The sequence below is a fragment of the Amphibacillus jilinensis Y1 genome, from assembly GCF_000306965.1.
In the GTDB taxonomy this organism is placed as follows: Bacteria; Bacillota; Bacilli; order Bacillales; family Amphibacillaceae; genus Amphibacillus_C; species Amphibacillus_C jilinensis.
In genome coordinates, this window is the sequence record NZ_JH976434.1 from 196,943 (window position 1) to 254,613 (window position 57,671).

Consider the following 57,671-nt stretch of genomic DNA (forward strand, 5'->3'; position numbering starts at 1 on the left):
TTTTTCTATAAGATAATCTCTGGTAATATCCCTATCTTCTTACCTACCTCAATTGCTTCCGCACGTGAGGAGACATGCATTTTTTGAAATATTTTTGTTAAATGCCGCTCTACAGTACGCCTACTCATCTTAATCTGATCAGCAATTTCATCATTTGACTTCCCTTTGTCGACTAAAAATATAATTTCCTGTTCAATTTCTGTTAATGTGACTTGCTCACCGTTTTGCAACCTTACTTTATGATCTGTTCGCTTTACTTCATTGAGCCACTTAACTGGGATTACCGCTAAATCCATTAGGGCGCATTTCACCGCTTGTACCAATTGATCATTCGAGTAACTCTTACTTAAGAAACCGATCACCCCTAAATCAACCAGTCTGTTAAAATAAGCTGTTGTATCATACCCCGTATAAATCATCACACGTGCGTCACGATGGCGATGCAAAATCTCTTTCGTTAATTCAATGCCATTTTGACCAGGCATATTTAGATCGATAATGTAAAGATCAAAATGTTTAGACGTTAAGAACATTAATGCATCACGAGCACAAGAAACAAATTCAACAACGAGTTCTGGCTCATCTGATAATAAACGTTTTGTCCCTTCACCAACCATGACATGATCATCCACGATTAGAATATGTTTCATAAATGTTTCCTCCCTCATGATAAGGAATAAAAATCGTCATCCTCACACCCTTATTTCTTGCTGTTTCTAAGTTAATATCCCCACTTAAACTACGAACTCTTTCTTTAATTGATAACAATCCCATGTTTGTATCTACGGTATGGTACTCATCAGGGGCGATACCAATGCCATCATCTTTATATTCAAGCTTGACGCGATCCCCTTGATCTACCAAGACAATCCATACCGATTTGGCTTGTGCGTGTTTACGCGCATTATTTAACCATTCCTGTACAATACGATAAATGGCCATTTTTAAATCTAACGGTTGAACAAGATCTGCCTTTATATTGGTATGAAAAGTTAATGCACTATTCGATTGCAGTCGAAATTTATCGATTAATTCATTTATTGCATCAATTAAGCCAATTTCATTCAATATGGTTGGGTATAGAAATGTACATGTTTCTCTTATTTCAAAAATGATGTCTTTAACCTCTTCTTCAATAGCTTGAAGTGCGTCTTGTTTTGTTAATTCATCTGTTTCCAATTGGACCGCCTCTAGGCGGCGGCGTAATATAATTAAGTCTTGGAGAAATGTATCATGAATATCACTAGCTAAAGAACGTCTTTCATTTTCAGACCAGTGAAAAAGTAAACGTGAAAGCCATTCCTTATCACCAATCGTTTGGGCATTCTCTATTTCTTTTAACAAATCTTCTACTTTCAATTGATTCTCTATCGCTAAATTGGCAAATTGAGCTAAGCTTGATAACCAATCATATTGCTCCTTGGATAACGTACCGTTTTTTAATGCTATGAACAAATTAGTGAAATGCCCCTCATACCAAGCAAGAGGTACAGCATATAAATTTTGTTTGCCAACCACCTTTCCAATATCAAATGCCTGTCCATGATAACGGCGCAAAAGTGGTGTGTAAATAGCAGGTACACTACTTTGATTAGGCTTAGGATAGGTGCGTCCAATTTCTGTCACTATATCGGTTTGGATAACGGCTAATACTTCCTCAACTTCACGCTTGACAGCATAAATAATCTGTTGCCTACTTTTTTCATGCTTCATTGCTTCACTAAACCGATATAGACTCGCTTGATAATTGTCTCGAGAAACAAATAAATACGATCTCAAGTAATGGTCTAACTGTCTTTTAACAAACAAGAAAGCTAATGTCAGTAGAAATGTTAAAGCAAAAAAAGGAATGACATGTCTAGACTGAACATCTTGATAATGCATCAATAAATATAGAAGTGTTATGACCATTGAAAACAAAAAAGCTAAAACCATGTAATATGGGAGTTGATTAATTTTGAATTTAAATAAATACAATTGATCAGATACAAGCATATACAAAAAGCCTGCTGGAATAAAAAATAAAAATACATTAGCTAGTTCAGAAGGAATAATTGGTTGTCCAAGTATCAATAAAGGCACGATAAATAAGAATAAAAATGGTGCGGTTGCCGCTCCAATAGATAAAAAGATACCATGTAACGTATCAATAATAGCGTCATCTTTTAAATGAACAAGCCCTTTTATCAGCTGGAAAAACAGGGTAACCATAATCATAATAAAACACAGCAAAATCACCCGATTGTTTAAAGACCGATGGTTAGAAATAAAACTTGATATAATACCAGTAAAAGCAAGTAAATATGAAAAATAAATTGATTTCTTTGTAAACCATTGCTTACCTTTTTCTTTAAAAAAATGATAGATAAAGTGAAAAAATAAAGTAGGTGATAACAGGAATACGATAACCCTAATCATTTCAGCCAACGGATTTAATTTTAAAGCTAAACTAGATGAGGAATAAGCAAGACTAACAATTAGTGTCATTGCAATCAATAACCGCGCACTTGCTTCAGTGGGATTTCGTCGATAAATAATCAATGAGACAAAACTGCTAAATAGAAAATATAATAAAGGTAGCATTAAGTAAAAAAGATATTGCCCATAAATATCTGCATTATAATCAACTTTATGACGCGAATACTCCCCTTCTCGTTCAACGATTATAGATTCAGCCCCCTCAATCTCACCGTGGGTCTGTACAGTAGGATATTGATTTGCAGGTTGATGGTCAACATATATCACCCGATCACCAATATCAATATTATTTGCTTTGGCCCAACCTAGCCGATGTAAGTCAGAGACATGATAGGTTTCTTCTGTCACCTGTGATACAGTCATTCCTATGTAAGGATGAAAGTTGTTAACCATAATATAAATATGTAGTAGCAAAATAAAAGCAACAAATGCGATTATTTTATTTTGATTTAATTTTTTTAGCATATCTTCCTTCATATCAAACCTATCCTTCCCACTAAAAAAAGCTTCTTTCCTTTTATCACAGATAACCGTCCGTAAAACCCTCACTTCAAAATAGACCATAAAGCTACTTAATTAGGTGAGGATAACAGACACTCATCTCCAATGTCCCTGTTCACTCAACGCCCCATCCATGGGAAGAGAAAGAAAATGCCCACGAATTGAAGGTTTGTATTATTTGTTTAATTCTACATCAATCATCCTATTTTCTCACCACTTATCTCAATGTAGAGAGCACTAGCATTTAATCTCGATGAGTTAAGTATATAACCTAAAATGAAAGAAAAAAAGCCCCGACTTTGTGTTTAAGTCTAGAGCTTGAACATACATTACCTTTGTCGAAATATGCATTAGGGGAAGGTAATGGTTTCATGTGCCAAAGGCACGATAAGTTGATAAGTTAATAATATCATAGCCAACTATAAAAAGAACCGACAGTTTTTATATTAAACCGCCAACTAGTGTCGGTTTTTCAAATATGGGCATTTCTTCTAATTATCCTTTCTAAAAAAGCCGAATACACCAGCAGTATGGACAATGTTCGTAAATGCTTCTGGATCTACTTCATTAATGATTCGCTCCAAATCATATAACTCATATCGTGTAATAACAAGGACAAGCATTGCTTTATCTTCCCTTGTATATGCTCCACGCGCAGGTAAAATAGTCATTCCTCGTACTACCTTCTCATGAATTGCTTTTTGAAGGTCATCTGTCTTCTTCGTCACAATCATCGCTGTTACCTTTTCATGACGTGTATGTAGACCATCAACGACCCTTGTCGTTACGTAAAGGGCTAATAAAGTATATAATGCATTTTCTGGTTCATTCAACAAACCCGCGAAAAAAATGATAATCCCATTGACAATCATTAAATAGCTACCAATCGGCTTATCCTTCATTCGAGAAAGTACCATAGCAAGTATGTCAGACCCACCAGTAGATGCTCCCCATTTCAGTGTAAGCCCAACACCAAATCCGCCTAGTACACCACCAAAAACTGCATTTAACATAATGTCATTAGAAAAAGATTGAACTGGAATTAACTCTAAGAAGAATGTCGTCATAAGAACAGATAAAATACTATAAATGGTAAAATGACGTCCAACTTTAAACCAACCTAATATACCGACAGGAACATTTAAAAGTAAAAGCCATATCCCTGTACTAATAAAATCAACGTTTAAAAAATCCGAAAAAATCGTAGATAGTAACTGAGCAAACCCTGTAAAACCACTGGCATAAACATCAGCACTAATAAAGAAAAAGTTTAACGCAATTGCATTAATCAATGCACCAATAATGACAATGATAATTCGTTTGGCCTCAAAGATAAACATCGATTAGTCCCTCCTGTCAACGACTTACGGTAAATATCACCCTAGATAACGATAATTAATCACTTTTGACTATATTATCGTATTTTGGATAATTTAATAAAATACACTTTGACGAATGCCACCGCTAACTATAAACTAGAACTAACGGTTATGCAATATTGTTAAGTTATTTTTTAAAAAAGAATTAATCATCTTTAATTGGAGGGAAACGCATGGATGTTCAAATTATTGCCGATTCTGCTTGCGATTTAAGTGAAAAAGACTATCAAGCATATCAAATTGAACGTGTCAGTTTGACGGTCATGATGGATAATAAATATTACCTAGATGGTCAAACCATTTCAGCTAAAAAAATCTATGATGAAATGCGAGATGGTAAGTCACCCAAAACATCACAAGTTTCACCTGAAGACTTTAGAGCAGCCTTTACCAAGTATGCTAAAAAAAATCAACCTTGTCTTTATTTAGCTTTTTCTTCTGAATTATCTGGGACATATCAATCGGCTACGATAGCAGCGAAAGATGTGCAAGAAGATTATCCTGAGTGGCAACTACAAATTATTGATACGAAATGCGCTTCGTTTGGTTATGGCCTTGTTGTTCTTAGAGCCGCAGAACTCGCCAAACAACAACGATCCTTAGAAGAAATAACTGCTTCATCTAAGTATTATGCGGATCATATGGAGCACATCTTTACCGTCGATGATCTGGAGTATTTATATCGTGGAGGACGTGTTAGTAAATCAGCTGCTTTTGTAGGAACGTTACTTAAAATCAAGCCACTTTTGCATATGGAGGATGGCAAGCTTATTCCTTTAGAGAAAATTAGAGGATCAAAAAAAGTATTCCAACGCATGCTTGCCATTATGGAAGAGCGTGGAACAGATTTTAGCAATCAAACGATTGGTATTAGTCATGGTGACGCTATAGAGACAGCAGAACATCTGGCTGAAATGATTAAAGCACGCTTTACAGTGAAAGAGATCAAAATTAGAATGGTGGGATCAAGCATTGGTGCCCATTCTGGGCCTGGTACAATTGCATTATTCTTTTCTAATGAAAAATATCAGTAATGCAGTCGGTTTCAACACGATATAATCATAACTTAGCTTAAGTGAGAAAGTTGGGTATTTCTATTTATTGAAACGGAAGTAGATCATGAAACGAAGCTTTAATCAGTGGGCATGTTCGTTCTTCTCCCACTGATTAGTAGTTAAGCGTCAATTCTCTCTGGCATCGATATAAATAGATGAGCTATGCTCACTATTATAAGATATTTTACGGATGACTATCCGTGAAAAAGCCCCACTGGAATTGATATGCTCCCCTATAGGTAGACAGATTAAAAAATAAAAATCTGGCTGCTTATGGGGGAGTATTTTTTATCGTTCTATTTGTACTTGATAATGGCGTAACCAATAATCAAATTGACCAAGATAAGCTAACAACTGCGGTCCTTTCATTAACTGGCCAAACCACGGTTCATCTATAGATTGACCTTTACTTAAAACGAGCTGTTCAATTTGCGACCGATCAAACACTTCAAACAGGCGTGATTCTGAATCGACTAACAAATCTTGGATCCATTTAACCATGGCTTCCGTAAAATATGGATGGTACGTTTTTGGGTATGGGCTCTTCTTGCGTTCTAAAATAGGTTCAGGAAGCAAACCTTTCAAAGCTTGACGTAAGATACCCTTTTCCTGATTACCCACGTTTTTCAATGCCCACGGAATATTCCACACATATTCAACCAAGTGATGATCACTAAAAGGCACACGCGCTTCAAATCCAACCGCCATACTCATACGATCTTTTCGCTCTAGTAATGTCGGCATAAAACTCTCCATATTTAAATAGAATAGCTCACGACGACGTGCTTCTAAAGGTGAATCAAACTCACATCGGGGGGTTTGGTCAATGATCGTCTGGTAACGGTCAAGCCGATAATGATCCAGCTCTAAATATTGTTGCCAGTCTGAACGAATTAATCGATTTCGTAATGTTTTAGAACGAATCCATGGGAACCCTTCTCGTTCTAAATCATCTTCTCGATAAAACCACGGATAACCACCAAATATTTCATCGGCACATTCGCCAGAGAGAGCAACAGTGACCTGCTTTTTTGTTTGTTGACACAACCACAACAATGAACCATCCACATCTGCCATTCCTGGTAAATCTCTTGCCAAAACGGCTTTCTTTAGCGTTGCAACTAATGTTGATTGATCTAACACAAAGGTATGATGGTCTGTTTGATAGCGATCAACGACTAATGGCAAGAAGTCTTGATCTCGGGTAGGTTGAAAATCATTACCTTGAAAAAATTGTTCATTATCTGAGAAATCAATCGAAAAAGTTTGGAGCTTTTCATTTTTTAGTTGCTTTAAGTACCGTGCTGCGATTGCCGTAATAGCACTTGAATCAATCCCGCCAGACAGAAACGTTCCAATCGGCACATCTGAAACTAACTGCCTTTCCACAGCGTCTATTAATAACGACTTAACACGCTCAATTGTATCTGCTTCAGAATCGATATGTTTAGCGCTTTTGACTTGCCAGTAGCGTGATTGCTCAATACCTTCTTCTCTCACCCAGAGATAATGTCCTGCTTTCACTTCAAAAACATCTTTAAATACGCCATGCCCCGATGTTCGTGATGGACCAATTGCTAGCAATTCCTGTAAACCCGAACGATCAATAATAGGTTGAATGTCTCGATGGGCTAAGATCCCTTTCAATTCAGAAGCAAAAATAAAGGTATTGTTCTTAATTGTATAAAATAATGGCTTCACACCCAAACGATCCCTTGCAACAAATACCGCTTCTTTCTCTGGGTCCCAAATTGCAAATGCAAAAATGCCATTTAAATGTTGCAAGGCTTCTTCTCGCCATTCTATATAGCTTTTAAGTAAAACTTCAGTATCTGAATGTGATTCAAATCTCCACCCTAATGCCTTTAATGCTGAACGAACCTGATCCGTATTATATAATTCACCATTATAGATCATCGTAAAGCGATTTCCGTTTACTTCAGCTGTCATTGGCTGACAACCACCAGCAGGATCAACAACAATAAGACGACGATGACCAAAGGCAACGACTTGATTAAACCATGATGACGTTTGATCAGGTCCACGATGTGTTAAAGCACGAGTCATTTGCTCCACATTGTCGACATGATCAAATACACCCGTTACAAAATTTACACATCCCGCTATTCCACACATTCTTTTTACCCCTCTCACATTGCTAGTTCTGATTATATATATGCCCAGCTTGATAAGAGGTGCCTATATTTTAGTAAGTAAACAGAATAACGATATTTCCCTATTCGATCATTTCTTTAATCAACTGAAACACAGGCTATTGATCAATGTAAAATAAACGACATGCCAATTTAAAAAAACAGTCATACTTGCTTAAAGAAACTTCTAAACTATTAAAGAGGGAGAAATCCCCAAGGTAATCGACCAAAACCTAATACCAAAGCAATCACTAACATGACAATCCATTGCACCATAAAGCCTTTAAACGGTGCATCTTTCTTTATCCGCAGTATAATTGACTCCATCATTACAACAACCCATAATCCAGCTATACTTTTAATGATCACTTCTGGACCATAATCGTTCCAAACATTTGCTTGGGTATAACGATATAAAAGAACCACACCAGTAAAAATAATTAACAAGTATAATACTCGGCTAACCATATGGGTAATTTTCCCTGATTTCCATTTTTGCTTTTTATAAAGTGACCCATTTACAGCAAATAAAATAATTGCTAGCAACCAGCTGATAACATGTAAATGAATATAAAAGATAAGATCACCTCCTTTATCTGTTTCATTCCACATCTGAGCAGATCTAAACAACAGGAACAGATCTCAGAAAAATGGATTACAATGTAGAAATAGTGTCGGTTCTAAGCTCAAATTAAATGACACAGTTACAAACTCCCTGCATAGATTAATATACGAGGGGGAATGATTATGCCTGCAATTGTTGGTGCTATCAAAGTTCAAGCGATTTCAACGTCTAGCATTCTCCACGTTGGTGATGTTTACACAATTCGTCCATATGCTGAAGTTAAGACATTTGCTGGCGGTGGGTCCTTTAATACAGGTAATAACATCGAGGTTCATTTAGATAAAGCCCAAACGATTCTGCATGATCAAGATCAGTTTGACCAAGTCATTGCGGGTAACTTGGGGTAGCATTATGTTAATTCAACAATCCATAGTTATTCAGCAAATTAAAATTGGATCGATCTCAAATGCCTCGATTGTACAAATTGGTACGACCGGAACATGGCAAGCCTATGCAGATTTAAATAATACTGGACAATTTCAAACCATAATAGATCAGGCCGAATTTGATGCACCTATTGTCCCACTAGCACCACCTTCTATGTAAAGGAGTTCAAGAAAATGAATCATAATATATGGCATTATATTCAACAGCACATGCTGTTAATTGAACAACTTCAGCACAGACTAACAGAACTAGAGAAACAGATTGATTCGCAATCAGGTACACGGATTGAAAAGATAGAATATAAATTTGACCAATTAAAAATCGAGCGGCTTGAGGGCACCCTCCAAATCGGAATTACACCGGATGAAATTGAAAGTTTTTCTCAAGATAGCCCATTACATCAAGATCAACAGATTCAAGCTGATCTCTACAATTTATTACCTAGAGAGTTAGATCGTTTTCTGCAACATTATCACATCGATTTAGCTGAGCAAGACAAAGCGTCAATTTTAACTGACTTGAATCAACAATTACCGAAGCGGATTGGATATTACCAAAATAAGAAATTATCAACTGACGAGATTAAACAGGTTCTAATTAAAGATATGCGTCAGAGCTTAGCTGATCATTTTGAAGATAAGGGGGATGATGGTCACAATGGAGGTTCATAACCAACAACTAAAAGTTTGTTCCATTGATATAGATAATATTTCTGCTTCTTCAAGTTTAATCGTTGGTGACAGTCAACAAATTAAATTATACGGCTATTTTGATACCCCACCAGACTCCTATGTTGTCTTAACTGGTGAGGAGGAAGCATGATTGTTCGCACAGCCACTATTAACTCTATCCGCATTATTGCGATCGCATCCTCGGCAATCTTAAACGTTGGTGATTGTAAAGTAAGCCAACCTTATTCTCGCGAGATTGCTGTTCAAAAAATAGCAGGTATCACCGGAGAGGAAGCTGAACAATATGATGATTACAAGATTTTTGCACGAAAAAATCCTAGATTTGTTAATCTTCCTGATCAACCAATTAGAATTATAAATGATAGGGCAGATATTACTGTCGACACTATCAATATTTTGGGTGTAAATTCAAGCTCACATGTTCAAATCGGTCAGTGTGATCACATGCAAGCCGAAACACGAATTAAGCATATTCGTTATGTGTAACTATTTAAAAAGGATGTCGATATTATGCCAGCAATTGTTGGTCCAATTCAAATTATTGAAGTAGGTGGTGGCGTGATTAATTTTGGTGATAGCTTCTATTTATCGCCAAAAAGCGCTGGGAAAACTGCAGCAGGGGCTGGAGCATTTAATACAGGAAGTTTGATCAACACTAATAATGGGGTTAACGCAACAACGACATACGACCCAGATCTTGCTGATCAAGTGATTGGTAGCAACGCATAATTGCTTTTATTGAAAAGTATCCATTTATCATGAATAACCGTCGGTAAAACACCTGCCACAAATTAGAGAATAGCATTCAATCGATTAAGGTGGGCATTTTGTTCTTCTCCCACTGGTGGGGAAAGAACAAAATGCCCACTGATTGAAGGGTGGTTTCATGAGCCACTATAAAAAAGGCTTTGGATGCTAAATAGCATCCAAAGCCTTTTTAAAATTAGTTCATCACACGACGTACATGACCACTAAAGTTTCTTGCCCAATAACCACTTGACATATTAGCTTCCGCTACACCCGTTGACGATTGTGCACCAATAAATTTACCACCGCCGAGATAAATACCCACATGACCATTTCTTCCATTAGTATCAAAGAAGACGAGGTCTCCTGGTTGCATATTACTTGGCGATACTTTGTCTCCAACACTTGCCATCCCACCGGTATATGCAGGCAAGTTCACACCTTGTTGGCGGAATGCCCATGCGACAAATGCCGAACAATCAAAGATTCCTGCTTCAATATCTGCTTGCGTACGTCCACGCCCTAATTTATAAGTCGAGTTACCAAGGTAGGTACGAGCCGATGCAATCACGCTGTTTACACTGCCACTTCCAGCACTTACTGTTGGCACATTATTTGAACCACTACTACTCATTTGAACAATTTCAGATTGCTGACTTTCTTGACGTCTAGCAGCTTCGGCGCGTGCATTTTGTAACATTTGTTCAAGTTCGCTGTCTTCGATCTCTAATTCTTCAACAATTGTTTGCGCTTCTGTTTTTCTTTCTTCTAAGTGCTCCATGTTAGCTTCATGTATTTCTTTTTGCTCAATAATAAGTGCTTGCATTCTCTCTAGTTCATCTTGTGTCTCTTCAAGATCTGCTAGCTTATCTTCAACTTGCATTTTTTGGGCTTCAACCGTTTCTTGATCTTCTTCCAGTTGCTCTAACAAGCTTTGATCTGCTTGACTGATTCGAGTGACCATCGCCACGCGATCAATGAAATCCGTGAAGTTTTGCGCACCGAATACGACATCTAAATAACTACTTGCTCCACCATTTTTTTGAAGAGCGGCAGCACGATCTTTTAGGATGTTATAGCGACGTTCCATATCTTCTTCGAGCTCAGCAATTTCATCTTCTAATTCAGCAATCTCAGCTTCTGTCTCTTCTACTTTAGCTTCTGTCTTTTCAATGTCCTCTTCATTTGCTTCAATATCTTCATTTACACGATCAATCTCTGCTTCTAATTCAGCCAATTCTGCTTGAATGTCTTCTAATTCCGTGCGTTTTTCTGACAGTTCATCTTGCAGTGCTGAACGTTCTGCTTGAATTTCACTTTCTGTCTGGGCATTTACAACTTGATTGATAGATGGAGCTGTTACCGTTAGTCCGACTGTTAACGCTAAAGTTACTACGACCTTTTTACCATTCACGTCTATCCACTCTCACTTTCCTATGTATAAGTTATCGTCTATATATTTATGAATCTATTCTATTTTATATTAATCATTACTAGCTTTTTCACCAGCAATGCTAGTATAACATCTGTTAATGTCAGTGAGATGATAGAAATGTTACAGTTATATTTCATTTTTGAAAATAAACCTTCTTTTTCATAACAATATAAAAACGAGAATTGCTAATATTCTCGTTTTTCATCGATTGTTATGAATAAGATCAAGGATATATTTAACTTGATTATAGTCGATTTGACCTGGAGCTGAAGGTCTATCAAATGTTGCGAAAGTTAATGCTGAACCAAAGATTTCACCGGTTAAACGGCTAATTAAACCCAAGCTCCCCATTGCCATCGTTACAATCGGGATTTGACTGACTTGTTTCATTTGATCTGTTATCACTAATAAATCTAATAAATCATTTGTATCTTGTGGCATAACAGCCAGCTTTGCGATTGAGCCGCCGATAAGTTCTGCTTCTTTTAATCGATTGATCATTTCCTCTTTAGCTGGTGTTTTATTAAAATCATGGTTTGATATAATCGTATGTACTTGATTTTGTTTAGCTAATGCAATTAAATCATCTCGAATCGATTCCACAAACAACAATTCAATATCAATAAAGTCAACCACTCTAGATTCAATCGCTTGTTTGTTTAATATGTAGTAAGTATCTGAACTAACATTACGTTCTCCACCTTCTTGTTGCGTTCGAAAAGTGAAGATTAGAGGGATATTTTCTAGATGATCACGAATGATTTGTAAAGGTAGCTCTATTTGATTGTCTTGATAAAAATCCGCACGCCACTCTACCAAATCAGGCTGATGGTGATGAAGTTCCGTTGCTTGAGCTGTTATCTCTTCAATTGTTTTTCCCGTAATCGGCACACACACTTTAGGTTGTCCCGACCCAATTTGAACGTTTCTTACGTTTAGCATCATAAGTTAACCTCACTTTTTGTCAATGATGGTATTATAGCATGTTTGCAAAGATTATGTTAATCATACAATAGGAAAAAGGCGTGCCCAGTGTGCCCCGTCCTCCCTTATCGTTAATGACATATAATTGTTCTCAAACTACCACTTCAAAGGTAAATCTATTTAGGTGGCGCTAACGGACGCTAATTACTTGATTCACGTAACAACAAATCAGTGGGAAAGTACAAAACCACCCACTGATTGAACGTTCGTTTTATGTTTGATTGAGTTTCCATTTTTCTACAGATACCGAAGCATCACCAACAAAACGAATTTGATCTTGGTTCTGTTTTGGATATAGCCTCGTTGTAAACACATGGGTGCCATCATTAATAAATACTTCTAATGATGAATGATCAGAAAAAATATGCAATTGCTCTAGTGAAGCCAACGCTAATGACCTACTATCTCGACCATAGCCAGACGCACCGAGTGATAATGTCAATAATTGATCTTTTTTATTATAGTTAATGATCGTATCTTGGCGTAAATGTAATGATAGAGAGTCGCCGATTTCTTCAATAGTAACGATCATTTCATAGACTTCTCCACGTAATTGATCATCTTGATGATCACCAGAAATCGTAAAATGCGAATGAAATCGATCTGCTCGAATCGTTTCGTACTCAGGAAGCGGACGCTGATAAAGTTGACCATTTTCGACGGTTAACTGTCGCGGTAAGGTCATCGCATGTTGCCAGCCTCGTTCAATTGTTGGATTACAATAACTAGGTTCAATATCGGGCAAACCCATCCATCCCCATAAAATTCGGCGTCCTTTTTCATCTTCAAACGTTTGTGGTGCATAAAAGTCAAAACCATGATCCAATTCAATAAATGGTGATGTCGGGGTAAATCCAACTTGCTTCCAATTTGTTTTACCAAGATAATAGCCTGATTGATATACATTGCAATATTGATAACCCTGTGCCTGAAGTCCTTGTGGAGACATAAGTAACAAATCGTGACCATCTAATTCAAAAAAGTCCGGGCATTCCCACATGTAGCCCATTTTGTCAACTTCACCTAATAACATACCGTGATATGACCAGTTATACAGATCGTCAGAGTGATATACTAAAATTGCCCCTTGATCGTCCGTCGTCCTGCCACCTAATACCATATAATAGTGGTTATCTTTCTCAACAATCTTAGGATCTCTAATATGCTTAGTAAAGCCTTCAGGATAATCATTTGCGTGAATAATAACTTCTCTATAGTCAAAGTGAAAACCATCTTTGCTAACAGCATGTACGGTGTTTTGCTCTCTTCCTTGATGAATATAATCATAATCCCCTTCATATTTTACATTACCTGTATAATAAAAATGAATTTGATCATCTTTTACAAATGCACTACCTGAATAAACACCATGCAAATCAAATGATTGATCAGGGTAAATGGCAATCTCCTCTTCATTAAAGTGAACGAAGTCTTTTGATGTTTTGTGCCCCCAATACTTCAATCCCCCTTCAGGATCAAGCGGTGAATATTGGTAATATAAATGGTAGAGTCCATTGTATTGACAAACACCATTGGGGTCATTCATCCAGCCGGTTGGAGGCATTTGATGAAAGGCTAATCGCCATGGATCAGCTAACACTTTCTCTCTTAATTTGGGTTGTTTTGCTGCTATGCCAGCTCGTAGATCATGCGTTAATAAGTTCATATTACCTCTCCTTGGTGATCACGTCTTTTTCAAATTAGATCATTATATTTCCCTCTGCTATTATATTTAAAAAACGTACATTCTTGATTTTAACGAATAATTAGCTTCTCTTATACTTAAGTGCTTTTAAATTTTTACTACGGTACTGCTGCAATGTTAAATTTTTCATGTTTGATAGTCAGGTTTTTAGATCTGAGCCATTTACGCCTAATCTTTAAAGAGAAAAAACAAACCCTCAATTCAGTGAGCGGAGGGCTATAGGATGTAGGTCATGCAGACGTTGCCACAGGACGTGGCGGTCTTAGTCTGTAATCCTTCTAAAGACGTGACGGTCTTAGTCTACGATCTTACACACCCATTGATTAGTCGTTGAGTGAATCAGAACATTAAGTCTCCTATCTAAGCAGATGAGTACTGATTTCTATTTTGCGGCAGGCGTTTTACGGGCGGTTATTTGTGATAAATGCTTCCACTTCTTCTAATGGAGGTAGAGCATCAACAGCCCCATTCTTTAATGTTGTTAAAGCAGCATAACCATTACTAAAACTTAACATTTCAAGTATTTTATTGCTTGAGACTTCTGGCAATTGTTGAAGCGAGATTCGATGCTTTTGCATTTGATAAATAAATGAACCAATAAAAGCATCGCCAGCACCTGTTGTATCGATGGCTTCTACTTGAAAGCCGTGATGTTCAACGTGATGTCCAAACTTTGATTTTAAAAGGGCTCCCTTAGGACCACGAGTATAAATAACCCAGGCCACGTTACCTCTAAATAAACTTTCAAGTGCTTCCTCTTCATCTTCTATTCCCGTAATAAAAGTTAATTCTTCATCGGAAATTTTCAACAGATGAGCATACGGAATAAATTCATCAATCGCTTGTTTACAAGCCTCAGCTGACTCCCATAACGGTAAGCGTACATTTGGGTCAAAACTAATCAATGTATTGCTTCTCACCGCTTGGTCTAACAAGGTTCGATGCGCTTCTTTTATAGGGGCATCGATTAAATCAACAGAGCAAAAATGGACAATATCGTCTTTATTAGTCATTATATCTTTAACTTCTTCTATTGATAACAGCATATCAGCGCTAGGTTTTCGGTAAAATGAAAAATCTCGTTGCCCATCTTTTTTTAAAGAAACAAAGGCTAAACCTGTATTAGCTTCTTTAGTCCTTCGCACCCAAGTCGTTCCAACTTGAGACTGTTCAAGCTGCTCAACAATATGGTCGCCAAAAGCATCTTCACCTAGTTTAGAGACAAATTGGCTCTTCCCTCCTAGTTTTGCTACTGCTACCGCAACATTTGCTGGCGCGCCTCCCATGACACGTTTAAATTGCTGGACGTCCTTAAGGTCCAAATCTGTTTGATTTGGAACAAAATCAATTAACGCTTCACCAATAGCATATAATTGCCCCGTCATCATGCTCACTTCCTTACCATTTGATTAAGGGTGAAGGGGCTATGCCCATCACCCTTTTATTTTAACAAAAATGATTCAATTAATTAATTTCGTTTTTTATACTCTTACTTTGCACTCTAACAAGTAAGAAACTAACAGCAAAAGATACCGCTATGACTAAAAGATATTGCAAGAGCGCGGTAAAACTGTTTGTGTAAAGTAACAAACCAGGGATAAACGTTATCCCCATTCCAGTGGCGGTTAACCCCAATATATAAGTCAACAAACCACCTACTGCACCACCGATCATCCCAGATAGAAATATTTTAAAATGACGCAAACTTACACCGAACAACAGTGGTTCTGTAATACCAAATAAAGTTGATGCTGTAGAAGAAAGCGCATTTACACGTTTAACTTGATTTTTCATTAATAATGCAGCTGCTACAGCAGCACCAAACTGGCCGGCCATACTTGCCGTTGTAAGTGTTTGAATAATGTTTGTTCCACCATCATTTAATAAGCTGATCTCAATAATACCAAGTGAATGGTGTAAACCTGTAATCGTTAATGGTTGTTGTAATGCCGCAAAAACAATATAACCTATACCTAAAGGCGCTTCTAATATAGATACAATAAAATTGATGACGCCTGATTCAGCCATTTGTAGCACTGGCCCTAACACTAATAGCATAGTAGCAATCGTTATCGTTATCGTTAAGAAGGGTGTCACAACAAGGTCCATTAACTGGGGTACAACTTTACGTAACCCTTTTTCTAATTTAGAAATCAGATAACCTGCAACGATTGCTGGAATAATTGACCCTTGATAGCCAACAATATCAAGCCCTAAAAGACTTAACGGTTCTGCATTCCCTTCAGCGACAGCCCATGCATTAGGTAACTGTGGGGCTACCATCATTAAACCAACAACAATCCCAATGATTGGATTCCCTCCAAATTTCCGTGTAGCACTGTAAGCAATTAATACAGGTAAGAATGCAAAAGCTGTATCTGTTAACATCTCAAAAATAGCGAACCACGTATCATTAAATTCCATGCCTAACTCAACAAGTAAACCACGAACCCCCATTAGTAAACCTGTTGTTACAAGAGCTGGAATTAATGGTACTAAAATATCAGCTAATGTTCTAACAATCCTTTGAGCTGGGTTTAAATTTTTATAAACGTCACCCTTGAAATCACCATCATTTTGTCCCTCATCCGAATCGCCCAATACGTCTTTCAAGTCCTGATAAACAGCGTTAACCTTTCCTGTTCCAAAAATAAATTGATGTTGACCTGTATTGTAGAAGTATCCCTTCGATTCTGGAATTTCTTCAGTCTCTTCTTTATTTAGCTTACTATCATCCTTCAAAATAATCCGCAAACGTGTTGCACAGTGCTCGTAGTTCTTAATATTATCTTTTCCACCTACGACTTCAAACAATTTGTCAATTGTATCTTTATGTTTCATGATAGCGCCTCCTCAATTTATATTGTTAAAAATTAATAAGTCCGTTTCTTCTTATTATCTGTATTACCCGCAATATTATTTACTAATCATTTCTTAAAACCTGAAATCGATTTCATATTGTCTAATTGAGAAAAACTGTTCTCTCAAGACTAAGAGAAAGAAATTCGTTTTTCCCCTGATGCTGATTTGTAATCACCTAAAGGCTTTGCAAATCTCTCATCGTTTTTAAATTAGCAACGCTTTTTCTAATTTTGACTTCAAAGTCGATAACCACTTTGTCACTATCGACTTGGTTTTGCTTTATCATGTCAAATACATGCTCAGCTGCAACCATCCCACTCGTTTTAAAGCCATAGTGGACTGTCGTTAAAGGTGGAGAGAAATATTTCGCTAATTTAACATCACCTAACCCAGCCACAGAAACATCGTTAGGAACAGATAATCCATGATCATGTAAGCAATGAATGGCGCCTATCGCAAGGTGATCCGTTACAGCCATAACAGCGGTAGGTTTACCTCTAGTAAGAAGAGCTTCCATTTGCTTATAACCTGATTCAATCGAGAAATCACCAATGCCAATTAAATCTAAATCGACGCTTAAACCTGCTTCATGTAACCGATCGATATACGCTTGTTTTCTCACTTGACCAACAGCCACATCTTTAGGGTCAACGCCAATAAAACCGATGTTTTTGTGCCCACAAGCTATAATATGGTCGATCATTAACTTAGCCGCTCGATAATCATCATGAACAATGCTTGTAAATCCTTCAACTTGTTGCCCTACCATGACAATTGGAATAGCTAAGCTTTGCGCAAGCTTTTTGTGCTCAGCTGTTACTTCTGTTGCCATCATAATAATGCCATCAACCAGTTTGTTAGAAAGGAATTTCAAATATTTGATTTCTTCTTCAATTTGCAAATTGGTATTAGCGATAATCAATTGATAATTATGCTGTTTAGCTACCTCAGTTATACCATCAACGACTCGACTGGCTGTTTCTGTACTAATTTTAGGGACAATTACACCGATCATATGTGATTTTTGATTTTTCAATGACTTGGCTATTTCATTCGGCTGATAACCTACCTCTCGGATAACCTTCTCAACCGCTTGTCGTTTGTCATGTTTGACATAGCCATTATTATTCATAACCCGCGATACAGTAGCAGGCGACACACCAGCAAGCTTTGCAATATCTTTTATTTTCATTTGTTATTCACCTAATTTGATACTGAAATCGATTTCACTTACAGGTTATCATATCTTTTTTTCTAATGTCAACCCTTACATTTAATAAAATTAATGATTTCTAGTCATTTATGTTGAAAAATAAAGTAAGCTCTTACCCCTCTATATATTCAATTAAAACACCAATTGACTACATGGAAAAATGTTCATTCAAATGCCAATAGACGTTTATTTTTTTGAGAGAGAATCCTCCCCCTATCGAAATGAGATGAAACGCGTTAACCTTTTATCATTTTTAATACTTTATCCAAGGATTGTTTTTGTCCAATATGAAAATAGCTTGCAAATGGACAACCCAACATGTTTATACGTTCAACAGTATTGTTTATCGTAAATTGTTCTGGAACAAGACCGTTTTTGACTTCATGCCAAAAAAGCGGCGTTGCAACGGTTGCATCTGTTGTCTTTCGTGGTGAATACGGCGCAACCAATGTCTTATCTTTTCCATGCTGAACATAATCGATGTATAAACGTCCCTGCCTGTTTTTCTTTAACCGTTCAGTTGTAAATAAATCCGTGTACGCTTTTTCCATCGTTTGAGCGATTGCTTGAGTAAAAATCGCCGTTTCTTCATATGTCATACGACCAGATGGAATTGGAATATGAACTTGCAACCCCTTATTTCCTGATGTTTTAACAAAAGAAATTAAATTTAACTCGTCCAATAAAGACTTGATAATGTTAGCTGCTTGAATAGCCAGGCCAAATTGTTCTTTACTAGGCGGATCTAAATCAAAGACAATTTCATTTGGACAGTCAGTTTCTATCGTTTGAAAGGGAATATGATATTCAATTGCGCCTTGGTTAGCCAACCAAATAAGTGTATTTAATGTATTACAGACTATTCGCTTACCATCATCTGTTTCAACAAAATCCATGCATTTAGGGGCATATGAAGCTAGATGTTTTTGGAAAAAGTGTTCCCCTTGAATCCCGTCAGGAGCACGAATCACGGTAAGCAACTTTCCTTTTAGAAATGGTAACATATATGATGAGACATCTCTTATATATGTAAGTAACCCTCCTTTTGTAACCCTTTCTGGCCAAATCATTTTAGTGACATTGGTTATTTCAATATCACGAGGGAGCATGGCCATATCAAGATTTAGTTGCGCTTTTGTACAATCAGTTGGTGAAACGGTTGGCAGTAATGCGTTAAATCTTGGTTCCCTTAACTCACCTTTATATAGATCAAGCGTATGAACTGAAGCACAAATCGCTGGTGGAAGGGTCAGGACATTACCCTGTCTCTTTCCCTTAGTTAAGAAGACTTGTTTTAAGGTCTCCATCGTTTCTTTGTCTAGACCATGTTTACATTTCCCTACGGCTTTTACATCCTCATTTTGATAAACGTTTACAGTAAAATAATGATTTTCTAGGTGCATGGCTGTTAAAAACACTTGAATCGTACGCCAATTTTTTATTTTAAACCAATCATGGTGCTCTTTACCTTCTTTGTAAATACTGTTTTTCCGTTTGGCAACTATGCCCTCACCTTTAGCGTCATAAACTTTTTGCCATAATAGATCAGGATTGTCGTATGAAGTCACCATTCGAAGGCTTGTGGCTAATTCTAATCTTGAAAATAACCTGCTCAATAATTCTTTACGTGTCTGAAAACGTTCAGCAGACAGATTTGCTCCAGATTTTTGTAATAGATCAAACACCATAAAAGTTGCTGGTCTTATATGCATGGCTGTATGAATGGCGTCTTTAGCTTTATACCTGCTGCGTTTTTGGATCCAAGCGAAGTTTGCCTGGTAGGCGTTATTTAATACAGCAAGTTCGCCGTCAAGCTTTAACGGCAAATAAGACTGCACAGCATTTAGATTGTCACGACAATCATTGATAATCTCAGGAAAGTTAACTGTTAAATCTTTATTATTTTTACTTAGTAGTTGTATGTGATCTTTATCCCAACATAAGATACAACGAAAACCATCGTATTTCACTTCATACAACCACTCTTCGCCATCAGGAATTTCCATACTTTCACGTGGCTTCATAATCTCCATAAATAAACCTCCTCGCCTCCCACTTAACATGGCTTATTCGTTTAAAATTTAAACCTGTACTATCGCATAAAAACATCCATTGCTGACAAACTAACTAAAAAAGGAGGCAACAGCATGCACACCATGTGGAAAGGAACAATTAGTTTTGGTTTAGTTAATATACCTATAAAAATGCACGCAGCTACAGAAAACAAGGACATCCAACTTCGCCAGTTACATAAAAAATGTAAAACACCAATAAAATATAAAAAACGCTGTCCAAATTGTGAGGAAGAAGTGTCTAACGATGATATTGTTAAAGCTTATGAATACGCAACTAATAAATTTATCATCTTAGATGAGGAAGAATTACAAGCATTAAAAAAAGAACAAGAGGATAAATCCGTTGAAATTATTGACTTTGTAAAATTGCAAGACATTGACCCTATATATTTCGAAAAAAGCTATTATTTATCCCCAAATGAGGGTGGATCGAAAGCATATGTTTTATTAAGAGAAGCGCTAACAGAAGCCAACAAAATCGGGATAGCGAAAATGATGATTCGATCAAAAGAACAACTTGCTGTTATTCGCGTATACAAAGGCGCACTCGTGGTTGAAACGATCCATTATCCAGATGAAGTTCGCTCCGTCTCGGACCTTCCCAATATACCCGAGCAAGGGGAATTAGAGAAAAAAGAATTAGCCACTGCAAAACTTCTTATTGATCAACTGACTACAGAATTTGAGCCTGAAAAATACAAAGATAATTATCGGACAGCTTTAATGGAGTTAATCGAATCGAAGAAGAACAATGAAGAGATTGAAATCGGTGGTGAGGTTAAAAAAGCCCCAGACAATGTTTTGAATTTAATGGACGCCCTTCAGAAATCATTAGACCGTGCAAAAGAAGAAAAACCGCGAGCGAAGCAAACAAGAAAAAAAGCGACCACCAAAAAGAAAAGAGCTACGTCATAAGATGAACGGTGCATATCCTAAACATTTGCTTTTATTGATGCAACTCATTATGGTAAGGTTATAGTAAAAGATATATTCTTCACTCCTGATTTTTAATTCGAGATAACTCATCTCTTTCCTATAAAACAACTTTATCAGTGGGCGTTTTCGTTTTTCGCCCACTGATAATTAGGTAAGTGAATTAGGATATTAGTGGCCGTTATCTCTCTCCCTAAATAGATTTGCTCTACGCTCTATTTGAGCTGGGTGTTTGTGGACGACTATCTGTGATAAACTTCTTTAAAATGTCAAAAAAACGCTTCAACACATTGCTGCCTCTTCAGGAAGTCAAAACAAAAACCAATTGAGTTACTTCTGTTCAGCAAATCTCCACCATGCAATGGTTCCCACCAATCCGGTGATTCCTGTCATCATAACAATGACAATACTGATAAAGCTAATATTATCCACTAAAGAAATTACGGGTATTGTCCATGGAAAATACGTACCCATTCCAAGATGCATGACAACGTTAGATACAATTACAATCACAAACGTTAGACCAATTGGAGCCAAATACCCTTTCGTGACACTGGCTAACAAAGCGCTAGTTGTGCTGACAGCCATAATCATAATTGCCGTTAGCATGAAAGTCAAAAACTCACTTAGAATTAAAGAAATAGATCCACCATTAATTCCTATGAAAACACCGACTCCTGTAACCACCATAAATGAAAAACTAGCCAGAATAACATTCCAAATCGTAATTACGATAAATTTAGATAACACACTATATGTTTTAGGAATAGGCTTTACCAGCAGATCCTTAATGGTGTTGTCTGTATACTCTCGTCCAAAAACCCATGCAGAGGTAAAAGAACAACCAACCACCAGTAGTGTGGCAGTAGAAGCGAGTAAATCTGACAAATACGACTCCCAATCTAGGTCAGGACTGCTTAAAAATCCAAGCATCAGCGGTAATAGACTGAATACTGAGATAACCACCCAAAAAACAGTGGAACGATATACTTTACGTGCCTCACAATTCACAAAAGAAAGTATTTTCATGATTGTCCCTCCCTAATGACTGAACGAATGGTACGAAGAAAGTAACCTTCTAGATCTTCGGTCACAATGCTTAGATGTGTAGGCGGTTGGTTGGCACTCACTAATAGTTCCGCCACTCTATCAGGTTGTAGTATCGCGTCATCATCCATTAATTTCAGACGCCTGTCCATGGTTTCCTCAAAGTCATATCCTTGTTCTTTTAGAATACAACTCATTGCGCTTTTATCGCGACCATCAAGGAGCAAACGCTTTTGTAGCGATTGCTCCAATTGCGCCATTTTAATGTCTTTAACTAACTGCCCATGATGCATTATTCCAATTCGATCAACTAACTTTGTGAGTTCCTCTAATAAATGACTTGAAATAAAGATGGTAACACCAAAGTTCTTTGATAAATCAAGTAACATCTCCCTAATCTCCGCTACACTTGCTGGATCTAGACCATTGATAGGTTCATCCAAAATCAAGATTTCCGGATTGTGGATCATTGCCTTAGCTAGTCCTAATCGCTGCTTGTTTCCTAAAGAAAGGTTTTGGGCTTTTTTATTTTTGTAAGCATCGAGCCCTAGCTTTTCAACTACACAGTCAATCGATTGGCGGTCCGATATCATTTGCATTCGGCGTGCAATGTCTAGATTCTCAAAAACGGTAAGCCCAGGATAGTAGGTGGCTTCCTCTAAATATCCCACCTTATTCCATAACTTATAGTTCCCCGACTCAACTTTACTCCCCATCATATAGATACTACCGGTTGTAGGCTTTAGCAATGATAACAACAATTTTATTGTCGTTGTTTTACCTGCGCCGTTCAGACCAACAAACCCATATATTTCGCCTCTCTTTACTTCAAGTGAAACATTGTTTACAGCCCTGTGATCACCAAAGTATTTGCTGAGACCTTCCATTTGTATCACAGCCAAACTTGCTTTTTTTACTATTGTCATTGTTATAACTCCTCATCTATTATATTTAGACCCGCCTTTTGTACTTACTCCTTTGAACCTTCAATGCTTTTAATAAAACACATGAGGGTCATGTTCATAGATAATGATTTTATGGATACCTCTTGACGTATCGCCTACTTTCATTAGATATTAGTTTTTATAAGTGATACTTGAAATGTAACATCTTCACCGTAATTCACGAAGATAAACTGAACATCAATTTTTACACCATTGCTTTGTTGATATTCAGTTTAGATTATGGAAGTATAATAATTTATGGAGGTGAACATGATGTTTAATATTTTAGTCGTCGAAGATGATGCGAATACGCAAAAGCTGATGTGTGCTGTTCTAAAGCGTGGAGGCTACAATACTTCCACCGCAACGGATGGACTTGTGGCTTTAAATATGATGGAAACCCAGCATTTTGATTTAATTGTTCTCGATGTCATGATGCCTCGAATAGACGGCTATCAATTATGCAGGGATTTACGTGGTATTGGTGATAATATACCGATCCTAATGGTAACTGCCAATCAAGAATCGAAAGACAAACACAAAGGCTTCCTTGCAGGTACAGATGATTATATGACAAAGCCATTTGACGAAAAGGAAATGCTATTTCGCATCAAAGCACTTCTACGTAGAGCAAAAATAGCAAGTGAGCACAAACTCGTAATTGGTGAGACAACAATGGATTATAATGCCCTCACTGTTGTAAAAGGAAAAACGGAATTTACACTCCCTAAAAAGGAGTTTTACCTTCTATTTAAACTGATGAGTTATCCCAACAAAATTTTCACCCGCCTTCAACTAATAGAGGAAATTTGGGGTATCGAAACAGAAACAGATGACCATACTTTGAATGTTCATATTAACAGACTGCGTGATAAATTCAGAGACAACTGTGACTTTGAGATTGTGACGGTACGTGGTTTAGGCTATAAAGTGGTGATGCGCCAATGAGATGGACAAAAAAGGTTTTCTCCAAAAAAATTAGCCTTGCACTTTCCTTGGTGGCATTGGTTTTTATGGTCATGGTTTTATCCATAATTTCAGCGGCTCTTCTTGCCTTATTACTTAATTGGTTGGATCTTTTTGATTTTGATCAGGAGATAAATCCAATAATTGTGGTGATGTATACCTTTGTTTTTTTAGGTGTTGTAATTGCCGCTCTGTTGAGCAACCGTTCCGTTAAGCCGATTCGTGATATGATGAAGGCTACTGATAAGGTAGCAAATGGTGATTTCTCTGTTAAAGTGAACGGTAGTTTTGTATTAGAATTGGACACGTTAGCCCAAAGCTTTAATAAAATGGTACAAGAGCTGAGAGGGGTTGAAACATTACGTAGTGACTTTGTGAGAAATTTTTCACATGAATTCAAAACTCCCATTGTCTCGATTAGTGGATTTGCAAAATTGTTAAAAGAGGGGAACATTAGCGAGGAGGAGAAGCAAGATTACCTGGATAGTATAATTCAAGAATCCGAGCGATTGGTTAAGCTTTCTACTAATGTCCTTAACTTATCAAAAGTAGATACGATCGAAATCATAAGTGAAAAAACGCTTTACCGATTAGATGAGCAAATCCGGCTGGCCATATTAATGTTGGAACCAAAATGGAATGCTAAAAATCACCATATGGATATCGAACTGAAAGATGAAATTGAATTTCTCGGCAATAAACATCTCATTCATCAGGTTTGGATCAATCTTCTAGACAATGCTATAAAATATACAGACAACGGGGGCACGCTAAAAGTAAATTTGTATCAATCCGGGCGAAAAGCCGTTTTTCGTCTTGAAGATAATGGAGGCGGTATGAGCGATGAAACGATGCACCATCTGTTTGACAAATTCTATCAGGGACACAATTCTCATTATATAGCAGGAAACGGGCTGGGATTAACACTAGTCAAGCGGATTATCGACCTTTGTGAAGGTACAATAGAAGTGCAAAGTGCTCTGGGGAAAGGCAGTGTTTTTACCATAAGGTTACCGATAGATGAGATAGGATAGGAAGTTAGATGGGATGTGTCTGCGCTATTTTTAGTGATGATGTACACTAAATCAGAACGATCAAAAATAAAGAGCAATTTTCTTCGAGCCATGTATTGCTGACAATGCCTTGCTTATCCTGTGGAAACAGCACAAACTGAAGCCCCCCTGTGTAAAGTGCTCTTTTTCACACAGGGAAATGTATTAGGTCATCATTTTTAGGGGGCACATCATTTATTTTTAAAGGAAATAATAACGTAAAAATTTCACACGCTAGCCTCCTAGCATTACTTGCCTCGTTCATACCATTCGCATTACTTCTGAGATCTAACTGTTACCGACAAGGTGAGTTTACGATATTTCTCATCAATATCCATATCTTCGATTAAATCTAAGACTGGGAAACCGTCTTTATGGAAGTGAACACGTCTAAAGCCACTGCTCCGGGGGCCATCTTTGCCAACTCGTGCATGATAGGTATTCCAGATCAGCCCCTCATCATCTTCAACATACGCATTGTGTCCAGGACCACACTCCCCTTTTACTGAAGCAGATGTTAATAATGGATAATGACTTCTGCTCCAATTACTTGGTTCTAATAAATCTGCCTGTTTATCAATCGTTAGCATACCAACACAATAAGTGTAATCGACTAACGCACTTGAAGTCGTTAACATTAACTGATCGCCGACAAACAATGGATATGGTCCTTCTTCAACAAAGACATGATTATTTGCCCAGCTAAAGTCCGGCTTTGACAATAGCACTTGATCGCTTATTAGCTGCCACGGCTTATCTGGATTAATTTCGCCGATATAAATCCAAGAACCCAAATCATTAGGTACAAGATCACGCTGTGCCCAAGCAACATAGTGCCGATCCTTTGCTGTAAAATAAGTCATATCAAGCGTTAACCCTTTTTCGCTTAATACTTGACCATACTGATCCAAAAACGGGATCGGTTCTTCCCAATCATTTTTGTTACATAAATCTCCGCCCTTTTTCAACTTCATCACGTGTGATCTTATTTCTGAAAACCCTTTCGGACTACTTGCCAAGAATATATAGAGGTCGTCTCCTACCTTATGAAACTCTGGCGCCCAAAAAAATTGAACCAAGTGATTATACATCTTCGTGTTAATAATCTCGTACTCAGGGGCTGTGACCAAATCTGCCATTGTCTGTGCTCTTCTAATCGAGAGGCTATTATTTCCATTCGCATCATTTGTTGCGATAAAATAATAGGCATCGTTAAACTTAAAAACACATGGATCAGCCCGATCAATACTAATTGGAAAGTAAAAAGATGGCTGCTCTACCTCACCGGTAATCGTATATTCGCCATCTTGTGTTATATCGATGGAACGCGTATCCCATTTTATTGATCGGATCACTGACGTATCATCACTGTATAAATACTCAGCCTTAACTTGCTTTAATTCATCTAAAGTCCCAATAACTGCTTTTTCCGGTATATTCACACCAATATTTTGTGGTACAGTTAAACGTTCAATTAATTTATCAAAAGTAGCCCTTGAAATGTCAATACGATTGACCGGTTGTGCTCCCTTAATATGGGTAGTCAAAACATCAACGCTGAATGGAGGTGTTGATGTAGGTTTTACATCAATTTCATCAAGATCGGAAAAGAGTGCTTCATAATTTTCGTTCGATTCATCACACCATTTTAGGCAATACTGCTTCTCCTTAGCTAAATAGGTACATGTTATATAGTGGATATGTTTATCACTTTTTAAATCGACTAATCCATGCTCCCTAAAGTTAAGGAAATCAACAGTTGTAAAGAGCAGAACCTTTCCTTTACTTTCTAAATCTGGTGTACCATCAGGCTCCGTTCTAATCGCAACTATACCATAGCCCACCTGCTCAGCTAATTCAAAAATGAAAGGCTGTGTTAAACATTTTGCATTTAGCGTTCGGTTCTCATTTTCAGTTGCTCTGGCAAATAGCACACCAGTATTATGATTAAATGCCTGAAATTCTTGACCATCAACACTGTAAGCAAGATGCATGCTGTTAGCCAGCTTTTCTCCATAAATCCCTTCTGGTTTACGTGTATAGGATAAAAGTTGAAATGATTTTTTCGAATCCATTTAAACGCTTTCACTCCTTTTGATTTAATAGATCCATTATAATAAGAGAGTTGACACAAAACCATGATTTATTATAACTTTAAATTGATATATTCTAACCTTAAGGAGTGGGTTGAGCTATGGAGAAGATTTTTTTTGCTGATCATCATGCAGAGCATAATGCCGATTTTATCTTTCACCTACCAAGTGGTCACAACTGTTGGCTTCTCGTTTTAACTAAAACAGCTGCAAGCTTTCAAGTAGATGGAAAGATGAAACAATATGGTGAAAACCATGTGATCTTGTTTCATCCAGATCAGCCGATTAAATACCAGGCTTGTACTGATCACTATATAAATGGTTGGATTAGATTTAATCTGGAGAGCCTCTTTTTTGATCAAAGTCAACTCAACTATGGTGTTCCCCTTTATATGAATGATCAACAAGCTTGCCATCAACTCACTAAATTGATTGCCCATGAACATCAGCATGGTAATAAAAGTGTCGCCATTCACTTGCTCAAGGGTTTACTATGTAAACTTATGTACAGCCACGGTACAACAGGGAAAGATTTAGCGATTAAATTTAATGAATTACGCCAAGAGATAAAGGTCAACCCAGGCTTTCCGTGGACGATTACATACATGTCTAGGCTAATGAATTTAAGTGAAGGATACTTTCACCGCACCTATAAAAAGCTTTATGGTAGATCATGTATGACAGATGTGATCGAGATACGCTTAAACCATGCTGCAAATTTACTAAAAACAGGTAAATTTAGAATTAATCAAATTGCCTACCAGTGTGGTTATAAGAATGTCGAGCATTTTTCAAGACAATTTAGAGATAAATTCGGCATTTCCCCTGCCTATTTCAAAAAAATCGTACCACCTTTGTAAAAAATCTTCGATAAGTCGATAGTAAAGCAACAATAATCCATATACATGCAACATTAAGCTATAGCAAGAAGAAAAGGGTTCTGTTTTAATCAAGGTATTAAAACAGCCTTATTTGTACACGGCTTAAATAGAAAGGTGGATTTTTGTTTATGACACAGGATCATTTATTAGGTTTAAAACCTGCTTTAGGTTGGAACTCTTGGAATACGTTTACATGGGATATTAACGAGCAGCTCATTCGTGATGTAGCAGACCGATTCGTTTCTGAAGGGTATAAAGATGCTGGTTATACGTACATTGTCATTGATGATTGTTGGAGTTTAAAGGAAAGAGATTCGGATGGAAATTTAGTTCCTGATCCAGAAAAATTCCCAAGTGGTATGCGCGCGCTTGCCGATTATATTCATGATAAAGGTTTGAAGTTTGGCATGTATTCATGTGTGGGAACGCACACATGTGCGGGTTATCCAGGTAGCTTTGAGCATGAATTTCAAGATGCAAAACAATTGGCGGAATGGCATGTCGACTTTTTAAAATACGATTACTGTTTTAAACCAAGACAGATTTCAGGCGAACTCCTATATAAACGGATGAGCCTTGCCCTTAAAAACTGCGGGAGAGATATCTTATTTTCAGCATGTAACTGGGGCGAGGACAATGTTTATCAGTGGATTCGTGAGTCTGGCGCTCATATGTATCGCTCGACAGGTGACATACAAGATAGTTGGGAATCGATTAAGAACTTAGCACTCTCCCAGCTGGACAAAGCATGCTATACGGGCTCTTTTTGTCATAATGATATGGATATGCTCGTTGTTGGTATGTATGGTGGGAGTAATAACAATTTTATTGGCCATAAAATTGGCGGTTGTACTGATAATGAATATAAGACCCACTTTTCGTTATGGAGTATGATGGGTTCTCCACTTATGATCGGCTGTGATATTCGTGATGCCAATCAAGTAACAAAGGATATCCTACTTAATCAAGAATTACTAAAGATTAATCAGGATTATGAAGGAAGAGGCGCATATCGAATCAAACCAGAACCACAATGGTTCCATACAGGTGATGTTTTTATGCTTGTAAAGGTGCTATCTGATGGTGATCTTGCTATTGGCTTCTTTAATTTAAGCGATAGTCAAAGAGAAATATCTTTGCAATTCTGGGATTTAGGTCTTCCTTATGCATCTGGTTTTTCCTTAGAGTTGTTTGATTGCTGGGCACATAAAAATCTTGGTAAGTTTACGGAAAGATTTAATCCTGTTGTCCCAGAACACGATTGCTTAATTGTAAGAGCAAAGGTGGTCAAATAAAGTGAGCAGTGATCGATCTTGTCGAAACTGCCGTGTACCGCTTCGAACAGATGATGTTGCGATCTATTTAAAGCTCGTTTCTAGAAACGCAAAGGATTTTGTTTGTATCGATTGTCTGGGTGAGCAACTAAACTGCGGACGCGAACCGATTGAAAAGCTCATTAAGTATTATCGAGACTCAGGAATGTGTGTATTGTTTCGTTAGATTCCAAGCGCAACGTCATATACGCTGAAGGTGTATATGATGTTGCCTTTTTAAAAACTCTCGAAAAATACAATGGGTCTTTATAGCCTACAGAATAGGCTATTGATTTAATCGACAGGTCAGATGACCTTAATAGTTCACATGCTTGTTGAACTCTATAGCGCGTTAAATATGTTGAAATTGACATGCCTGTTGCTTCTTTAAATAAGCGGAATAAGTAGCTTCGCTCGATTTTAACTGCATCTACAATATCCGATACTCTTAGTGTACTCTTCCAATAATGTCGATGAATAAAGGTTTTGGCTTGACTGGCATAATCAACTTGATTAATGAAAACCTCTTTAGGATAGTATTCCATATAATAGGACAATAACAAGCGTAGCTTTGCTTCACAACGTAATTTAATATAAGCATCCATGCCCATGTCCTTATCAATTTCAAAAAAAGACTTTAGGTTTAGCGGTGACGCTGATGCCACTGGATGATAGGCTGTTAGACTAGTCATTTCCAATAAGTTCGTCGCTTCCTCACCATTAAACTCAACCCACACATATTCCCAGGGGTCTTGAGGATCTGGATAATAATAGATTTCCATATATGGAAAGATAATAAAGCTTTCTCCTTTTTCCAATAGAAATGTACCCTCTCTAGTCCGAAGTATCCCTTTCCCATTTACGATGTAATGCAGTGCATAAACATCCCGTACACCTGGTCCCCATTTATGCAAATTTACTGGTTTATGACCATAGCTAATAAAAATCAAACGATTGTTTACATGTGAACCATTCAGAGTATTAGATTCATTCTCTGGAAATAGCTGTCTCACGCTTATATTCTCCTCTCCATTAAGCTCGTTATATGATTTCCCTTCCAGTTGATAACTGATATTATCCTATTTTTATCAAAATCACAAGATTAGTCATACAATTTCGGTCCCTCTTGAAGTAAAATAACAGTAATCGCAATACGCACAACCAAAGTGGAGGTTAAGCATTGGTGCTACCTTTGCTATCCTCATATCTTTAAAACTTGTATTTAAACCAATAGCTACCAGTGCGGCAATCATTACGGCAAAGGTTACACCGGGAATAAATGAAAGATATGCTTTATATATTGATATTGACAACATACCTAACTCCCTTTAATTATATCAGTTGCAATGGATAATATTAAGTGCTGTTCCTTTAGTTAACGGCAATAAAAATAAGCTTGTTGAGTATTTACAGAAGGTTATCTAATAATGGACACGATATTCTCACTTTATAGCTCAGTAGGAAATGAAAGAATAAATCTCAGTTTAATTTCAGAATATACTAATTCACACACCCCAATATTTACAAGTCGTTTAAAACGATAGATGAAATTCTTCTCGCTGTCTTAAAAGATCCTCCTCTCTTTTTAATTAATCTTAATCGCTTACATAAAGTATAAAAAATAAATAATTTAGCAGATTAAACACAGAATAACATATTTTAATAAAGCGTTAACATGTTGTTATAGAAAGAAATACATGAAATGAGCTATTTTGAGTGATACTGATTATATAGGAGGTGTGAAAGATGGCTAAAGACGTGAAATGTGAGGTAAACAATTGTAAGTACTGGACGGATGGGAATAGATGTGATGCTAGTGTCATTTATGTTGTAAGCCATACTGGAAAAAGTGCTGCCAATGAAAAAGAAACAGACTGTCAAACGTTCGACCGAAGTTTCTAAAACGCTCAAACTTTTTCCAAAGCAGACAGGATTTTCTACCATCGATCCTCTCCTTCTTTAATGGCCCTGGGAATCAATACGTAAACACTATTCTGTTCTTGTTCTACTAACGAAGAGCGTTAATGGAATAAGCAAATATTATAAAAATGGGACTTCCATAAATTATGGGGTTCCATTTTTATATGTAATATCAACATTAAACTTTAACAGAGCCATTATAATAACAAGCGACGTTGGGAAGTATAAAAGAGTTGAAGCAACTGATTTCAGAACGTGAAAAGTTGCTGAAGTTAGATGATTAAAGCCCCGTTAATTCGGGACTCGTCTATTCGCTTTTTTTGATTTTTCTCTTGAATAAAGATATATATTAAACAAAATACCTAAAATACTAATAAATCCAGATATAATAAAAATCAAATTGGCTGTTTTTATCCATCCAATAACAGAAGTTATCAACATACATATTATTATTATATATGAACTCGTAATTATTACATTAATGAGTGTGTTATTAATGTTTTTATTATTCATCATAGCCTCCCTTAACTAATGTTATTGGAACGTAGTAGCCAGCATAACATATAAAAACTGGTAAATATACACTCTTAAAGAGACTTTTTATTTCCGTATTATTACAAGAACAGAGAAATGCAGAGATCTAAAAATTCCCTTCACCAACGGCAAATAGTATACAACCCAAATTAAAAGGAACCCTAACGTTTCCAAACGGAAATCTTAGGGTTCCTGTCATAATTTATATCACACCAACACTTCACTATGTATTGGTGGAGACGGTGGGATTCCAATATTAGGTAAAAATATATTATTAATAAGTGACTAAAACGTTGCTAAATCAACATTTGTGATTATCCGCTAGAAATGCAGTAAACACATGTTTTTACCCGTATTGTATCATTTTTGTATCACAAATCATGACAGCAATGTGGGCATAAATGGACTTGGCAGTGATGTGAATATTTAATTAAATATTGAAAATAAATGTTGTAATTTTACAATTATTAAGTATAATAAATTGTATTGCATTAATTAGGAGGTGATTTACATGAACTTTGAAAGACTTATTTTAACGGAATCAAATGAGTTTTATAGAGTTTCTTTTGATTATAAGAGTTTAGCTTACATAATGATGGTAGATACTTTAAAGCCAACTCCAAAAGCTTATATGCAAGCTGTAATGAATGAAGATGAGGAACCAGCAGATAATTTTATTGACGTAAGAGTCGGTACATGTAAAAAATTGTCTGAAGATGAGAGATCAAAGATAAGAATCTTTGTAGACAATTTAATTTCGTATAAGCCAAACCTAGATTATTCAATAGAATTTTTTGATCTGAAAGAAGATGTGTACATTGGCCAAGCAACTGAACAGGAGTTACATAAATTTTTAAGTGAGATAAATGACGCTTTTAACACCTCTATTTCATTTTCCTTCTCTACTATAAATAATTTAATTCAAAAATAGAAATTAATTGATAAGGAGATAAAATGTGAAGAAATATAAAAAGTATTTTATTTTATTATTAACAACAATACTATTATTTTCGTTTTTTTTACCCGTTATCGTAGAAGCGGGCTCGAGCGTTTATGTTGACCTAGGAAATGGCTGGAAAGCAAGAATTGATGCACCACATGAAAAAAAGACAGGAAAATATCATGGTCACGTGTTTAATCCCAAAGGTGTTCAAAAGGGAGTTGAAAATGTTGATGGGACAAAGCACGATGGTAAAACCTTTAAAGACGTTCCGAAAAAGAGAGTTGAAAATCTAAAAAAATCAAAAGAATGGAAAAAAGCTGTAGAAAAAAACAAAGTTATGCAACAGCAACGGACTAAGTTGACATGGAAAAAATTTCTATCTTGGTGTGCGAAAAATCTAGTTATATCATAAAATTAACTTGGTTTTAGTCTTTCCATCGACGCCATAGGGTTTTAAACTTTGATGATATTATCAATATCGAATTAATATGACAGCTAAAAAGCTGTCTTTTTTTATAAATATTTTGTTAAAAATCAATTAAACCTATTTACTTTTTTGAATAGATATAGTATAATTAACTTATCAAATCAAGGAGGTGAACATGTGGATGTAGAGAAGATAATAGCGACATTCGCTCTGCTAGCAGGAGCTTTCAAGGCAATTGCTTCCGGTATGAAGGATTTACACGACATATCAACAGAGCGAAAAAAGCAAAAGCGACGTCCTCCCACCAAGAAGAAACGTCGCAAGTAACAGACGGGAAGGGTAAAACCTTCCCTCAATAAAATTATATCACATCCACTATACTATGTTAAAAAAATTTGGTTATAGTAATGTCATGGTGTTATGTATGGGTGTTTTAATCATGGTTATTTTCGTAGACTTTAATAACCCTAGCGCTGTTGATATTCTCATGATTTCCCTTTTTTCCTTAACTATACTGGTCTATATATTTAAGTTATGCATGCAAATATTTAAGAGGTGGTCAAAGTGAAGTATCAATTTAAAACAACGGACGAATTGCTTGATTTTTTAAATGAAAATCTATTGTCCACTGTAGAAACAGCTGAATTATTAGGGGTGTCTAAAGCTAGGGTTGGACATATGGTCAAGGACGGTAAACTACTACCGGCCAATGATCAACCAAAAGTGTTTTTGAAGGAAAGTGTTATGGAAAGAAAGTTAGAACAAGAGAAATTACGAAAGAAATACAGACCTTATGATGAGTAAAGCCCCGAATTAACGGGGCTATTTTTTTTGCAGGAATTTTGTGGATTAATGTCGAATATAGTATTCTTAGAGATATTATAGGAGTGAGTATTATTTGCGACAGAAAACCAAAAACAAAAAAGCTAAAAGATTTATGAAATTTGAAAAAAAAGCTAAAAAGGAGTTAGATCAACTTATACAGGAGTTTAAACTCGAGTTCTTTTTCCTTCCTGAAAGAGAAGTTTATCATAAAGTCTTAATTTATTTGAATCAGATACAAGCACGATTAGATCATAGTGATTCAAAAGCATTTTTGATGCCTATTTTCACTAGTATCATAGGATCATTTATAATCTTATACTTTTTAAATGATAACGATAATATATTCGAACCATTTACACACCTATTTCAAGAAATATGGTCTCATCAAGGAATTCTTTTAGTGAAAATTCTTTTAACGTTGTTAGGGCTAATCGGTGGATTTGTAACTGCTTTTTTAGCAATGTTTCCAGTATTATTAATACCGTTGATAGTATTTTTAAAAGACCGAAAAGAAAGTAGTATGAATCTCTTAAAAATAGAGATACTAATAAAACTGATTGAAGATTAATTAGCCCCTCACTAACCAGTGAAGGGCTTATGGTACTTTTCTTTTAAAGAAACAATATAATCCATAATTTTAACAATCTCTTCATCGTTCGAATCATTATTAATTTTATTTAGAATTGAATTGTTCCACAGTCTTAACATTATGATCTTTTTATAAATATCCCATCGCAAACCACTCTTGAATTGCAGCGTAACACTATAGTTATTGATTTTCTTTGTTATAACTCTGTGAAATTTGACACGCCAAATTTTTATATCCTTGATGAGTAACATACCCAACAACGGATAATCATCTTCATTGAAATACCTTAAAAAAAGTATTAATTGTCCTATGTATCGTTCCATGTACCATAAGTACACAGATGTTTCACAGTCCAAATTTTTTTCATGCTTTGACCTAGCCTCTTGGATACTAGCTAAAAAACTCAAAACACTTTCCTTACTATTAAATATAGAAGGATACGCTTCGTTTCCTCCAAACATATCCACCTCTTCTTCAGAACGTTCAACTCCATTCACTATATCGTATCTTTCTATGACTGACGCTTCAATTTCAATTTCGCGTACTTCCAACAAAGCTTTAATTATCTTATCACCAATTATATTTTGAAACTTCATCCTTTGTTCATTTTTTAATTTTTTCTTGTAAAAAAAATGAGTGATTGTAGCACCAATACCACTGCTAAGAATAATTAAAATCAGCTCATTATTTAGTGTTATTTCAAGAAAACCCTTCATTAAAACACTCCTTTTACGTCTATAAATGTTATTATTCGACGTAAAAGGAGAAGGTTCCTGTTATGATTATTGATTCGATGATTTTACTTAACTCTAATTTTCTGACCAGGCTGAATAATAAATTTTGGTCCTTTAACCTGTGGATTAAGCTGCTTAATTTTGCTTAAGCTAATACCATAATTTTCAGCAATCACGCTTAAACTATCACCTAATTTGACAGTATAATGCTTAATATCAGAGCCACCGTTAATCTTTAGATTTTGACCAACTGTAATTAAATTTGGATTGCTGATGTTGTTGTCACTAGCAAGCTTATTAACTGTTGTGCCGTAACGTTGAGCTATAGCAGACAATGTATCGCCTGACCTAACTGTATAGGTTGTAGACCTGTTACCTGTTGATTGAGTAGCTTTTTTCTTTAACCCCAAAATCTTAACCAATCCGCTGACATGGCCATCTGCAATCTTGTCTAAAAACGCTGCTGATTTTAGGTTATTGGCATCTGTTGCATTATCAATAAATCCATTTTCTGTCAATACAGCCGGCATGTTTGTTTGTCTTAACACTGCAAAGTTAGCTGACTTTTTACCGCGATTGTTAAAGCCTGTTGCGCTAACATTAGCCTTGTTTAACTCGTCTTGGTTATCTCTTGTTGCTTGCGATACATTACCGTTAAAGATAAAGTCCTCGTAACCAGTACCGCCACCAGCGTTAATATGGATCGATACAAAGTAATCAGCACCCCAGTCATTAGCGTCCTTAGCGCGGTTAGTCAGCGATACAAACGTATCATTGGTACGACTTAACTTAACTTGTACATCGTTATAATCGCCTAGTTTAGACTGGATTCGCTTTGCAATGTCTAAAACGATATCCTTCTCCTGCAATCCATTAGCAACCGCTCCTGGATCTTTACCGCCATGTCCTGGATCAATGAATATTTTTGTCATGTTAAATCTCTCCCTTTATATAAATTAAAAAGACGCTCATTGAGCGCCTTAATTTTGGTTATTAAATTTTTTAACTATAGTGAAGTTTTATGCCGCTTAATCACACCATCTTGTATAATTGGACTACTGCTCAATTCTATCTTTCTTTGTTCGAAATATTTCATCGAAGTCAGCAAAAATAAATATACCATCGCAAATCCATACTTCATTATCTCTTGATCACTTAATGGTGCATCTATTCCAGAAGGCGTTGTGACAGGTCTAACTATTTCCGTTATATAAGAAAGAGTATATGGAGTATAAGGGTTATTTTGATCTCTCATATATCTTCGAGCCAAGCCGCGGCTTAACGAGTCAAAGCCATCCCATCTTACAACTGGTTGCTTTGCATACAAACTTAAAGAGTCCGCAAATAAATCTCTAATTTTCTCAGTCGGATACTGACCGTTACCCACAATAAGGTTGTGACCATGACTGCCATCCATTCCTCTTCGAAACAAATGAATATCATAAAATGAGAAGGGCTTTACTTGATCCATCACATTCCGGACATTTCTTGATTCAGCCTGAGAGAAATTATCAAAATCTCTATTAAGATCCACCCCATTAGAATTAAAACGCCCAATATTATTTCCCTCACTATGAGAAGTACGGTCAAATCCATATGGATTGACGACAGGTATATATATGATTCGGTACCCTCTCAATAATCGTGCTCGAAACGATTTGTCTGGGAAAGTGTTATCTCTCAATTGTTCCATAAAACTAATGCTTGATAGTGCTCCCATCCACTCAGTTCCATGCATGCTAGCAATAATTAAGATTGGCGGTTTTCCTTTGGTCCCCATTTCGATTTTGTACATATCGTAATTCCCACTTTGATCTTTACCAATATTACTAACCTCGTCAAATCTTCTGATTCTTTGAACCATTTGGCCATAGGAAGGAAGGGAAAGGTTCCCAGAAAAATCATACGGTATATTAATCATTTTTACACCTACATCTCTCTATAAATTACTTTATAAGTAACGGTATGGTTTGCAGTAGGAGTACCGTTATGTTTAAAAGCCAACCTTGATCCTCCAGGTAAAATCATTGGTGTTTTTAAATTAAATTTATACTGGCTTGAACTTGAATCATAAGCGACTACTTCAAAGTTAGCATGACCATCATTCGAAATTCTAATAGGAGTAGCTATCCACCTAGTACCATTCGGATTTACAGTTTGAAATAACTGCCCCTCATAATTATGGTTAGCATTTGTTGAATCAATGTTTAATACAGGGAAAATATTTGTGCTCGTTACAGTAAACTCCATAAAATCAATTACGATATCCTTATCCCACTCTTCATAAACAACATGAGTTGTATTACTTGTAAAAGTAAGATTCAACTCATTTAATAACTTGACTTGATTACCTAACATAGTATTCACTCCTTTTTAATAAATAAGAACATACGTTCTTATTTATTGTACAATCTAACTTATTATTTGTAAATAAACTTGTAAAAATTTTTTATTATACATCCTCCTTATCACTAAATTCTTCTCTTACTTCTTCTGTAATGCGTTGACTTGTGTCCTCGATATTTCTTAGTTTATTGGCAATATTAGTTGGGACCAGTACACCAACCTCGGCTAAATTTTCAATTATAGACAAACCTTCATTAGCCATATAAAAAAGCACAGTCGCGTATGCAACCATGCCATTTAAACTTAATATCTGATCAATCACGTTGGCCAAGATAATAACCACCAATATAAGCACCTTACGAGCATATCCAAATAGACTTTTACGTGACCACAAGTTATCATTTTTCCATGCTTTGAAAATACCCGTTACAATGTCTAAGGCCATCAGTAACAACAACAAATGCAAAAACTTAACATCACCAAATAAGTAAAATCGCGCAGCTTCTAAATGTTCCAAATTAACAACCTCCATTTTCTTTTCATCTCCTTGTTTTTCATAATGTAAAGACCCCCTCTATGTGTATTTGGGTATAAAAAAGACACCTCTTAATGAGATGCCAGTGTATTAATTACATATAGCGCGCCTAAATGTTAATATTTCCCCACTTATTTTTCCTATGTGCTTCTATGTGGCTTTCGATACTAGTTAATATTTTCAAGTAATCATCTACTAGAAATTCATGGTTATTTTCATCAATTTCTTCATAATAATCACACTCTTCTACCTTACGGTCAATTGACCTAATGAGTGAAGCTACATCAGAATGAATCAAATGATAATTATTAAAAAGCTTAGGTCTCATTTCCTCTAAATAAGTATTTAAGTTGAATTCTCTAAGATTACCGTGATGCTCAATTAAAGCAAGCTCACCGTCCAATCTAATAATTTCAGTATAAATCTTTAAAATTTCATTCACATCTTTATCAATTTTAGCTTGTTTTTCTTTTTCCCACTCTTTTTCAAATAAATCCACTTGGGATTTCCTTGAGATATACCCCCCAATAAATGTGGCAAATAGCACCCCAACTACAGGTAAAATATCTTTTAAGAATTCTAAAATAAGCATTCAATCCACCCTCTTTCACGTCTATATCTACTTTCGACAAGAAGGGACAAAAGTCCTGCATAAAAAATACGCCCTACTCGGCGCTTGGTTCCAATTCTCCTTTAATAAAAACGTTACCTTTTTCATCAATTTTGATATTTCCTAGTTCCAACGCAACATCACCTCCTCATAATAGAAAAAAATGATTTGAAATCGATCTATTCAGTACTGTCATTAGTATTTTTCAACTGTTCGATTTCTTGTTTGATCCGCTCGTTTTCCTCTGATAATACAGCGACTTTTTTGTTCGCCTGAGCTAATTGTTGTGCGTACTCTGTACTCAGATTGTCGATTATTTTATTTACGTCTTGATTCATCATTCCGCCTCCTCATTATCCTCTGTAACTAACCCCATGTACTCACTCTCATGATTACGTCTCAACCCAAATACCTCAAATACAACTTGTGCAACATCATCCGTTTGGACATCAACATAAAATCCTTTGTCGGTCTTTTGAGTGATTTTAACAGTACAAGGTGTTTGCTCATAAATCCTTACGTAAAACTCACCTGTGATCGTCTCAAGAAACATCTCGTTGATTGTTATAAAATGCTGACCGCTCTCTAGCTCTTTTACGATCATGTCAAAAAACCAGTTTTGCGTGCCCTCGTACGCATACATCAGACGTTTGCCGTAGTTATCTGTCTGCACAGTAGCTGACTTAGTGCCATCGACAGTAAAATTACCTGACACGTTTAAAATATTGTGAAAACGTGCGTTTCCGCTCTGAAAAATCGTAAAAGTATCGTCAAAATTACTACCGTTTTGATGCGATCTTACCTTAAATTCGCCAGCAGACCTGTTGTGATAGAATGTAAAGTGATCGTTCGAGTGCAGACCAATAGTGTGGTTTTTAGGCAAGTTTATTCCATTAGACGTTCCGGACGTGCTTATCAGGTTAATGCCTCCACTCCCGACAATGGTAATTTCGGTAGTTCTTAAATCCTCGGTTCTTAACGAGCTAGCTATTACTTCCCCTGTTAAAGACGCCCACAGACCTGATTCCTGATTGTAAATGACGGGGTAGTTACCCTCAACTAGTTGTAAACCGTCTACTGAAACCCATCGGTTACTTGTGCTTGTGAGCACGACTAATAAAAATTCTATATCTAACATATCGTTAGGTACAGTAAAAGTAAACGAGTGTCTCTCTAAAGTATAATCACTCTTAACTGTTGGGAAGTTGTGGCTGGCTAACAAAGTTCCTATACCACTCGAATCATCCGTTCTGTAAATTTCAACCCTAGGCACGCCTCCGGTCGTTGTATTTATTTGTCTCCGGAAATGACCTGAAAGTGTGTACGATTCTCCACGATTCAACCTCGCAACGTAAGTATGCAACGAGTCACCACTTCTAACACAGGCATTTTTCCTCCCAAAAGGGGAGATCCAATCCTTATCATACCCTGGTTCAACGCCCCCGATCTTTGGATTTCCTTGATGCGGATACCAATAAGTACTCTGAGACAAATCTGTCGACAAATCCGCCCAATTATAAGTTATATTTGCAGTAGACAAGTCGAAAGAACATAATTCAAACGAATGATCTCGTATTAAATTTTCTTTAGAAACTACCGAATACTTTTCGTCTGATTCTGACTCTTTTAAAAAGAAATCTCCATCAATAGCTGTTATACTAACACCGGTTATATCCCCAGCCGTTATCGACCCTAGATTACCTGTAACTGCGGATAACTCAGCAACATCCAATTTATCAGCAGTAACACTGTGTATCTTAGCGCTCGTAATCGTAGCATCTTCGATTTTAGCGTTAGTAATTGCCCCGTTTTCAATTTTCGCATTAGAAATAGCACCGTTTTGTATAGCGGCATTTCCGATAGCTGCATTAGCAATTATTCCGCTTTCTGCCGTTATCGTACCTGTTGCTATTTCATTAGATGTTACGGTATTAGCGTATATATTTCCGCCATCAATGTATGTTGTATCTTCGTATCCCCACAGTTTTAAAGGTGCGTTGTCTGCATAGTCTTGTTGGTCTTCTGGTGCTGGAGTCCAGTCGGTTCGTTTATTTCCTCTTTCCAGTTTTGCTTCTTTATATTCAGATTCATAAGTGACCCCGGTTGGTCTGTTCTGTATGCACAATCTTATATAATACGTTCCTTCTGGTATTACGCTCGTAACTGTAGATAAGCCTTCTTCTCCATTATCGATATCATTTCCATATACATTCAAATGATTTGTATTATCTTCCCTCTCAAATCTAAATCTAACTGCGCCACCAAAGTCTTCGTGCGACTTTAAAAACGCACTAAACGTTATTTCATCCCCGTGTTTTAATCCAACGCTATCAATAGTAATTCTCTCGACAGTTGCGTAAAACGTTGAGTGTTCAGCAACTTCAAATGCGTTGCTAGTTTCTTTTAATAAATTCCTTCCGCCAATCTCTATCTTAGTAGGATTATACCCATCATCAAACTGTACCCCACTGCCAATCTGTATACGCTCAGAGGCAATAACACCGGCGGTAATTTTTTCAGCGTGAATGTTATCTATTTTAGCGTTAGTTACCGCTAAATCTTGAATGGCAGCCGAACCAACGGCAAGCTCAGCGATCTTGGCTTCCGTAATCGCATAGTTTTCAATCTTATTTGTTTCAACAGAACCATCGGCTAGTTTTTCGGCTGTGACCGCTAACTCATCAAGTTTATCGTTTTCAATAGCCCCATTCTGAATTTTAATCGCCGATATAGAATCATTAGCTAACTTTTCCTCATCTACTGCATTATTAGCTAATTTTTCTGTGATAACGGACCCATTGGCTAGTTTTTCCGCTGTAACTGCAAGGTCTGCTAACTTTTCGGCATTAATAGCGCTCATTTCAACGTCAATATCTTGTACTCTGACTGTCTGTGCGCTAACTTCTGACGAATAACCAGACGCTGTACCTCTCGTGTTTACCGCCCTAACTCTGAAAAACCAGATTTCGTTCGTCTCGGCTTCAAACATGATGCTTCCTGCCTTACCACTCCACACTAAATTACTAACAGCAGGTGTAAAACCGGGTGTCTGTGACGCATAAACTTCGTATGACGCAATGGTAGATGAGCTATTGTAATCCCATTTAGCCGATATAACCTTAAAAAAACCTTCCGCTACCACGTTTTGTGGTGTCGATGGCTGATCATCTCTAAAGTTATTATCATCAATCTCAACGTTTTCTACGGCTGTATCTGCGTAATCTTTCGAGTTGCTGTATACAGTTAAATCTCGTTGCTCGATTTCATCTTTATTATACGTATATTCCTGTACTTGAGCGAGACTTACCTTACTAGCTATCTGTTGTTGCATTTGTTGCCAAACTGCATTTACCTCTTCCTCTGTATACTCAACATAATCACCTAAAGTAACTGTCTTTTGCGATACATCAGTGATCGACCTGTCCATTGTATGGATTCGAGCTTCTAAATAAAGAGGTGGACTAAAACTGGTCTCCTTTAGTTTGATCACTTGCCCAAATCTTAGTTGTTTGTTTTCCATGCCTGGTACATGCTCAAGATCGGCGATGGTAGTTTCATAGGATATTAACGCATTAATCTGCTTATCCAACTGTACTTGCGTCAGTTCAGTTAAACGTTCAAGTGAAGGATCTTCGTCAGTAAACTGTGGCTCATACGTTTTAATGATATGCCGGCCGTCTTTACTCCATCGTTGTCGAGCTTCCTCATCCTCGACCAATACTTCTAATCGTGTGCCATCTTCCTGTATTGGACCAAGTCCAACAAGTGCAGTCACTACATCATCAATATTAAAAATACGTCTAATGTTGATTAAGTCTTTACCAAGCGTAATTTCACGACCTTCCCACACGCCGTCTGGTTCAACAAGATCAACATATCGACCTGTTACTCGATTTGCGCTCACTTCAATTCTAAAGCTTAATTCTAAATTAAATAGAGTTGCTATGCGCTTTAAAAACGAATACGGGTTAGTGTGGTTTTCGATTTCTATTGTTCGACTGCCTGTAAATTCAATTACACCTAATTCCCACCCCGTATTAGCAAGCGCAAATTGTCCAGCTGTGGACGCTGTTGCGCCCGATAGTATCTGTGGTGATATGACTTTAGCTGTTTTTAAGGATAGATAACTAGCTGTTGATAAAACTTCGACCTTTTTACCATCTAGGTCAGTAAATTGCTCCACCTGGTTAATTGTAAATTCAACATACCGACCATCTTCGCCTGGGATGATTAAGTGATTACGATCTTCTAAAAATTGACCAAATTCCATACCCGAAAAGGTCATAAATTGAAACGTCTCTAAAGTGTCCTCTAAAGACTTGTGGTGGTTATTGTCTAGTATATTTTTTGATGTGATCACATCAAGCACATGGCTACCGTCTGTTATGTGTATTTGACTCATTTTATCACCTCACTTTATAAATGCCTTGGTCTATATGTGCACTTAGTCGTTAAAATATTATCTGGTTGCTGCACAATCTGGTTGCTGCCTTTTTTTAAGTTAAAGTAGCTGGATCCAAATGTTTTAAGGTCATTTCTCGGCTCCCCATTTAATAAAACATCTTCATTTTTGTGATCAAAAGTGATTTTATCCCCTGCATACGCCACATAAGGAATCTGATAAGCATTGGGGTTATTGACCTTCCACACTTTTAGATCTTTAATCTTCATGGTCGCTGAATTGTGTCCATCGAAAATCCCAATATGAAATTGCACTTGTGCCACAGGCTGCTGAAACTCATTGTTATTATCTTTGTACCGTTGGATGCGCCTTGCATGATGCGTGCCATCAGCTCTTATTTTACCTGCATACAACATCCAATCTTGACCTCTCCGTTCTAATCTTAAAATGCCATCAAAGTCATTCCATAACTCTCCGTAAGCATCACTGTTGGTATCGGATAAAAAGATTAACTGCTGTTGTCTACTATCGTTGCGTAAATATCCTGCTAATCTATTACGTTTCATGTTTTCCCACGCGTCTATAACTCTTAGACTTGCGATCACATTGTTGTTAATATCTAGCAAGGATACGTCAACACGCCCAACTCTATTGCTAGCATTAAATAAATCTACAAGGACATCAATTTTAAAATTTTGTAATTGCTCTGATAGACTTGTTTTTAATGCTGGACCATACCACTTAGCGCTACCTTGTGAGCCGAAACTTTGAGCAATAAAACCACTACCGTCTGACACCATGGATCCAGATACCGTACCAGCATCAACTTGTGTACCTGGTGTCCAGCCGGTTGTTGATGATAGTGGGTTGCTAACGACTAATTCATCTCTGACAAACGGTTCGGTTTGATCGTCTAAAGGCTCACCGATCATCATGTATTCATTATCTGTGTTTTGTAGCATAATAAAAGTTGTATCTTCTTCGACTTCGACCTCAAAAATAGGTTCTGCTTCAGCTGTTCCTAGATTTTCGATGTTTACAAAATCACTTGGAAAAGTAACCTCTTGTTGTGGTCCATAAGCATAAGGATCTGCGCAAACAAAAGTAATTGTTCCTTTACGCTGGTCAGCAAATCGACTAAAATCAGGGATGCCACCATCCACTTTTGCATAATATGTTCGACCAGGCTCATCTGAGAACTGTAACTCTACCGGCTCATCTGTTAGCAACCATGCTGCTAATTGGTTGATTTTATCAAGAGCATCCTGATCATCGGTTACGATAAATCCAATAGGTTGACTAATGTAAAGGACATCAGTAGTGGTTGATTGTATATACGCACCTAAACGACCAGACACTCGCAAAAGATTGTTAGTTACGGGAGCAAAGGGAGATTTCTGACGTCCTTCCAGCAAATACAACCACGGCTTTGTTTCTCCGTTAAATGTCATTTTGATCATGTCGCAAATTGCCCCCTTAATCTATTTGTTGTATCTTGTATCTCAGTAACTACTCTAGCCACCCCTTTACCGACAGCTCTGCTATCCATTTCACTTGTTACATGTACTTCGATAACCACTGGTTGACTTGATGATTGTGTAGCATTATTAAGCTGACTCACAACCCGATTAGCCTCTCCTGTAGGTGACACACCTGTCGCATAACCTGGCACGTTGTTTAACGCGCTAAGGATTGACTTTGTCTCGTCGTGGGTAAACACTTGATAGCCAGCTGGTCTGTTGTATAGACCAAAGTCTAGCAGTTCCCATTTGTCTCCCATACGTCCTAGTTCAATGCCTTGTTCACCAGCTAAAAAATTTCCACCTGGATGGTAGTCAGTACCTGTCGCATAACCAAAGCGTGCAATTTCAGATGATTTGGGTTGTAGGTTTATTGTGCGACTTAGAGGCGAAGTCCAATCAGTATTAAAGCTATCTAACGATGGATTAGCGCTTATTCCAACTTCTTTATCTATTTTTCTCTCTAATGTTGTATTAAGTTCACCAGCTTCGCCTTGTATATCTTTAATAGACTCTTCTTGTTCTTTTAATTTATCAATCTGATTTTGATACTCTTCGGTGGTTAGCTCGTTATCACTTAATTGTTTACGCAGTTCAGACCGTTGCTCACGTAATGCCTCGTTTGCATCCTGTATAGATTTATATGCGTTACCTTTCTCGTCGACAATTCCCTCTTGATATAAGAGCATACTTTCGTACTGTTCCAGCATATTATTATAAGAATCGATCTCTTCATTGACACCATCTAAATTCTCACGTTGTTTTTCAATTTTACCTTCAATTTTTCCAATCTGTTTATCACTAATATCAACAATACCCTCTTGAACCATTAGCTCATTCTCAAGTTCAAGTATTTTCTCGCTAATGACCAAACTGTCTTCTAATGATAAACCCACTTGCTGTTCTCTTAATTCGTTTATCTCAGCACTCAATTCGCGAGTTCGCTCACTAGCCTTAATGTAAGCTTGCGTTTCGCTTTCTTTCTTCTGTTCAAGTTCTATCAATTTCTCTTGATATTTGATTTGATCAGCTAAATTTTTTACATGCTCATCCATTTGCGATGTGATATCAGCATATGATTGATCTATAGCTCGTTGACGTTCTAGGTTACTAAGCTCTCTTAATTCGTCTGATACACCAACATAAGCATTTCCTTGCTCACTAATGGCTTCAACTACCTCTGGATTACGTTCAACTATCGCTTCATTTATTGATAAAAATTCTTCCATTTCCTCGTTTGTAAAACCCGATGCTTCTAAAAGATCTTCTTGTTCTTTTACAAGTGCTGCAATTGCTTTATCAGAATCTGCTTCTTTTAGTTCATCCATAATATCCATGTAACGTAGCATTTCATCAGTCGTTAATTTATTTTTTTCTTGTAACCTCTCATAAGCATCAATAGTCTCATCTAATGCTTGAACCTCTTCGAATCTCTTTTGAATGGCTTGATCAGTTTCGGTAATGCTTTCTTTTGTTTCACGGTTTAGTGCATAAATACCTAAACTAAGAGCACCAACGCCTGCAACAGCCAGACCAACTGGCCCCGTTAAACCTAAAGCGCCTAATTTGCCTAATAGCGCTCCACCTCCAACTTTTCCTAGTACACCTGCCAGTCTTCCGCCGATTTTTACCACTCCACCAATCGCTGTCGTTAAATTCCCCATGACTATGGCTGCAGGACCGACAACTGCTGCTAACCCAGCCATAGTTATAATGGTCCTTTGGGTATCGGAATCTAATTCACCAAATTTCTGTGCTAAATCAGTAGCAAAATTAACGACATCTGTAAAAACAGGGATAAGATGTTCAGCAAATTGCAATGCCAATTCCTGAGTAGCTGATTTCAGTTGTTCTACATTCCCTCTGGCGTTATCTTGCATCGTATCAGCTATATCATTTAACGCACCATCAGCATTTGAAACATTTTCTTTTAGATCAACGTAACCATCATCAAGTTCACTCATCAACGCTTGGAACGTCTTCATGTGCTCTTTTCCAGCAATCATGCTGACATATTGAGCACGTTGCTCATCTGTCATGTCTTGTGTTCGATCTTTGACCAGCCGTAACGTTTCTTCTAATCCGATAAATTGACCATCCGCATCAAAAGCTGATATATTCAATTCTTCTAGCGCTGTACCAGCTCGTCCAGCACCACTCGTTAAGTTGATCATGATTGCATTTAAGCCACGACCCGCTTCACTTCCTTTAATTCCATTATCAGCCATGACTCCTAATAATGCAGTTGATTCAGCAAGTGGTACATTAAATTGATTTAAATTTCCACCAGCTACAAGATACGCTTGCATCAATTGATCAATACTTGTGTTCGATGATCGCGATGCTTCTGCAACGTTGTCCAAATATGCAGGTAAATCCTTGACCTCAATACCTAATGCACTCATCGAGTCCGTTACTAAGTCAGATGCTCGAGCTAAGTCAATGTTACCCGCTTCAGATAACCGTAAAATAGGCTCAAGTCCGTCTAACATTTCTTGCGTTTCCCAACCAGCTAATGCCATGTACCCTAATCCGTCTGCTGCATCAGATGCCGATTTGGTTGTGGTCGCGCCCATTTCACGCGCGGCCGCTTCTAACAATTCTAAGTCACTACCTGTTGCGCCAGAAACTGCTTGTACATTTGACATAGCCGCTTCAAATTCCGTAGCTGTATTCAAAATTAAAGCACCCATCCCGACGATAGGTGCTGTTACTCTCATGGACCAGGACTTCCCGAAACTAGTCATCTTTTTGCCGACATCTTGCATTTTTTGTCCTGCTTTGCCCATCTTGTCAGATAATTGGTTCCATGGATTGGTTTGTTTATTTAACTCATCAGTCACGCCTTTTAATGCATTTTCCGTTTTGTTCATCTCTGCAACAGCTTTTTGATACTCATACATTGCGTCTTGTGTTTCCTTTGAGTTTTCACCTGTTGCCGTTGCGCTTTCTTCATATCGGCGTTTTAATTCTTGCACTTTTCCTTGTTGTAAGTCTAAGGTTCGACTAAGTACATCTTGTTTGCGCCTTAATTCTTCGGTTCCACGAGCAAAACCAGTACCAGATGAGGTGACCGCTTTTTGCTCTTGCTTTAAGCTTTTTAATTGTCGATTGACACCAGCCATCGATTGTTCAAATTGAGCACTATCTAAACTGATTGTCGTTCTTAATGACCCAACATTAGCCATGCGTTCACCTCACTAGATTAATTTGATTTCGTCAATGTAGACCAATTCGACCTCTTCAGATTGATAAAGGCTCAAATAAAAATGGATGTCCATCTCGTCGATTTGACCGAGTGTCCACCCATTTTTCAATAACGTTTTATAGAGTTTTTTTATGCTTTTGAGATCATTTTTTGCGTTTTCCTTACGGGAAGCCTTCAACTTGTCTATTTCTTCTTTGGTTAAGACTTCCCCTGATCGTTTCCCTCTTTATTAACTGTCGGAGCTTGTCCCGTACGCACAAAGTAAAAAACACTCGTAATGGTATTCACGAGTTCGTGCGATGCAATGCCATCGTAAAAATCATCAACATTAAATTGATTGCCGTATACGTCACAAACAAAATTAACAAGCTTATCTGTCTCTTCCAATCCCATATCGGAGTAATCAATCTCAGATTCAAATTCTAATAGTTTGCGATGATGACGAGCCGAGACAAAAGGAGGCTGATAAACAACCTCCTGCAGATCGTCACCTACTAGTTTTTTAAGTGTTAATTGCATGTCGTTCCCTACCCTTCAGGTGTTTCTTCATAAGGCGCATCGAACCAAGTGTCAAATATAATCTGGTCGATTTCAGTGTCATCCGTATCAGCATCTGCTCCATGTTGGTTATCTGAGTTTCTTCGAATAAATCTACCGTTAATAGTAGGCGTTTGAAACGCTGGAGTTTCTTGTTTTGTTTCATAATTCTTCTCTGGTGGTGTGAATTTGCCTTTATACAAAACTACATGTCTATATGCACCATTAGATTTTTCAGATCTGAATGCCAATGCGCCGTATGGAGATCTATCATCTTCACTGTCAATCAGTACACCATCACTATTAATTCTTTTGCCTAAAAGAACTGCTTGCACTCTCTTACTTAGATCATCCGTTTGAAGCACAACAGTTGTAGCCCCTCGACTTTCTGCCGTTTCAGCTACTCCGTCCTCTGCTCTTAACTCGCCAGTGTTAAATGTAGGTTGCACATTGGCTGTCATTGCCTTACCTACCCTCACACCTTCATCGTAAGTAGTTCCTTCCTCGTCATCTTTTGTGACTGGGAAAAAATAAATATCTCTTAAACCTACTGTTGCCATTTATTTTGCCTCCTCTATTTTGTAAAATCGCAAGATATAATGAAAAAGACCTGTGTCTTCTTCGTACATTTCATGTTCAAAGTTTTTCTTAAATCCTGCTTCTTTCATCAATTGTTTTGCTTGTTTTGCATAATTATTTGGATTACCAGGTGTGAAAATATCAATTTGGGCATAAACAGTATTGTATTGCTCACCATCATCCGCATGAAAATCCACTTGCGGTAAATAAAAAAAGCGAATATACTCTGATTCACCTTGTCTTTCTTCTTGATATATAACTGGTAAATTAATTGGTTCTAAAGTATCTAAAATTAATCTGTTTAAATTCATTACATGACCAACCCCAAACTTTGACGTAAACTATCGGCCATAGCTTGTTCAATTTTAAGTCTATTCCTCATAAAGCTTGGCCCCATAAATGGCATCGCGCGCATTTTAGATGTGCCAAACTCAATAAAATAACCATAAAAAGCACGACCTTGATTATCAACGTAGATCTCAATCTTGCCTTGTTCTACATCCGACACTTGTATATGTTCTTTCAATATACCTTTGCGCACCCTTACAACGGCTTGTGCGCCTTCTTGCATCACTTTTGCACCTGCTTTTAAGGCAGCATCTTCTGCCTGTTTCATGTGTGATTGTGTACGTTGTAATTCATTGACCAACTCGTCTAAACCGTTCATTTCAAATTTCATTATGTGACTGCCTTTAAGATGACTGTCATGGTTTTCATCAATCCGTCATCATCTTCAATGGATTCGATTTCATGCTTCTTTTTTCTCCAGTAGACTATTAAACTTTTAGGCCTTTCACTGTCTAATAGCTTTTTCTGATATCGAATCGTAAACTCACGATTATGCTCCATTTGAGATTGAGCAGCTAAAAATCGAGTATTACCTTTTAGCGTTTTTAGACTGCCCCAGGCTTTTGTATACTCTATTTCACTCAGAATCGGATAGCCTTCTTCATCTATTGCATGGTTCTGTTTAAATATTAGTCGATGTATTTGGTCTCCTGCATTCATTCTTCATCACCTGCCGGTAATTCACGAGCTTTTAGTTGTAAAATAATCCGTTCTAGGCTGTATTGTAGATTGGTAGTGATTGTTCCCACCACTTGCGGTCGTCTTTCCTCATAAAAATTAGCCACCAATAATTTGACGGCCATTCCATACCTTTTGGTAGATTGATCTTTAATTCCTGAATCCTCTAAATCTTCTACCGCTGTTCCTATTAAATTTTCGAGAAATACTTTTTCTTGTGGTTCTTCCTCAATGATATCCTCAATACGTAAATATCTAGCTACCTCTTCAACAGTTGGCACTGCCATCTTTCATTACCCCCTATTCAGCAAGTAATGATTCTAAATGCTCTAAAACACCTTTACGTGCTTTACCTGATTTTTCTTCCTCAATTAATTCAGTAACTTGTACATTATCTAAATCGACTAATCTTTCAATTACTTCTGAAACATTACCATTAAGAATAGAATCACCTTTTGCTTCCTCAACGATTTCATATTTGATCTTGTTCTTTTTCAAAAGTTCTAATCGTTTCTCATCCGCTTCAACTACTGTTCGTGCTTCGATTAGTTTTTTTGTGATGCGATCTCTAAAATTTTTCTCTGCCTTGATTTTTACCATTTTCAATTCACCTCTTATTTTAAATTATTAAAAGAGGGGTATAATCCCCCCCTTACATTAAGCTTCTGGATCCGTTGCCACTTTCGCAATACGGAATGCTGATTTTAGCTTGATTTGATGATCTACCCAAGCTGTTAACACAAACAATTCAACACCTGTTTTCACATCTTTATCACGATCACGTAGCATTTGTAAATCGTAGTTAAAGTGGGAATACTGGAAGTCACCAACAATAGGCTCTTTTGCTGCATCCACAAATTCAACTGGTTTTCCTAATACTTGTTCTGGTTGAGCGCTGTATAGTGATGCGTTACCGTTAGCTAACACTTCGATAATGTCCATGTAATCCTTATAAGTCATAACAATTTTCGCATTATCGCGGAAATCTTCATGTAAATCAGCAATAGCATCTTTAATTGCTTTATATTTACTTGTCGCTTCTACTTTTTTGATTTTATTTTGCGTTGAATAGAATGACATATGCTCTTCTCCTGTAGCAGGTGTAGTGGCAAATGCAACTTTCTTTTCCTTAGCTGCTAAACCAGATTCAAGTCCTCTATCTACAGTTGTAACAAGATTTGTTTTTGTTCCATTTAAAACTGTTTCGGAAATCGGCACAAATACTTTGAATTTATGACGACCAAATGTAACCGTATCACCAGTTGCTTTCATTTCCTTCGCTGTTTCGGCATCACCGATAAAGTCATCATCATCCAATTGGAATGCAATTTTCGGAATTTCTAAGTTTGTTTCTTGCGTAAATACAGAAATGTCTCGCAATGGATTTTTAACAAATGGCTCATGAATAAGATCATTAGATACTGTTTTTGGCAGTAACTTTTCTCCACCAGTGCTAGGATTTGTGTTATCACCTAGCGCTTGAAAGACCTCTTTCGTAATAGGCTTATTGGTCATCGTAGCACGAATCATTTCCGCTTTCGCTTCGACTTTCTTTTGTTTTGGATCATTAATACCTTTGATGTTGTTTTGATCTTCGAATTTTGCTTTTTGTTCTGCTTCTAGTTGATCATGCTGCTCTTTAATCACATCAAATCGTTGTTTCAAATCATCTCGTGATTTTTGTAATGTTTGAATATCCTCAGATGTTTTAGATGTGTCAATAGCAGCATCCGCTAATTCATTTTCCACTTTTTGAAGTTGTTGACCGATGGTTGTCATATTTTGCTTGTACTCAAAAAGTGTCTTCTGACCACCGAAATACTGCAAGTCATTTAGTCGTAACCATTGCCCTTTTTGACGTTGTTGAACTGATTTTAATAATGCTTGGCTCTTTTTCATGTTAAATTCCTCCTAAAATATCGTCTATTAGTGCTGAATTTTGTTTGGATTGTTCAGCTATTTTTTGTCTTCGTGCCATTTCTTCTCCAGAAATACCTACCTCGTTATCTGCTTTCTTCTGAAGAACTTTCGGCACATTTTTATATTGCTTAAATAAATTTTCACTTACGGATGCAACAGCTAGATTTTCTTCCAGAACTACATCGGCTAAACCATACTGCTGAGCCTGGTCTGCAGATAACCATGTTTCGTTATCTAACATTTTCTTTAGGTCATCTTCATTTAACTTTTCACCTGCCTTTTGAAGATAACTTTGAATAGCTGACTCTCCAATTCGATCTAAATCATCAGCTTGCTTTCTCAATTCAGTAGCATTACCCATGGCAGATGTCATAGGATTGTGAATCATAAGCATAGAATTTTTATACATATGAATAGTGTCACCAGCCATTGCGATCACACTTGCAATGGATGCTGCTAAAGCATCTACGTACACATTCACTGTCGCTGGATGACGTTTTAACATGTTATGAATTGCCACACCTTCAAAAACATAACCACCAGGCGAGTTTATATATAAATTGATATTAGAGATATCTCCTAAAGCATCTAAATCTTCTTTAAAGCTAGTAGCGTTCTGATCTTCAGGGAATTCATCCCATGTAAATCGGACAATGTCACCATAAATAAAAATATCACCTGATTGACCATCAGCAGACATCTTCATTTCCCAAAATTTTTTCTTTTTGTTTTTTGCTCCCAATTTTGTTCTCACCACCTTTCAAGCAAAATAAATACACGTCAATGACGTGTTATTCGCTGTTTTTATTGGCATTGCTAGATTTTCTCTCGTTCGGATCCAACTCCATTGGATATAGGTCACCAGACAACCACAACTTAGCAGCGTTTCCTCCTTCTGGTGGCTGATCTTCTAATTGTCTTACTTCATCTGGTTTCAACCAACCACTTCGGATAGCTTTTGTATAATAATCTGCTTGTGTAGATGTATCAGCTCTAAGAAGAGCCTTTGTATTAAATTTAAAATAAAATCCAGACATCCTTTCGCTTGGTGTAAGCAACTTTTTCTTAAATTCTTGTTCATACTGTCTCACAATAGGCATTAGAGTGAGATCTACATACATTCGCATTAACTGTTCATTACTGGAATAACTTTGCCCCTCAGTGTCATTTAGCATAGTGGTTGGCATGTTGTAAACGTTAGCTACTCTTGAACGTGTAATCCGTTCGGACGCGAATGTATCAGCTGCAACGTATTTTCTTTCCAATTCTTTAATTTCTACACCTTGTTCTTGGAACAATATACCACCGTTATCTTTGTAAAATCGCTTAAAATCATCAATTACTCTTTGCCTTTTATCATTATCTAAGTTACCCGCGTATTTAAGAATGAATGAGTTTGGCGCTGACTGCATTTCCTTCAAGCTAAATTCTCTGACCGCTTTATCAAAGTCGTTGGCATTCTGCAGAACCTTTATAGGATTAATACCTTTCAAACTACTAGATCCAACTATATGCTTAACATGTAACATTTCCATGTTATGCACATAATATTGATTTCCATCTTCTCCTAACACTTGATACCATAATTCTTTTGTATTTTGCTCTATAACCGGTTCTACATAATCAGGATTAATTAAAGTTAATCTTGATGGCTGCAACCTGATATCACGTTCGATAAGAGCATAGCCATTCCCTTTTTCATCTCTAGCTGTCTCTAAATTACGAATAAATTCAAAACCAGTCATGTTAGGATTTGGATTGTTAATTAGCACATCAGATGCACTATTTTGCTTTATTTCATAGTTTTTATAGAGTTTTAATGGCAAAGTGGCCATACTGTTTGATAAGCGTGTAACGGCACTGAAAATAGTTTCATTGGTGGCTAAGGTAGAATTATCAATACCCCAAAATGTCCTACCTGCCCAGGAAGAAAAATCATATGATACTCCTTTCCATGCAATATAGGCACCAAATGCAGCGTTTTTTACCCGTTGAAATATATTCAATGTCTCACCACCTTTCCGGGGGAAATTAGGTTCGTAATGCGACTTACTTACCCAAAAATCGGTATTGCGTGTCAAACTCTGCCTTAGTCTTACCAGTTATCTCTCGGTATACTGAGTCTAATGTTACTGTGTCTGAGTACAAGATAACTCCATTAAATTCAGCAGAAACCAATTTTCCTTTTTCTCGATAACTTAATAATTCATTAACAACATGATCTATGGTGCTTCCCGGTAAGAACTCCACTTGCTCATACTTTTTATCCATTTCTCCACCTCCTCTACTTCATCAAATCAGCCATACTAACAACACCAATATCTCCATCACCTGAAGGAACAACTAACATTTCTATTACTCTGGTGTGGGCATTCAACAGAGCTGCGAATCCATCAATTTTACGGTACCTTCCTGCTTTTGTTGGCAATCTATTATTATTTCTATCCTTCACTAGCTCCACATTGTTTATATACCAACGTAACATTGGATTTTCATTAAAGATAACCTTCCCATCTAAGAACATTTCTTTTAAATCGTCTAGTGCAGGACCAAGTGTAACGAAACCTTGCCTCACTTTTTCTGTTACATAACCTTTGTCTTCGAGTGATTTATTCAATCTAAAGGCTTTGGCAGGGTCATATGTTATTAATTCAATATTGTATTTTTTCGCCTGGTCCTCAAACCATTCCTCAACTAGATCCTTATTGATGTAATCCTCGTCAACAATGGTGAGATAACCTTGTTTTTCCCATTCCCGATAAGGTATCTTTTCATTGTCCTCAATAACTTTTTTAAGTGGGATCCAGGAATGAGATAAAACAAATACCTCTCCAGTTTCTAATGGAAATTCTAAACAACCACTCGTAAAATCTTCCGAGTCCGATAAATCATAACCTCCAACTGCAGTCGCACCTTTAAGAGCTTTAACGTCATGATGTTTGTTATTCTTCTGCAATGTCTTAAAATCAATAAACGGAACTTTACTACCATTAGCAAAAACATTAAATTGCTTAGTAATGAAATCAGAACGTTCTTCAGGTGTACGTTTATCCTTGTCCCAATCATCCATAAGTATATCTAAATCGAGAGATACGCCCATGTTTGGATTGGCTTTAATCCACATTTCAGGTTGTTCAAATTCTTCTACCTCATCCAATTCAGCTAAATAATAAAAAGTACGCTCATCTTGAATAGCACCATCTAAAACTTGTGCACCGTCATCATAATATTTAACAAGTGGACCATCTAGTTGATATCCAGCTGTTGTAATATATAAAATTAACGGTTGCTTACGAGATCCACGCGATTTTTTGATAACGTTGATCAGTTTATAATCTTTAAATTCGTGAATCTCATCAAAAATACCGAGATGAGTGTTTAAGCCATCTAATTTTTCGCTGTCAGATGCCCTTGGTTCAATTTTAGAGATGGTTTTATCATAGTAAATGGCATCTCTTGTTGGTCTGAATTGTCTTCTCAGCTTCGGTGATTTTTTAACCATCGCCTTTGCTTCATCGAAAATGATGCTCGCTTGTTGTTTTGTATTGGCCAATAGAAATACGTCCGCTCCATTTTCTCCATCCTTACTAAACGAATAGAGCGATAAACCACTAATCAAAGTCGATTTACCATTTTTACGACCAATAAAAATAAGGCCCTCACGAAAGCGCCTTATGCCTGTATCTTTATGAATCCATCCATATAATGAACCAATTACGAAATGTTGCCATGGTTGAGCAACTAATTGATTATAAGCACCTTTTGAAGGCTTACAGAACTTTTCGATAAACCTTACAGGATGATGCCCTTTTTCTTCAATGAAGATCCAGGGAAATTCCTCTGTTCCTTGTCTTTTTAAATCATTTAGATGTCTCTGTGCTGCTAGAATGTTATTTTTACTTGCAACGATTTTTCCTTTAACAACTTGTTTAGCATACCAGGTTGTTAATAACTTGTCGGATGTTTCTTCACGAATATTGCCCTCTTTTACCTGGTCTTTTTTCCATGTAATAAAACTAAAACTTTGATTTGCTTTTTTTATATTAGAAGTTGTCGAAGTCGTTGTCATCTTCTCCATTCACTACTTTCTTTCGTTGTGCAGGAGTAAGACCAAGTGATTTCAGCAAATTATTAAGTACTTGAACGGTTTTCGTTAATTCGATAGCTAGAGGATTTTTCACAAGATTTGTAGCCCCCGCTTTATTAGTGTGCTCCATTAATAAATCAGATTTCTTTAATTCGGACTTCATTTTCCTATAAAATTGATGTGTTTCAACATATAATTTTATCAGTTCTTCATCTGATTCTTGATAATTCTCACCAAGGTATTCTCTGAGTAATTTCGCGGTTGGAACTGCCATTTTGCAAATCCTCCTCTCACTATTTTTTTGTTGTTACCCCCCTTTCATGAAAATTCTTCCGTGGTGTATAGGAAGGGGCGGCACGGTCTAGGGCATTTCTTACCTCCAGTTTATTTGGGAGGGGGGTACTACCATGGTTGCTCTGGGTTTTGATTCACTTCAAAAACTTTAATTTTATTTGAGAATTTCTTTTCGTTCTTCATTCCAAAACCTTTCTCTGGATGAAGATCATTGTGACAAGGAAAGCAAACACTGATTAAGTTAGTGTCTACTAATGCAAGGCTTGGATTATCCTTAAGGTGTACAATGTGATGAACCGTATCAGCTGGTACTGGTTCATCAGCCCTAAGACATACCTGACATAAGTAGCCGTCCCTTTCTAGAACGGTGTCCCTCTTTTTTTGCCACATCCAACTTTTATAAAAGACGTTTCTCATTCTTATCGTAAGTTTAGTTTTTTTCGTCCAAAGGTATGGATAAATTTTCACTTATGTTCAACTTCCATTTTCAATTGATTATGCAAGAAGATAATCTTCCGCTTTAACTTTGCTAATTTGTTTTTCTGTTTAATTTTTAGTGGATGTTTATTTTGCAACCTTCTTATTTCCTCTTGCATCTCTTTTAGATCATCATTCAAATAATGTGTGGTGTATTGTTTATTACAATTCGGACACTCAAAATAATGGCGTTCAACATTGTTTGGTAATAACTCAAATGACTCAGTAGTTAGTTGTGTTAATTCAAATTCGTGGTTGCAGCTATCGCATTTAGTTATCATGATGGATCACCACCTTTATGATGTAATAGCGCAAAAACTAATTCATTTGAAGTTACACCACAGTCATTTGCAATTGGTTTAACTTTGTTATATGCTTCTTCGAATTCTCTCAATACTCTTGTTGCATGTCTTGCTTCACGTTGAATAGCCTTAAGCCCTTTTAGAGCTTCACTAACACCAACGTTTAACTTACACTTTACATCGCCCATATTCTTTGCTGTTCCTTCGCACGACTTAATGTCTGCCATGACTAACACTCTCCTTTTATGCATAATAAAAAGACACCTCATTGAGATGTCTTAGCTTGCTTTATTCAAATATACTTGGCTCATACCATCGTTCTACAAACGCCATACC

At 36.9% G+C, this 57,671-nt stretch carries 60 protein-coding genes and 1 pseudogene (1 of these 61 cut by a window edge); 18 read left to right on the forward strand and 43 right to left on the reverse strand.

Annotated features, from left to right (window positions below):
• Positions 1–5: 5 nt before the first annotated feature.
• The 3 genes from B494_RS0101415 to B494_RS0101425 form a co-directional block, all read right to left on the reverse strand.
• Positions 6–650, reverse strand: a complete 645-nt coding sequence (locus tag B494_RS0101415; RefSeq protein ID WP_017470570.1) for a response regulator transcription factor — start codon at positions 648–650, stop codon at positions 6–8.
• Entirely contained in the window at positions 625–2,955 is a 2,331-nt protein-coding gene (locus B494_RS0101420) for a sensor histidine kinase (protein ID WP_017470571.1), read from the reverse strand. The genes B494_RS0101415 and B494_RS0101420 overlap by 26 nt, the downstream gene beginning before the upstream one ends.
• 515 nt (positions 2,956–3,470) lie before the next feature.
• Complete coding sequence (locus tag B494_RS0101425; protein WP_017470572.1) at positions 3,471–4,319, reverse strand: YitT family protein; 849 nt, start codon at positions 4,317–4,319, stop codon at positions 3,471–3,473.
• Positions 4,320–4,531: 212 nt separating this feature from the next.
• Here B494_RS0101425 and B494_RS0101430 point away from each other — a divergent pair, with 212 nt between their 5' ends.
• A complete protein-coding gene (locus B494_RS0101430; RefSeq protein WP_017470573.1) occupies positions 4,532–5,392 on the forward strand; it encodes a DegV family protein in 861 nt (286 codons plus the stop codon).
• A gap of 309 nt (positions 5,393–5,701) precedes the next feature.
• Here B494_RS0101430 and asnB read toward each other — a convergent pair whose 3' ends face one another.
• Both asnB and B494_RS0101440 read right to left on the reverse strand, forming a co-directional pair.
• Positions 5,702–7,549: an asparagine synthase (glutamine-hydrolyzing) gene (gene asnB / locus B494_RS0101435; protein ID WP_017470574.1), complete on the reverse strand. Its 1,848-nt coding sequence runs from the start codon at positions 7,547–7,549 to the stop codon at positions 5,702–5,704.
• 212 nt (positions 7,550–7,761) lie between these two features.
• A complete protein-coding gene (locus B494_RS0101440) occupies positions 7,762–8,178 on the reverse strand; it encodes a YisL family protein (RefSeq protein WP_017470575.1) in 417 nt (138 codons plus the stop codon).
• A 135-nt stretch (positions 8,179–8,313) separates the two neighbouring features.
• On the opposite strand from B494_RS0101440, the gene B494_RS0101445 reads away from it, so the two are divergent.
• Genes B494_RS0101445 through B494_RS0101470 form a run of 6 tightly spaced genes read left to right on the forward strand, consistent with a single transcriptional unit; the run spans position 8,314 to position 9,999 of the window.
• Entirely contained in the window at positions 8,314–8,538 is a 225-nt protein-coding gene (locus B494_RS0101445; RefSeq protein WP_017470576.1) for a spore germination protein, read from the forward strand.
• A gap of 4 nt (positions 8,539–8,542) precedes the next feature.
• Positions 8,543–8,737 (forward strand): spore germination protein GerPB, encoded by a 195-nt coding sequence (locus tag B494_RS0101450; RefSeq protein ID WP_017470577.1) that lies wholly within the window; start codon positions 8,543–8,545, stop codon positions 8,735–8,737.
• Between the two features lie 14 nt (positions 8,738–8,751).
• On the forward strand, positions 8,752–9,249 hold the full coding sequence (gene gerPC, locus B494_RS20055) for a spore germination protein GerPC (RefSeq protein ID WP_017470578.1): 498 nt from the start codon (positions 8,752–8,754) through the stop codon (positions 9,247–9,249).
• Complete coding sequence (locus tag B494_RS0101460; RefSeq protein WP_017470579.1) at positions 9,236–9,400, forward strand: hypothetical protein; 165 nt, start codon at positions 9,236–9,238, stop codon at positions 9,398–9,400. The genes gerPC and B494_RS0101460 overlap by 14 nt, the downstream gene beginning before the upstream one ends.
• Complete coding sequence (locus tag B494_RS20060) at positions 9,397–9,756, forward strand: spore germination protein GerPE (RefSeq protein ID WP_017470580.1); 360 nt, start codon at positions 9,397–9,399, stop codon at positions 9,754–9,756. The genes B494_RS0101460 and B494_RS20060 overlap by 4 nt, the downstream gene beginning before the upstream one ends.
• Positions 9,757–9,780: 24 nt before the next feature.
• A complete protein-coding gene (locus B494_RS0101470) occupies positions 9,781–9,999 on the forward strand; it encodes a spore germination protein (protein ID WP_017470581.1) in 219 nt (72 codons plus the stop codon).
• A gap of 214 nt (positions 10,000–10,213) precedes the next feature.
• Here B494_RS0101470 and B494_RS0101475 read toward each other — a convergent pair whose 3' ends face one another.
• The 7 genes from B494_RS0101475 to B494_RS0101505 all read right to left on the reverse strand — a co-directional run bounded on the left by B494_RS0101475 (position 10,214) and on the right by B494_RS0101505 (position 20,249).
• Positions 10,214–11,431, reverse strand: coding sequence for a coiled-coil domain-containing protein (locus B494_RS0101475; RefSeq protein ID WP_017470582.1), 1,218 nt, complete (start codon positions 11,429–11,431; stop codon positions 10,214–10,216).
• A gap of 222 nt (positions 11,432–11,653) precedes the next feature.
• A complete protein-coding gene (gene aroD / locus B494_RS0101480) occupies positions 11,654–12,397 on the reverse strand; it encodes a type I 3-dehydroquinate dehydratase (RefSeq protein ID WP_017470583.1) in 744 nt (247 codons plus the stop codon).
• 250 nt (positions 12,398–12,647) lie between these two features.
• Positions 12,648–14,102 (reverse strand): glycoside hydrolase family 32 protein, encoded by a 1,455-nt coding sequence (locus tag B494_RS0101485; RefSeq protein WP_017470584.1) that lies wholly within the window; start codon positions 14,100–14,102, stop codon positions 12,648–12,650.
• A 440-nt stretch (positions 14,103–14,542) separates the two neighbouring features.
• On the reverse strand, positions 14,543–15,526 hold the full coding sequence (locus B494_RS0101490; protein WP_017470585.1) for a carbohydrate kinase family protein: 984 nt from the start codon (positions 15,524–15,526) through the stop codon (positions 14,543–14,545).
• 79 nt (positions 15,527–15,605) lie between these two features.
• A complete protein-coding gene (locus B494_RS0101495) occupies positions 15,606–16,982 on the reverse strand; it encodes a PTS transporter subunit EIIC (RefSeq protein WP_017470586.1) in 1,377 nt (458 codons plus the stop codon).
• A 196-nt stretch (positions 16,983–17,178) separates the two neighbouring features.
• On the reverse strand, positions 17,179–18,195 hold the full coding sequence (locus B494_RS18790; RefSeq protein ID WP_017470587.1) for a LacI family DNA-binding transcriptional regulator: 1,017 nt from the start codon (positions 18,193–18,195) through the stop codon (positions 17,179–17,181).
• Positions 18,196–18,452: 257 nt separating this feature from the next.
• Positions 18,453–20,249, reverse strand: coding sequence for a DNA ligase D (locus tag B494_RS0101505; protein WP_017470588.1), 1,797 nt, complete (start codon positions 20,247–20,249; stop codon positions 18,453–18,455).
• Between the two features lie 114 nt (positions 20,250–20,363).
• Between B494_RS0101505 and ku the strand changes: the two genes are divergently transcribed.
• Complete coding sequence (gene ku / locus B494_RS0101510; protein WP_017470589.1) at positions 20,364–21,206, forward strand: non-homologous end joining protein Ku; 843 nt, start codon at positions 20,364–20,366, stop codon at positions 21,204–21,206.
• Between the two features lie 348 nt (positions 21,207–21,554).
• On the opposite strand, the gene B494_RS0101515 is transcribed toward ku, so the two are convergent.
• Positions 21,555–22,253 carry an ABC transporter permease gene (locus tag B494_RS0101515; protein WP_017470590.1) on the reverse strand — a complete coding sequence of 233 codons (699 nt, stop codon included), beginning with the start codon at positions 22,251–22,253 and terminating at the stop codon, positions 21,555–21,557.
• Positions 22,250–23,197 carry an ABC transporter ATP-binding protein gene (locus B494_RS0101520; protein ID WP_017470591.1) on the reverse strand — a complete coding sequence of 316 codons (948 nt, stop codon included), beginning with the start codon at positions 23,195–23,197 and terminating at the stop codon, positions 22,250–22,252. Before B494_RS0101520 ends, B494_RS0101515 begins: the two co-directional genes overlap by 4 nt.
• Before the next feature lie 291 nt (positions 23,198–23,488).
• Here B494_RS0101520 and B494_RS0101525 point away from each other — a divergent pair, with 291 nt between their 5' ends.
• Positions 23,489–24,163 (forward strand): response regulator transcription factor, encoded by a 675-nt coding sequence (locus tag B494_RS0101525; RefSeq protein WP_017470592.1) that lies wholly within the window; start codon positions 23,489–23,491, stop codon positions 24,161–24,163.
• Positions 24,160–25,215: a HAMP domain-containing sensor histidine kinase gene (locus tag B494_RS0101530; RefSeq protein ID WP_017470593.1), complete on the forward strand. Its 1,056-nt coding sequence runs from the start codon at positions 24,160–24,162 to the stop codon at positions 25,213–25,215. The genes B494_RS0101525 and B494_RS0101530 overlap by 4 nt, the downstream gene beginning before the upstream one ends.
• A gap of 293 nt (positions 25,216–25,508) precedes the next feature.
• On the opposite strand, the gene B494_RS0101535 is transcribed toward B494_RS0101530, so the two are convergent.
• Positions 25,509–27,308, reverse strand: coding sequence for a family 43 glycosylhydrolase (locus B494_RS0101535; protein ID WP_017470594.1), 1,800 nt, complete (start codon positions 27,306–27,308; stop codon positions 25,509–25,511).
• Positions 27,309–27,427: 119 nt separating this feature from the next.
• Here B494_RS0101535 and B494_RS0101540 point away from each other — a divergent pair, with 119 nt between their 5' ends.
• Both B494_RS0101540 and B494_RS0101545 read left to right on the forward strand, forming a co-directional pair.
• Positions 27,428–28,186: a helix-turn-helix transcriptional regulator gene (locus tag B494_RS0101540; RefSeq protein ID WP_017470595.1), complete on the forward strand. Its 759-nt coding sequence runs from the start codon at positions 27,428–27,430 to the stop codon at positions 28,184–28,186.
• Positions 28,187–28,335: 149 nt separating this feature from the next.
• Positions 28,336–29,502 carry a glycoside hydrolase family 27 protein gene (locus tag B494_RS0101545; RefSeq protein ID WP_017470596.1) on the forward strand — a complete coding sequence of 389 codons (1,167 nt, stop codon included), beginning with the start codon at positions 28,336–28,338 and terminating at the stop codon, positions 29,500–29,502.
• Positions 29,503–29,663: 161 nt separating this feature from the next.
• Here B494_RS0101545 and B494_RS0101550 read toward each other — a convergent pair whose 3' ends face one another.
• Positions 29,664–30,533 (reverse strand): AraC family transcriptional regulator, encoded by an 870-nt coding sequence (locus B494_RS0101550; RefSeq protein WP_017470597.1) that lies wholly within the window; start codon positions 30,531–30,533, stop codon positions 29,664–29,666.
• A gap of 733 nt (positions 30,534–31,266) precedes the next feature.
• Here B494_RS0101550 and B494_RS20360 point away from each other — a divergent pair.
• From B494_RS20360 to B494_RS0101590, 6 genes are all read left to right on the forward strand, one after another.
• On the forward strand, positions 31,267–31,422 hold the full coding sequence (locus B494_RS20360) for a DUF1540 domain-containing protein (protein ID WP_017470599.1): 156 nt from the start codon (positions 31,267–31,269) through the stop codon (positions 31,420–31,422).
• Between the two features lie 1,063 nt (positions 31,423–32,485).
• On the forward strand, positions 32,486–32,905 hold the full coding sequence (locus B494_RS0101570; RefSeq protein WP_017470601.1) for a hypothetical protein: 420 nt from the start codon (positions 32,486–32,488) through the stop codon (positions 32,903–32,905).
• A gap of 25 nt (positions 32,906–32,930) precedes the next feature.
• Complete coding sequence (locus tag B494_RS0101575) at positions 32,931–33,329, forward strand: hypothetical protein (RefSeq protein WP_017470602.1); 399 nt, start codon at positions 32,931–32,933, stop codon at positions 33,327–33,329.
• Between the two features lie 192 nt (positions 33,330–33,521).
• Positions 33,522–33,671: a hypothetical protein gene (locus tag B494_RS20910; protein ID WP_017470603.1), complete on the forward strand. Its 150-nt coding sequence runs from the start codon at positions 33,522–33,524 to the stop codon at positions 33,669–33,671.
• A gap of 237 nt (positions 33,672–33,908) precedes the next feature.
• Positions 33,909–34,148 carry a helix-turn-helix domain-containing protein gene (locus B494_RS0101585; RefSeq protein WP_017470604.1) on the forward strand — a complete coding sequence of 80 codons (240 nt, stop codon included), beginning with the start codon at positions 33,909–33,911 and terminating at the stop codon, positions 34,146–34,148.
• Between the two features lie 94 nt (positions 34,149–34,242).
• A complete protein-coding gene (locus B494_RS0101590; protein ID WP_017470605.1) occupies positions 34,243–34,737 on the forward strand; it encodes a hypothetical protein in 495 nt (164 codons plus the stop codon).
• An 11-nt stretch (positions 34,738–34,748) separates the two neighbouring features.
• Here the strand turns inward: B494_RS0101590 and B494_RS0101595 are convergent, their stop codons facing one another.
• The 27 genes and pseudogenes from B494_RS0101595 to B494_RS0101730 all read right to left on the reverse strand — a co-directional run.
• Entirely contained in the window at positions 34,749–35,474 is a 726-nt protein-coding gene (locus B494_RS0101595) for a hypothetical protein (protein ID WP_017470606.1), read from the reverse strand.
• Positions 35,475–35,557: 83 nt separating this feature from the next.
• Entirely contained in the window at positions 35,558–36,424 is an 867-nt protein-coding gene (locus B494_RS0101600; protein WP_017470607.1) for an N-acetylmuramoyl-L-alanine amidase, read from the reverse strand.
• 74 nt (positions 36,425–36,498) lie between these two features.
• Positions 36,499–37,413, reverse strand: a complete 915-nt coding sequence (locus B494_RS0101605; protein ID WP_017470608.1) for a DUF2817 domain-containing protein — start codon at positions 37,411–37,413, stop codon at positions 36,499–36,501.
• An 8-nt stretch (positions 37,414–37,421) separates the two neighbouring features.
• The gene (locus B494_RS0101610; protein WP_017470609.1) at positions 37,422–37,850 is read right to left on the reverse strand and encodes a hypothetical protein; all 429 of its coding nucleotides are present in this window, start codon (positions 37,848–37,850) and stop codon (positions 37,422–37,424) included.
• Positions 37,851–37,944: 94 nt separating this feature from the next.
• Positions 37,945–38,370, reverse strand: coding sequence for a phage holin family protein (locus B494_RS0101615; RefSeq protein ID WP_017470610.1), 426 nt, complete (start codon positions 38,368–38,370; stop codon positions 37,945–37,947).
• A 112-nt stretch (positions 38,371–38,482) separates the two neighbouring features.
• Entirely contained in the window at positions 38,483–38,965 is a 483-nt protein-coding gene (locus B494_RS0101620; protein WP_017470611.1) for a VIT1/CCC1 transporter family protein, read from the reverse strand.
• Positions 38,966–39,162: 197 nt separating this feature from the next.
• Positions 39,163–39,321, reverse strand: a complete 159-nt coding sequence (locus B494_RS21105; protein WP_017470612.1) for a hypothetical protein — start codon at positions 39,319–39,321, stop codon at positions 39,163–39,165.
• Between the two features lie 3,053 nt (positions 39,322–42,374).
• Positions 42,375–43,385 (reverse strand): annotated as a pseudogene (locus tag B494_RS21675) (phage tail spike protein); the annotation flags it as partial.
• 14 nt (positions 43,386–43,399) lie between these two features.
• The gene (locus B494_RS0101635; protein WP_017470614.1) at positions 43,400–44,845 is read right to left on the reverse strand and encodes a distal tail protein Dit; all 1,446 of its coding nucleotides are present in this window, start codon (positions 44,843–44,845) and stop codon (positions 43,400–43,402) included.
• Positions 44,842–48,093 (reverse strand): phage tail tape measure protein, encoded by a 3,252-nt coding sequence (locus B494_RS0101640; RefSeq protein ID WP_017470615.1) that lies wholly within the window; start codon positions 48,091–48,093, stop codon positions 44,842–44,844. The genes B494_RS0101635 and B494_RS0101640 overlap by 4 nt, the downstream gene beginning before the upstream one ends.
• A 218-nt stretch (positions 48,094–48,311) precedes the next feature.
• Positions 48,312–48,632 (reverse strand): phage tail assembly chaperone G, encoded by a 321-nt coding sequence (gene gpG, locus B494_RS0101650; protein WP_017470617.1) that lies wholly within the window; start codon positions 48,630–48,632, stop codon positions 48,312–48,314.
• An 8-nt stretch (positions 48,633–48,640) separates the two neighbouring features.
• Positions 48,641–49,210, reverse strand: coding sequence for a major tail protein (locus B494_RS0101655; protein ID WP_017470618.1), 570 nt, complete (start codon positions 49,208–49,210; stop codon positions 48,641–48,643).
• Entirely contained in the window at positions 49,211–49,540 is a 330-nt protein-coding gene (locus B494_RS0101660) for a hypothetical protein (RefSeq protein ID WP_017470619.1), read from the reverse strand. It abuts the gene before it with no gap.
• Positions 49,540–49,908: an HK97-gp10 family putative phage morphogenesis protein gene (locus B494_RS0101665; RefSeq protein WP_017470620.1), complete on the reverse strand. Its 369-nt coding sequence runs from the start codon at positions 49,906–49,908 to the stop codon at positions 49,540–49,542. Before B494_RS0101665 ends, B494_RS0101660 begins: the two co-directional genes overlap by 1 nt.
• Positions 49,908–50,237 carry a phage head closure protein gene (locus tag B494_RS0101670; RefSeq protein WP_017470621.1) on the reverse strand — a complete coding sequence of 110 codons (330 nt, stop codon included), beginning with the start codon at positions 50,235–50,237 and terminating at the stop codon, positions 49,908–49,910. Before B494_RS0101670 ends, B494_RS0101665 begins: the two co-directional genes overlap by 1 nt.
• Complete coding sequence (locus tag B494_RS0101675) at positions 50,234–50,542, reverse strand: head-tail connector protein (RefSeq protein ID WP_017470622.1); 309 nt, start codon at positions 50,540–50,542, stop codon at positions 50,234–50,236. The genes B494_RS0101670 and B494_RS0101675 overlap by 4 nt, the downstream gene beginning before the upstream one ends.
• 13 nt (positions 50,543–50,555) lie before the next feature.
• Positions 50,556–50,855, reverse strand: a complete 300-nt coding sequence (locus B494_RS0101680) for a hypothetical protein (protein ID WP_017470623.1) — start codon at positions 50,853–50,855, stop codon at positions 50,556–50,558.
• A gap of 57 nt (positions 50,856–50,912) precedes the next feature.
• On the reverse strand, positions 50,913–52,154 hold the full coding sequence (locus B494_RS0101685; RefSeq protein WP_017470624.1) for a phage major capsid protein: 1,242 nt from the start codon (positions 52,152–52,154) through the stop codon (positions 50,913–50,915).
• 1 nt (position 52,155) lies between these two features.
• Positions 52,156–52,917 carry a head maturation protease, ClpP-related gene (locus B494_RS0101690; RefSeq protein WP_017470625.1) on the reverse strand — a complete coding sequence of 254 codons (762 nt, stop codon included), beginning with the start codon at positions 52,915–52,917 and terminating at the stop codon, positions 52,156–52,158.
• 49 nt (positions 52,918–52,966) lie between these two features.
• Complete coding sequence (locus B494_RS0101695; RefSeq protein WP_017470626.1) at positions 52,967–54,181, reverse strand: phage portal protein; 1,215 nt, start codon at positions 54,179–54,181, stop codon at positions 52,967–52,969.
• Between the two features lie 43 nt (positions 54,182–54,224).
• Positions 54,225–54,446, reverse strand: a complete 222-nt coding sequence (locus B494_RS0101700; protein WP_017470627.1) for a hypothetical protein — start codon at positions 54,444–54,446, stop codon at positions 54,225–54,227.
• A 13-nt stretch (positions 54,447–54,459) separates the two neighbouring features.
• Positions 54,460–56,244 carry a terminase large subunit gene (locus tag B494_RS0101705; RefSeq protein ID WP_017470628.1) on the reverse strand — a complete coding sequence of 595 codons (1,785 nt, stop codon included), beginning with the start codon at positions 56,242–56,244 and terminating at the stop codon, positions 54,460–54,462.
• On the reverse strand, positions 56,219–56,536 hold the full coding sequence (locus B494_RS0101710) for a phage terminase small subunit P27 family (RefSeq protein WP_017470629.1): 318 nt from the start codon (positions 56,534–56,536) through the stop codon (positions 56,219–56,221). Before B494_RS0101710 ends, B494_RS0101705 begins: the two co-directional genes overlap by 26 nt.
• A gap of 128 nt (positions 56,537–56,664) precedes the next feature.
• The gene (locus B494_RS0101715) at positions 56,665–56,973 is read right to left on the reverse strand and encodes an HNH endonuclease (RefSeq protein WP_338131626.1); all 309 of its coding nucleotides are present in this window, start codon (positions 56,971–56,973) and stop codon (positions 56,665–56,667) included.
• A gap of 47 nt (positions 56,974–57,020) precedes the next feature.
• Entirely contained in the window at positions 57,021–57,314 is a 294-nt protein-coding gene (locus tag B494_RS0101720; RefSeq protein WP_017470631.1) for a hypothetical protein, read from the reverse strand.
• The gene (locus B494_RS21110) at positions 57,311–57,562 is read right to left on the reverse strand and encodes a hypothetical protein (RefSeq protein ID WP_017470632.1); all 252 of its coding nucleotides are present in this window, start codon (positions 57,560–57,562) and stop codon (positions 57,311–57,313) included. Before B494_RS21110 ends, B494_RS0101720 begins: the two co-directional genes overlap by 4 nt.
• Before the next feature lie 61 nt (positions 57,563–57,623).
• A protein-coding gene (locus B494_RS0101730) for a hypothetical protein (RefSeq protein WP_017470633.1) crosses the window boundary here: on the reverse strand, positions 57,624–57,671 show its 3' portion. 537 nt of this gene lie beyond the right edge of the window; the window shows 48 of its 585 coding nt (coding positions 538–585); its start codon lies beyond the right edge, outside the window; its stop codon occupies positions 57,624–57,626.

Bases quoted from the DNA above. Each gene is read 5' to 3' on its own strand.
- B494_RS0101415 (WP_017470570.1), bottom strand. From the start codon at position 650: ATGAAACATATTCTAATCGTGGATGATCATGTCATGGTTGGTGAAGGG.
- B494_RS0101420 (WP_017470571.1), bottom strand. From the start codon at position 2,955: ATGAAGGAAGATATGCTAAAAAAATTAAATCAAAATAAAATAATCGCA.
- B494_RS0101425 (WP_017470572.1), bottom strand. From the start codon at position 4,319: ATGTTTATCTTTGAGGCCAAACGAATTATCATTGTCATTATTGGTGCA.
- B494_RS0101430 (WP_017470573.1), top strand. From the start codon at position 4,532: ATGGATGTTCAAATTATTGCCGATTCTGCTTGCGATTTAAGTGAAAAA.
- asnB (WP_017470574.1), bottom strand. From the start codon at position 7,549: ATGTGTGGAATAGCGGGATGTGTAAATTTTGTAACGGGTGTATTTGAT.
- B494_RS0101440 (WP_017470575.1), bottom strand. From the start codon at position 8,178: ATGTGGAATGAAACAGATAAAGGAGGTGATCTTATCTTTTATATTCAT.
- B494_RS0101445 (WP_017470576.1), top strand. From the start codon at position 8,314: ATGCCTGCAATTGTTGGTGCTATCAAAGTTCAAGCGATTTCAACGTCT.
- B494_RS0101450 (WP_017470577.1), top strand. From the start codon at position 8,543: ATGTTAATTCAACAATCCATAGTTATTCAGCAAATTAAAATTGGATCG.
- gerPC (WP_017470578.1), top strand. From the start codon at position 8,752: ATGAATCATAATATATGGCATTATATTCAACAGCACATGCTGTTAATT.
- B494_RS0101460 (WP_017470579.1), top strand. From the start codon at position 9,236: ATGGAGGTTCATAACCAACAACTAAAAGTTTGTTCCATTGATATAGAT.
- B494_RS20060 (WP_017470580.1), top strand. From the start codon at position 9,397: ATGATTGTTCGCACAGCCACTATTAACTCTATCCGCATTATTGCGATC.
- B494_RS0101470 (WP_017470581.1), top strand. From the start codon at position 9,781: ATGCCAGCAATTGTTGGTCCAATTCAAATTATTGAAGTAGGTGGTGGC.
- aroD (WP_017470583.1), bottom strand. From the start codon at position 12,397: ATGATGCTAAACGTAAGAAACGTTCAAATTGGGTCGGGACAACCTAAA.
- B494_RS0101485 (WP_017470584.1), bottom strand. From the start codon at position 14,102: ATGAACTTATTAACGCATGATCTACGAGCTGGCATAGCAGCAAAACAA.
- B494_RS0101490 (WP_017470585.1), bottom strand. From the start codon at position 15,526: ATGACGGGGCAATTATATGCTATTGGTGAAGCGTTAATTGATTTTGTT.
- B494_RS0101495 (WP_017470586.1), bottom strand. From the start codon at position 16,982: ATGAAACATAAAGATACAATTGACAAATTGTTTGAAGTCGTAGGTGGA.
- B494_RS18790 (WP_017470587.1), bottom strand. From the start codon at position 18,195: ATGAAAATAAAAGATATTGCAAAGCTTGCTGGTGTGTCGCCTGCTACT.
- B494_RS0101505 (WP_017470588.1), bottom strand. From the start codon at position 20,249: ATGGAGATTATGAAGCCACGTGAAAGTATGGAAATTCCTGATGGCGAA.
- ku (WP_017470589.1), top strand. From the start codon at position 20,364: ATGCACACCATGTGGAAAGGAACAATTAGTTTTGGTTTAGTTAATATA.
- B494_RS0101515 (WP_017470590.1), bottom strand. From the start codon at position 22,253: ATGAAAATACTTTCTTTTGTGAATTGTGAGGCACGTAAAGTATATCGT.
- B494_RS0101520 (WP_017470591.1), bottom strand. From the start codon at position 23,197: ATGACAATAGTAAAAAAAGCAAGTTTGGCTGTGATACAAATGGAAGGT.
- B494_RS0101525 (WP_017470592.1), top strand. From the start codon at position 23,489: ATGTTTAATATTTTAGTCGTCGAAGATGATGCGAATACGCAAAAGCTG.
- B494_RS0101530 (WP_017470593.1), top strand. From the start codon at position 24,160: ATGAGATGGACAAAAAAGGTTTTCTCCAAAAAAATTAGCCTTGCACTT.
- B494_RS0101535 (WP_017470594.1), bottom strand. From the start codon at position 27,308: ATGGATTCGAAAAAATCATTTCAACTTTTATCCTATACACGTAAACCA.
- B494_RS0101540 (WP_017470595.1), top strand. From the start codon at position 27,428: ATGGAGAAGATTTTTTTTGCTGATCATCATGCAGAGCATAATGCCGAT.
- B494_RS0101545 (WP_017470596.1), top strand. From the start codon at position 28,336: ATGACACAGGATCATTTATTAGGTTTAAAACCTGCTTTAGGTTGGAAC.
- B494_RS20360 (WP_017470599.1), top strand. From the start codon at position 31,267: ATGGCTAAAGACGTGAAATGTGAGGTAAACAATTGTAAGTACTGGACG.
- B494_RS0101570 (WP_017470601.1), top strand. From the start codon at position 32,486: ATGAACTTTGAAAGACTTATTTTAACGGAATCAAATGAGTTTTATAGA.
- B494_RS0101595 (WP_017470606.1), bottom strand. From the start codon at position 35,474: ATGAAGGGTTTTCTTGAAATAACACTAAATAATGAGCTGATTTTAATT.
- B494_RS0101600 (WP_017470607.1), bottom strand. From the start codon at position 36,424: ATGACAAAAATATTCATTGATCCAGGACATGGCGGTAAAGATCCAGGA.
- B494_RS0101605 (WP_017470608.1), bottom strand. From the start codon at position 37,413: ATGATTAATATACCGTATGATTTTTCTGGGAACCTTTCCCTTCCTTCC.
- B494_RS0101610 (WP_017470609.1), bottom strand. From the start codon at position 37,850: ATGTTAGGTAATCAAGTCAAGTTATTAAATGAGTTGAATCTTACTTTT.
- B494_RS0101615 (WP_017470610.1), bottom strand. From the start codon at position 38,370: ATGGAGGTTGTTAATTTGGAACATTTAGAAGCTGCGCGATTTTACTTA.
- B494_RS0101620 (WP_017470611.1), bottom strand. From the start codon at position 38,965: ATGCTTATTTTAGAATTCTTAAAAGATATTTTACCTGTAGTTGGGGTG.
- B494_RS21105 (WP_017470612.1), bottom strand. From the start codon at position 39,321: ATGAATCAAGACGTAAATAAAATAATCGACAATCTGAGTACAGAGTAC.
- B494_RS0101635 (WP_017470614.1), bottom strand. From the start codon at position 44,845: ATGATCAAAATGACATTTAACGGAGAAACAAAGCCGTGGTTGTATTTG.
- B494_RS0101640 (WP_017470615.1), bottom strand. From the start codon at position 48,093: ATGGCTAATGTTGGGTCATTAAGAACGACAATCAGTTTAGATAGTGCT.
- gpG (WP_017470617.1), bottom strand. From the start codon at position 48,632: ATGCAATTAACACTTAAAAAACTAGTAGGTGACGATCTGCAGGAGGTT.
- B494_RS0101655 (WP_017470618.1), bottom strand. From the start codon at position 49,210: ATGGCAACAGTAGGTTTAAGAGATATTTATTTTTTCCCAGTCACAAAA.
- B494_RS0101660 (WP_017470619.1), bottom strand. From the start codon at position 49,540: ATGAATTTAAACAGATTAATTTTAGATACTTTAGAACCAATTAATTTA.
- B494_RS0101665 (WP_017470620.1), bottom strand. From the start codon at position 49,908: ATGAAATTTGAAATGAACGGTTTAGACGAGTTGGTCAATGAATTACAA.
- B494_RS0101670 (WP_017470621.1), bottom strand. From the start codon at position 50,237: ATGAATGCAGGAGACCAAATACATCGACTAATATTTAAACAGAACCAT.
- B494_RS0101675 (WP_017470622.1), bottom strand. From the start codon at position 50,542: ATGGCAGTGCCAACTGTTGAAGAGGTAGCTAGATATTTACGTATTGAG.
- B494_RS0101680 (WP_017470623.1), bottom strand. From the start codon at position 50,855: ATGGTAAAAATCAAGGCAGAGAAAAATTTTAGAGATCGCATCACAAAA.
- B494_RS0101685 (WP_017470624.1), bottom strand. From the start codon at position 52,154: ATGAAAAAGAGCCAAGCATTATTAAAATCAGTTCAACAACGTCAAAAA.
- B494_RS0101700 (WP_017470627.1), bottom strand. From the start codon at position 54,446: ATGGATAAAAAGTATGAGCAAGTGGAGTTCTTACCGGGAAGCACCATA.
- B494_RS0101705 (WP_017470628.1), bottom strand. From the start codon at position 56,244: ATGACAACGACTTCGACAACTTCTAATATAAAAAAAGCAAATCAAAGT.
- B494_RS0101710 (WP_017470629.1), bottom strand. From the start codon at position 56,536: ATGGCAGTTCCAACCGCGAAATTACTCAGAGAATACCTTGGTGAGAAT.
- B494_RS0101715 (WP_338131626.1), bottom strand. From the start codon at position 56,973: ATGAGAAACGTCTTTTATAAAAGTTGGATGTGGCAAAAAAAGAGGGAC.
- B494_RS0101720 (WP_017470631.1), bottom strand. From the start codon at position 57,314: ATGATAACTAAATGCGATAGCTGCAACCACGAATTTGAATTAACACAA.
- B494_RS21110 (WP_017470632.1), bottom strand. From the start codon at position 57,562: ATGGCAGACATTAAGTCGTGCGAAGGAACAGCAAAGAATATGGGCGAT.